Annotated in this window: 47 protein-coding genes, 1 tRNA gene and 1 pseudogene (2 of these 49 only partly in view); 18 read left to right on the top strand and 31 right to left on the bottom strand. The window is 37.2% G+C overall.

Annotated features, from left to right (window positions below):
• Window positions 1-142 carry the 5' end (the start) of a peptide-methionine (S)-S-oxide reductase MsrA gene (gene msrA, locus SJY45_RS18680; protein WP_400072677.1) on the bottom strand. 458 nt of this gene lie to the left of the window's left edge, so 142 of the gene's 600 nt are visible here — the first part of the coding sequence; its start codon is at window positions 140-142; its stop codon lies off the left edge, out of view.
• A gap of 208 nt (window positions 143-350) precedes the next feature.
• The gene (locus tag SJY45_RS18685) at window positions 351-1,364 is read right to left on the bottom strand and encodes a malectin domain-containing carbohydrate-binding protein (protein WP_400072679.1); all 1,014 of its coding nucleotides are present in this window, start codon (window positions 1,362-1,364) and stop codon (window positions 351-353) included.
• A 502-nt stretch (window positions 1,365-1,866) separates the two neighbouring features.
• Between SJY45_RS18685 and SJY45_RS18690 the strand changes: the two genes are divergently transcribed.
• Both SJY45_RS18690 and SJY45_RS18695 read left to right on the top strand, forming a co-directional pair.
• Complete coding sequence (locus tag SJY45_RS18690; RefSeq protein WP_215912701.1) at window positions 1,867-2,106, top strand: hypothetical protein; 240 nt, start codon at window positions 1,867-1,869, stop codon at window positions 2,104-2,106.
• A 654-nt stretch (window positions 2,107-2,760) separates the two neighbouring features.
• Complete coding sequence (locus SJY45_RS18695) at window positions 2,761-3,000, top strand: hypothetical protein (RefSeq protein WP_400072681.1); 240 nt, start codon at window positions 2,761-2,763, stop codon at window positions 2,998-3,000.
• A gap of 512 nt (window positions 3,001-3,512) precedes the next feature.
• Here the strand turns inward: SJY45_RS18695 and SJY45_RS18700 are convergent.
• The 10 genes from SJY45_RS18700 to SJY45_RS18745 form a co-directional block, all read right to left on the bottom strand.
• Window positions 3,513-4,727: a sensor histidine kinase gene (locus SJY45_RS18700; protein ID WP_303407443.1), complete on the bottom strand. Its 1,215-nt coding sequence runs from the start codon at window positions 4,725-4,727 to the stop codon at window positions 3,513-3,515.
• 130 nt (window positions 4,728-4,857) lie between these two features.
• Entirely contained in the window at window positions 4,858-6,249 is a 1,392-nt protein-coding gene (locus SJY45_RS18705) for a Gfo/Idh/MocA family protein (protein WP_400072684.1), read from the bottom strand.
• A gap of 80 nt (window positions 6,250-6,329) precedes the next feature.
• Window positions 6,330-7,538 carry a sensor histidine kinase gene (locus SJY45_RS18710; RefSeq protein ID WP_215441797.1) on the bottom strand — a complete coding sequence of 403 codons (1,209 nt, stop codon included), beginning with the start codon at window positions 7,536-7,538 and terminating at the stop codon, window positions 6,330-6,332.
• 245 nt (window positions 7,539-7,783) lie between these two features.
• A complete protein-coding gene (locus tag SJY45_RS18715) occupies window positions 7,784-8,776 on the bottom strand; it encodes a sensor histidine kinase (protein WP_400072686.1) in 993 nt (330 codons plus the stop codon).
• A 515-nt stretch (window positions 8,777-9,291) separates the two neighbouring features.
• Window positions 9,292-12,654 carry a preprotein translocase subunit SecA gene (gene secA / locus SJY45_RS18720; RefSeq protein ID WP_400072688.1) on the bottom strand — a complete coding sequence of 1,121 codons (3,363 nt, stop codon included), beginning with the start codon at window positions 12,652-12,654 and terminating at the stop codon, window positions 9,292-9,294.
• Between the two features lie 198 nt (window positions 12,655-12,852).
• Entirely contained in the window at window positions 12,853-13,077 is a 225-nt protein-coding gene (locus SJY45_RS18725; protein ID WP_013994285.1) for a DUF2795 domain-containing protein, read from the bottom strand.
• Between the two features lie 171 nt (window positions 13,078-13,248).
• A complete protein-coding gene (locus tag SJY45_RS18730) occupies window positions 13,249-13,833 on the bottom strand; it encodes a cob(I)yrinic acid a,c-diamide adenosyltransferase (protein ID WP_215441800.1) in 585 nt (194 codons plus the stop codon).
• A 240-nt stretch (window positions 13,834-14,073) separates the two neighbouring features.
• A complete protein-coding gene (locus SJY45_RS18735) occupies window positions 14,074-14,577 on the bottom strand; it encodes a hypothetical protein (RefSeq protein ID WP_400072690.1) in 504 nt (167 codons plus the stop codon).
• A gap of 62 nt (window positions 14,578-14,639) precedes the next feature.
• On the bottom strand, window positions 14,640-16,517 hold the full coding sequence (locus SJY45_RS18740) for an ABC-F family ATP-binding cassette domain-containing protein (RefSeq protein ID WP_400072692.1): 1,878 nt from the start codon (window positions 16,515-16,517) through the stop codon (window positions 14,640-14,642).
• Between the two features lie 4 nt (window positions 16,518-16,521).
• Window positions 16,522-17,700, bottom strand: a complete 1,179-nt coding sequence (locus SJY45_RS18745; RefSeq protein ID WP_400072694.1) for a DUF4105 domain-containing protein — start codon at window positions 17,698-17,700, stop codon at window positions 16,522-16,524.
• Window positions 17,701-17,803: 103 nt separating this feature from the next.
• Between SJY45_RS18745 and SJY45_RS18750 the strand changes: the two genes are divergently transcribed.
• Complete coding sequence (locus SJY45_RS18750; RefSeq protein WP_400072696.1) at window positions 17,804-18,547, top strand: CDP-alcohol phosphatidyltransferase family protein; 744 nt, start codon at window positions 17,804-17,806, stop codon at window positions 18,545-18,547.
• A gap of 2 nt (window positions 18,548-18,549) precedes the next feature.
• On the opposite strand, the pseudogene lptB reads toward SJY45_RS18750, so the two are convergent.
• The 3 genes and pseudogenes from lptB to SJY45_RS18765 all read right to left on the bottom strand — a co-directional run bounded on the left by lptB (window position 18,550) and on the right by SJY45_RS18765 (window position 21,203).
• Window positions 18,550-19,291 (bottom strand): annotated as a pseudogene (gene lptB / locus SJY45_RS18755) (LPS export ABC transporter ATP-binding protein).
• A 92-nt stretch (window positions 19,292-19,383) separates the two neighbouring features.
• Window positions 19,384-20,238, bottom strand: a complete 855-nt coding sequence (gene tatC / locus SJY45_RS18760; protein WP_400072698.1) for a twin-arginine translocase subunit TatC — start codon at window positions 20,236-20,238, stop codon at window positions 19,384-19,386.
• The gene (locus SJY45_RS18765) at window positions 20,238-21,203 is read right to left on the bottom strand and encodes an SIS domain-containing protein (protein ID WP_400072700.1); all 966 of its coding nucleotides are present in this window, start codon (window positions 21,201-21,203) and stop codon (window positions 20,238-20,240) included. The genes tatC and SJY45_RS18765 overlap by 1 nt, the downstream gene beginning before the upstream one ends.
• A 256-nt stretch (window positions 21,204-21,459) precedes the next feature.
• Here SJY45_RS18765 and recQ point away from each other — a divergent pair, with 256 nt between their 5' ends.
• Complete coding sequence (gene recQ, locus SJY45_RS18770) at window positions 21,460-23,670, top strand: DNA helicase RecQ (RefSeq protein WP_215912711.1); 2,211 nt, start codon at window positions 21,460-21,462, stop codon at window positions 23,668-23,670.
• Window positions 23,671-23,749: 79 nt separating this feature from the next.
• On the opposite strand, the gene SJY45_RS18775 is transcribed toward recQ, so the two are convergent.
• The 7 genes from SJY45_RS18775 to SJY45_RS18805 all read right to left on the bottom strand — a co-directional run bounded on the left by SJY45_RS18775 (window position 23,750) and on the right by SJY45_RS18805 (window position 32,400).
• Entirely contained in the window at window positions 23,750-24,802 is a 1,053-nt protein-coding gene (locus SJY45_RS18775; protein ID WP_400072702.1) for an LD-carboxypeptidase, read from the bottom strand.
• An 89-nt stretch (window positions 24,803-24,891) separates the two neighbouring features.
• Window positions 24,892-26,223: a carboxypeptidase-like regulatory domain-containing protein gene (locus SJY45_RS18780; RefSeq protein ID WP_252735695.1), complete on the bottom strand. Its 1,332-nt coding sequence runs from the start codon at window positions 26,221-26,223 to the stop codon at window positions 24,892-24,894.
• Between the two features lie 192 nt (window positions 26,224-26,415).
• A complete protein-coding gene (rluF, locus tag SJY45_RS18785; RefSeq protein WP_400072704.1) occupies window positions 26,416-27,147 on the bottom strand; it encodes a 23S rRNA pseudouridine(2604) synthase RluF in 732 nt (243 codons plus the stop codon).
• A 90-nt stretch (window positions 27,148-27,237) separates the two neighbouring features.
• A complete protein-coding gene (locus SJY45_RS18790; protein ID WP_400072706.1) occupies window positions 27,238-28,461 on the bottom strand; it encodes a DUF3999 family protein in 1,224 nt (407 codons plus the stop codon).
• Window positions 28,445-30,808: a DUF2339 domain-containing protein gene (locus tag SJY45_RS18795; RefSeq protein WP_400072708.1), complete on the bottom strand. Its 2,364-nt coding sequence runs from the start codon at window positions 30,806-30,808 to the stop codon at window positions 28,445-28,447. Before SJY45_RS18795 ends, SJY45_RS18790 begins: the two co-directional genes overlap by 17 nt.
• 160 nt (window positions 30,809-30,968) lie before the next feature.
• The gene (locus SJY45_RS18800) at window positions 30,969-32,111 is read right to left on the bottom strand and encodes a serine hydrolase (RefSeq protein ID WP_400072710.1); all 1,143 of its coding nucleotides are present in this window, start codon (window positions 32,109-32,111) and stop codon (window positions 30,969-30,971) included.
• A 37-nt stretch (window positions 32,112-32,148) separates the two neighbouring features.
• Entirely contained in the window at window positions 32,149-32,400 is a 252-nt protein-coding gene (locus SJY45_RS18805) for a hypothetical protein (protein ID WP_215441814.1), read from the bottom strand.
• A gap of 265 nt (window positions 32,401-32,665) precedes the next feature.
• On the opposite strand from SJY45_RS18805, the gene SJY45_RS18810 reads away from it, so the two are divergent.
• From SJY45_RS18810 to SJY45_RS18835, 6 genes are all read left to right on the top strand, one after another.
• Window positions 32,666-33,556, top strand: a complete 891-nt coding sequence (locus SJY45_RS18810) for a peptidyl-prolyl cis-trans isomerase (protein ID WP_215441815.1) — start codon at window positions 32,666-32,668, stop codon at window positions 33,554-33,556.
• A complete protein-coding gene (locus SJY45_RS18815) occupies window positions 33,507-34,997 on the top strand; it encodes a peptidylprolyl isomerase (protein ID WP_215441816.1) in 1,491 nt (496 codons plus the stop codon). Before SJY45_RS18810 ends, SJY45_RS18815 begins: the two co-directional genes overlap by 50 nt.
• 4 nt (window positions 34,998-35,001) lie before the next feature.
• Window positions 35,002-35,955 (top strand): MoxR family ATPase, encoded by a 954-nt coding sequence (locus SJY45_RS18820; RefSeq protein ID WP_289063117.1) that lies wholly within the window; start codon window positions 35,002-35,004, stop codon window positions 35,953-35,955.
• 184 nt (window positions 35,956-36,139) lie between these two features.
• The gene (locus SJY45_RS18825) at window positions 36,140-38,413 is read left to right on the top strand and encodes an aconitate hydratase (protein ID WP_215912721.1); all 2,274 of its coding nucleotides are present in this window, start codon (window positions 36,140-36,142) and stop codon (window positions 38,411-38,413) included.
• A gap of 77 nt (window positions 38,414-38,490) precedes the next feature.
• Window positions 38,491-39,048 carry a redoxin domain-containing protein gene (locus SJY45_RS18830; protein ID WP_400072713.1) on the top strand — a complete coding sequence of 186 codons (558 nt, stop codon included), beginning with the start codon at window positions 38,491-38,493 and terminating at the stop codon, window positions 39,046-39,048.
• Window positions 39,049-39,137: 89 nt separating this feature from the next.
• The gene (locus SJY45_RS18835) at window positions 39,138-39,602 is read left to right on the top strand and encodes a TlpA disulfide reductase family protein (RefSeq protein WP_215912723.1); all 465 of its coding nucleotides are present in this window, start codon (window positions 39,138-39,140) and stop codon (window positions 39,600-39,602) included.
• Between the two features lie 4 nt (window positions 39,603-39,606).
• Here the strand turns inward: SJY45_RS18835 and SJY45_RS18840 are convergent, their stop codons facing one another.
• From SJY45_RS18840 to SJY45_RS18865, 6 genes are all read right to left on the bottom strand, one after another.
• Entirely contained in the window at window positions 39,607-40,062 is a 456-nt protein-coding gene (locus tag SJY45_RS18840; RefSeq protein ID WP_215912724.1) for a sterol desaturase family protein, read from the bottom strand.
• Window positions 40,063-40,902, bottom strand: coding sequence for a phytoene/squalene synthase family protein (locus tag SJY45_RS18845; RefSeq protein WP_400072715.1), 840 nt, complete (start codon window positions 40,900-40,902; stop codon window positions 40,063-40,065).
• Window positions 40,903-40,913: 11 nt separating this feature from the next.
• A complete protein-coding gene (locus tag SJY45_RS18850; RefSeq protein ID WP_400072717.1) occupies window positions 40,914-42,371 on the bottom strand; it encodes a phytoene desaturase family protein in 1,458 nt (485 codons plus the stop codon).
• Window positions 42,372-42,389: 18 nt separating this feature from the next.
• The gene (locus SJY45_RS18855; protein WP_400072719.1) at window positions 42,390-43,286 is read right to left on the bottom strand and encodes a MerR family transcriptional regulator; all 897 of its coding nucleotides are present in this window, start codon (window positions 43,284-43,286) and stop codon (window positions 42,390-42,392) included.
• Window positions 43,287-43,439: 153 nt separating this feature from the next.
• Window positions 43,440-43,523, bottom strand: a tRNA-Leu gene (locus tag SJY45_RS18860).
• An 80-nt stretch (window positions 43,524-43,603) separates the two neighbouring features.
• The gene (locus tag SJY45_RS18865) at window positions 43,604-45,313 is read right to left on the bottom strand and encodes a hypothetical protein (RefSeq protein ID WP_215912726.1); all 1,710 of its coding nucleotides are present in this window, start codon (window positions 45,311-45,313) and stop codon (window positions 43,604-43,606) included.
• Between the two features lie 285 nt (window positions 45,314-45,598).
• On the opposite strand from SJY45_RS18865, the gene SJY45_RS18870 reads away from it, so the two are divergent.
• The 7 genes from SJY45_RS18870 (at window position 45,599) to SJY45_RS18900 (ending at window position 51,839) form a co-directional block, all read left to right on the top strand.
• Complete coding sequence (locus SJY45_RS18870; RefSeq protein WP_215441826.1) at window positions 45,599-46,000, top strand: response regulator; 402 nt, start codon at window positions 45,599-45,601, stop codon at window positions 45,998-46,000.
• Window positions 46,001-46,075: 75 nt separating this feature from the next.
• On the top strand, window positions 46,076-46,618 hold the full coding sequence (locus SJY45_RS18875) for a heme NO-binding domain-containing protein (protein WP_215441827.1): 543 nt from the start codon (window positions 46,076-46,078) through the stop codon (window positions 46,616-46,618).
• Window positions 46,611-48,602, top strand: coding sequence for a PAS domain S-box protein (locus SJY45_RS18880; protein WP_400072722.1), 1,992 nt, complete (start codon window positions 46,611-46,613; stop codon window positions 48,600-48,602). Before SJY45_RS18875 ends, SJY45_RS18880 begins: the two co-directional genes overlap by 8 nt.
• 2 nt (window positions 48,603-48,604) lie before the next feature.
• Window positions 48,605-49,738, top strand: a complete 1,134-nt coding sequence (locus SJY45_RS18885; protein WP_400072723.1) for an FIST signal transduction protein — start codon at window positions 48,605-48,607, stop codon at window positions 49,736-49,738.
• Window positions 49,738-50,796 carry an ATP-binding protein gene (locus SJY45_RS18890; protein WP_400072725.1) on the top strand — a complete coding sequence of 353 codons (1,059 nt, stop codon included), beginning with the start codon at window positions 49,738-49,740 and terminating at the stop codon, window positions 50,794-50,796. Before SJY45_RS18885 ends, SJY45_RS18890 begins: the two co-directional genes overlap by 1 nt.
• Window positions 50,797-50,800: 4 nt before the next feature.
• Window positions 50,801-51,118 (top strand): Hpt domain-containing protein, encoded by a 318-nt coding sequence (locus SJY45_RS18895; RefSeq protein ID WP_215441831.1) that lies wholly within the window; start codon window positions 50,801-50,803, stop codon window positions 51,116-51,118.
• A 4-nt stretch (window positions 51,119-51,122) separates the two neighbouring features.
• Window positions 51,123-51,839 (top strand): LytTR family DNA-binding domain-containing protein, encoded by a 717-nt coding sequence (locus SJY45_RS18900; RefSeq protein ID WP_215441832.1) that lies wholly within the window; start codon window positions 51,123-51,125, stop codon window positions 51,837-51,839.
• A 437-nt stretch (window positions 51,840-52,276) separates the two neighbouring features.
• Here SJY45_RS18900 and SJY45_RS18905 read toward each other — a convergent pair whose 3' ends face one another.
• Window positions 52,277-54,337, bottom strand: coding sequence for a tetratricopeptide repeat protein (locus tag SJY45_RS18905; RefSeq protein ID WP_400072727.1), 2,061 nt, complete (start codon window positions 54,335-54,337; stop codon window positions 52,277-52,279).
• Window positions 54,338-54,555: 218 nt separating this feature from the next.
• Between SJY45_RS18905 and SJY45_RS18910 the strand changes: the two genes are divergently transcribed.
• Window positions 54,556-54,858 carry an STAS domain-containing protein gene (locus SJY45_RS18910; RefSeq protein ID WP_215441834.1) on the top strand — a complete coding sequence of 101 codons (303 nt, stop codon included), beginning with the start codon at window positions 54,556-54,558 and terminating at the stop codon, window positions 54,856-54,858.
• 65 nt (window positions 54,859-54,923) lie between these two features.
• Here SJY45_RS18910 and SJY45_RS18915 read toward each other — a convergent pair whose 3' ends face one another.
• Both SJY45_RS18915 and SJY45_RS18920 read right to left on the bottom strand, forming a co-directional pair.
• Complete coding sequence (locus SJY45_RS18915) at window positions 54,924-56,450, bottom strand: cellulase family glycosylhydrolase (protein WP_400072729.1); 1,527 nt, start codon at window positions 56,448-56,450, stop codon at window positions 54,924-54,926.
• Window positions 56,447-57,671 carry the 3' portion of a hypothetical protein gene (locus tag SJY45_RS18920; protein ID WP_400072731.1) on the bottom strand. Its footprint extends 8 nt past the window's final position, so only the last 1,225 of its 1,233 coding nucleotides appear in the window; the start codon falls outside the window, past its right edge; its stop codon occupies window positions 56,447-56,449. Before SJY45_RS18920 ends, SJY45_RS18915 begins: the two co-directional genes overlap by 4 nt.

Here is a 57,671-nt window from a genome sequence, read left to right on the forward strand (position 1 = left end):
AAACTACTTCTTCAACCCCTTTCACACTTTCGAAAATGGCTTCAACACACCAAAAGCAACCACTTGCGAAATAAGCAGTTTCAAACTTTTCTAAGTCTTGGTTTGTTGGTTTTACAATTTCTTTTTCAACCGTTGATTCCATAGTGGTTTTTTTCTTCTCAACATGTGATTGACAAGAGGTGACTATTAATAGGGATATAGTTGAGATTATAGATTTAAAAATCATTTTTCTGTTTTTATGGAATTAGTATAAAGTAGATACGTTTCCTTACTGACAAAGGTTCAAAAAAAATAGGTCTTCAAGGAATATTTCCCGAAGACCTATAATTTTATAGCTAAAGCTTTTGTTCTTAAGAACCGATAGTTCCTGTACCAAAGACTTCTATTGCAGATATTTTTGGTTTGTTAACAGTGGCCTCCAACATGATATTTAATTCACCATCTGTTACTTCAATATTGTACATTTTACTTCCGGCAGACGCTGCTCCGTGCTCTTTGAATAAATCATAGCCTGTAAAGATTTCTTTATCTTCCATTAGGATATTGAAAATTCGGCTTCCTTCTCCTCCTTCAAACCCTTGTGGGTTCTCAACTCCCCAGTAGATTTCCGCAAAATAAAGCTTTACTGTATATGTACCGTTCGTAACTGGTATATCATATGAGGTAGGCCCTTTAAACATTGGTCCATCTGCAGAAACTCTTTCAGTGAGGTAAATGGCATCCATTTCTGTGTTATCTATTTCAGTAACGAAAGGATTAGTAAACACTTCACTATTCTCACCAAAATATTGATCCTCTAAAAAGGTGATATCTCCAAAAGTTACTTCTGGACCACCACAATTAATTCTAAGAAGAGTAGGTCCAGCTGGTTCAGTTGACTGCTCCGCTTCCTGTGCAGGATTAGATTCATCAGGGTTAAAGGTAATATCCACTGTGCTGGTGATAGCTACATCGTCTAATTTTCCAGATACAGTAATGGTTTCTTCAACATCGCCACTAACTGTAGCGGTATAAGTTCCATCAGCATTATCTGTAACTGCAGAAACAGTAGAAGAGCCAGTAGCCGATAGTACAACGGTACCTCCGCTTTTGGTCAGTTTTTTTCCATCGGAATCTGCTAATGTAACAGTTACTGTAGATGTACTGATACCATTTGCATGGGCTGCTGCAGTAGCATCTATAACTGTATTCTCATTTGTTGGGTCGGCAACTTGTTCTGGCTCTGGTTCCGGATCCGGATCTGGATCAGGCTTCTGTTCGGTATCAGTTCCACCATCATCGCTACTACATGCTACGGGTACCATAATGAATGATACGAACAAAGCTGATAGTAACAACCATCTTGTAATTAAATTACGTCTCATAATTCAGTGATTTTAAATTAATCCATTTTCTTTTTCAAAAGAGGGTGCAAATTATATATTTAGGAGTATCGTTCCAATAATATTAACTAATAATCGACAAAAGTTGTGTGTTGATCGTTCGCTCAACGATCTGTTTGTAGGATAAATATTATTTTTTTAGATGTTTCTGTTCTCTATAGGTGCTGATTTATACCTTGGTCATTCCAAGGTTTATCTCTATAAATTATAAAAACAGTAAATAACAATTTCAAAATCTAGCTTCTAACTGATATTTTTCTCTCAATAACTAGTTGGTAAACTTTTCTTGGTCAATAATTTCATCCTAAATCCGATAAAATACACATTGATTCGGTAAAGTGTTTTTTGGTCCGATTACGTTCACCGATGGTTTTTTACACTTGAACCGAACTTGTGCAGATAACCGAAAACACAGGGTTTTTCGGCGAACTGAACCTCGGTATAATGGGGCCTGTGGCGTTTTATTTATATAAACGCCCAAGTCATGAAAACTATCGCAACTTTAATTTTTGTTCTTTTTATCGGAGTAACTGCTCAAGCACAAACAGCAACCGAAGAGGTTAAAGTTGCTACCGTTGAAATGAGTATCGTTACCGAAACTTCTACCGAAGAGATTAACTTTGAGAACACAGTAGAAGTGGCGCGTTTATACAAGAGAAACAACGCTAGAGTAACAAAGGCACTTTCTTTCACTACAAAAAGAAACAAAGCTAAGATGGCTTAATCATTGGTTTTTTAATTTGAACTTATCTTTTAAGAAAAGTACTTTTATATTTTAAGTTTTCATTTTAGTAGTTAGGACCTATAAAGTTGTAACATAGTACTTATTTCAAACTCCAGGTTACTTAATATATGTTGTTCATTGGTATTAGTCCCTACTATATGTTGTAATGCATTGATGTCTCTAGATAGCTTATCAATTTTTTCTAGCAAGAATACAAGCAGTTGACATAGTTGATTGGAATCATCTTCTATATATAGAAACAAATTATTAGTACAGCTCAGGGTTTACTTCATCTATTCTTTAAAAAGAAAATAGAGCTGATCAATTTGTTATTTATTAAATGAAACAATTCTACTATTGCTGTTATTCCTGGTTCGGGTTTTCATAGGTGATAAATCTAATGATGGGCTATAAATGGATTAAAAGTATTGCAAAAGGTGAATCAGGATGATTTTTACTTGAAGAAGAACATCTCTTTTTCGGATTAAATACACATTGATTCGGTAAAGTGTTTTTTGGTCCGATTACGTTCACCGATGGTTTTTTACACTTGAGCCGAACTTGTGCAGATAACCGAAAATACAGGGTTTTTCAGCGAACGGAACCTCGGTAGAATGGGGTCTGTGGCGTTTTATTTATATAAACGCTCAAGTCATGAAAACTATCGCAACTTTAATTTTTGTTCTTTTTATCGGAGTAACTGCTCAAGCACAAACTGCAACCGAAGAGGTTAAAGTTGCTACCGTTGAAATGAGTATCGTTACCGAAACTTCTACCGAAGAGGTTAACTTTGAGAACGCAGTAGAAGTGGCACGTTTATATAAGAGAAACAACGCTAGAGTAACTAAAGCGCTTTCTTTCACTACAAAAAGAAACAAAGCTAAGATGGCTTAATAGATACGTATTCCATTTCATTATAAAATGGTCTTAAATTAATGTATTACAACGATTTATATGTGATGATGAATGTTCAGTGATTATATTTAGATTACCCCCGAATTTTAGATGTGAAATCTTTTTAATCTTGCCGTTGCCCTAAGACCTAGGAATGCTTGGTTTACTAAAAGCAATTGTCAATGTTAAAAATTACATTTCTTAAGTGGGTCTTGTTTTGGCTTATAGCTCTAATGTTATTAAGGTTACTGAGAAAATTAAAACTAGTACCGGCTACTTAATAGGGTGTATGCTGAGAGGTAAAATCATCAGTATATAACATTTAATGTGTTGCTCACAAGGATATAAATCTATTTAGAGTATAATTTTAAAACGATTGCTATGATGTTATTTGTTTTTTTAACAGCTATTGCCTTAATTATTAGTCATGTAGTACTGTTTCCAAAGACTAAAGGAATACTACGCTCTTTAAAATCTCCAGTGAAAAAATAGTTTTTTGATTAGCTAGTGTTTTATGCTACACTAGTAATCTGATCTCGTATTTCTTTAAACTTTATAGTGTAATGGGTTCCTTTTTGACTAAGGTCTCTCATAATAGAACCTTGTAATTGGCGGGATAGATTGTGTATTAATTTAAGTCCTAGTGATTTTGAATTTTTGTGGGTAATGTCCTCAGGAAACCCTTTCCCGTTATCACCTAAATTAAGAATGAACTCATTGTTCTCGGCTTTTCTAAGTCTTATGTGTATTTCACCTTTATCTTCATCTGCAATACCGTATTTAAGGGCATTGGTTACAGTTTCATTAATGAGCAGGCCTAAAGGTATGGCCGTGTCTATATTCAACTTTATATTTGGAATATCTATGTTTAGGGTAATGTTACTACTGGTACCTTTTATAGAACGGACTAAATACTCCGCAAGTTCCTGCACGTAAGATTTATATTCAATTTTAGAAAGGTCTTCTCGCATATAGAGCATTTCATGAACTATGGCCATGGTAATTACTCTATTTTGACTACTTTTCAAAAGGCTTTTAACATCTTTGTCTATAATACTTCTAGATTGCAGGCTTAGCAAACTGGAGACAGTCTGTAAATTGTTCTTAACTCTATGGTGGACTTCTTTTATTAAGGTTTCCTTTTCACGTATTTTCTCTTCGAGTTCATTCTTGGTTTTATACAAGTTATGATGCGCATGGAGCAAGTTTTTACCAAATACGCCACCTAATAGGTAAACCGAAAACAGAACACTTAAAAGAGCGAACAGGTTTTTGGAAGAGTCCGGGACCACATTTTTTACAAAACTAAAGTCGGCAATACTCTGGACATATATGAGCGTAATAATTAACAAATTTAGGTATAGATAGAGTGTACCATATGCTTTAGTTGTAACGTAACCCGCAATCACAATAAGGGCAAGAACAAAAATGAACGGACTATTTATTCCTCCCGTATAGAGCGTTATGACACTGGCTCCGGCCAAAGTCATCATGGATACAATGTTATAGGTAAGGGTAAGCCTTTTATGGTATTTGTAGGCTAATGTATTTATAAGGTTTAGAATGCCAAAAGAGAGAAAGATATAGGGGATTACTTCCTTTATGTCTAGAAAAAAGAAACAAAGAACAGCAAAGATTAAAGAAAAAACAGAAGAATAATAATTGACCTTTAATACCAGTCTAACCTTGCTTTTTAATCTTTTTTCTAAATCGGTACTCTGCTGCATATAAAGCTAATTTGTATTTCTCTTTAATTGTAAGGAATATCCGCTTGGTTAGGTAAATCTAAATATGTTTTACCGCACAATCAAAGAAGTAGGTTAAATACTACCCTTGGACCATAGCATTTAACATTTTTTATCGTTTTTTTTGAGGTTTTAAATTAGTGAGGTGAGAAATGTCAATGGCTTTTCCCTCTTCAATACTACGCCTAGCTCCAATACCAATAAGAATGGACATAGCTCCATCTCTAATACCTGCTGTTCTACCAAAGGGGTCTTCCGCTTCCGATGTTTTAAAAATTTTGTCTTGCAGCCGTTTGTCTCCACCGCCATGGCCTTTTTTCTCCATAGCAACCTCTACATTTTCATGTTCTTTCCAAAGTTTATGAACTATAATAGATTCATAGGATAATTCCTCTTCTTTACTTTGTTTCATTTCATTGGCATGCTTTTCAGCTTCGGAGATGGTGGGGCTATCGTGATAAGGAATGTCTTGTGAAGCCTCAATTCTTCCTTTTGTGCCATTAAAGGCTACACGCCACCCCTCAAAGGGCGAGTAGGTGGTAAGTGAATAATTAAGCGTAGTATTATCCGCATATTTTACTTGAGCGGACATTTTATCATAAATATCAATGTCATTTCTAAACAAACAATTATCTCTTAAGTACCCATCTTCATGTTCATGGTCTGCATATAGCTCTTTCATAAATTTATCTTCATTGATATCCCAATAAAAATCACATTCTTTGGTATGATTGCAACTACGGCAATTCTTCCCTCTAAATGGTCCATTTTTTCCATAGAACTCTAAATCTCCATAGGCAAAAACTTTGCTTGGTTCGGAATCTATCCACCAATTTAGTAGGTCAAAATGGTGTGTTGATTTATGTACCCAGAGTGAACCACTACTTTCCATTTCACCATGCCATCTCCTAAAATAAGAGGCCCCATGGTAAGTGTTAAGGTACCAATTGAAATCTACGGAAACCAAATCCCCAATAGTCTTGTTCATCAAAAGTTCCTTTATTTTAGTGGCATACGGGCTCCACCTATAGTTGAAACCTACTATTAAATTCTTGTCCGATTTTTTTTCGGCATCTAAAATGGCCTGGCATTTTGTTTCATCTATGGTGAGTGGTTTTTCAGTTAGAACATCGCACCCCATTTCCAAACCTTTAATTATAAAATGATGATGTATAGAATCTTTTGTTGTTACTATAACTAAGTCCGGACGGGTATCTTTTATCATAGTATCAAAGTCCGTAAAAACAGGACACTTAACCCCAATATATTTTTTAGCGTACGCCAGTCGACTTGAATTTATATCGGAAAGACCAACAAATTCAATAATATCAGAATACTGGTCTACTAATCTTTTTCCCCAAAATGTGATGCCTCTTACACCAGTTCCAACAAGTACAACTTTTAGTTTTTTAGAAGTGTTAAAGCTAAACGCATGGAGGGGAACGGCGGTGCTAGCGGCAAGCATACTAATAGACGACAGGAATTTTCGGCGGGAATTATTCATTTTTTGGTTCTTTATAATGGTGGCTGTTCTTAAAGATATTGATTTCGTGGGAATTATTGGGTAAGTGTGTTTTGAACCTATCATCCGTTTATACTAGGTAGATGACGTTCCCTGTCTTTAAATGTAATGTGGTAGCCCGTTCCTTTTTCGGTTTTAATTCGGGATACGGAACCTCTTAATTGGCGACCTAGGTTGTGCATCAATTTAAGGCCAAGAGATGTGGTTGTCTTGTGATTTATATCTTCAGGAAAACCTATGCCATCATCTGTAATATCCAAAGAATAGCTATGGTCTTCATCATTATCTTTTTTTAGGGTGATTTTTATGTTTCCAGAACTATTCTCAGGAAACCCATATTTTAAAGAATTGGTGACCGCCTCATTGATTAAGAGTCCTAAGGGAATAGTAGTATCTAGACCTAGATTTACATCTGGCATATCTATGGAAACCGTAACATCTTGATTTTTACGGTTTGCAGATTTAACTAGGAAATCGGTAAGTTCTTTTAAGTAAGGTTTAAATGCAATTTTAGCAATGTTATCCCTCATGTAAAGCATTTCATGAATCATAGCCATAGAGTTTATCCTATATTGACTACTAATAGCTAGTTCTTTTATTTTATCGTTCGTAGTATTTTTAGATTGTAAGCTTAAAAGGCTTGAAACGGTCTGTAGATTATTTTTTACCCTGTGGTGAACAGTTCTAAGAAGTATTTCTTTTTCTGCAATTCCTTCCTTTATTTTGGCTTTTGATGCAATTAACCTTTCGTTGGTTATTAAAAGATGCTTCCCAAAGACCCCCAATAAAAGGTATGAGCAAAAAACAATACTAATTAAACTAAAATTATCCTTGGCATTTTCCGGTATCTCATTGGTTATGGTACCATACTCACTTATTCCATAAATACATAAGATGGAAAAAAGTACAATTGCTAAGTAGATTTTACCAAAAATATGTCCCGCCATGTAACCGCCTAAAATTATAATGCTGAATACAAAAATAAACGGACTGTTTATGCCGCCACTAAAAATGGTAACAATCAATACACCCATAAGGGACAAAAGAGAACCTATTAATGAGCTAATCAATAATTTATTGAATTTTTTATATAACAGTGTGTTGATTAAGTTCAACAGGGCATATAAAATAAATGTAATAGGTATGTATCCTACAATTTTGAATAGATACATTAACAATATGCCAACTATAAATGAAAGTGTAGATGAAGCATAGGCAAAGTTGATTAACAACCTACTTTGGTTGTCCAATCTACTTTGGATCTTATTCATATGAGGCATTTCTATTTTTATTGAAGCCGAAGCAGAAAACAGGAATAGAGGTGTTAGAATATGGCTCAAATAGCTAGTAAGCTAGGAGTGGATTCTAAAAAATCTAATACTTAAAAAAGGTAAATTAGGGGCTTCAGGTAGAAAACTACAATTTTATTATGAAATGTCTGTCATTTAATGAAAGAAAAAACTAATTTAGAATAAGGAAAAATAATTTTAGGATAAACCGGTGAACAATATAATAATTATGGTTTAAACTGACTCGAAATATCTTGAAATACTAATTTATAGGTAGTGCCTCTATCAGTGGGGAGACGTTCAATTTTTCCTTGTAATTGTCTAGCAAGATTGTGTATTAATCTAATACCTAGTGTATTCGAGTTTTTGAAGTTATAGTTTAATGGAAAACCAAGGCCATTATCGCTAATTTTGAGAATATATTTATTCTGATATCTTTTCTCCAGTTCAATAGTTATTTTACACTCATCTAAATTTTTGAATCCGTATTTAATTGAGTTCGTTACGGCTTCATTAATTAGTAAACCCAATGGTATGGCCGTATCAATACTAAGTAATGTGTCCGGAATGTCTGTAGAAACTTCTATCTTTCTATCCTTGCGTTCAACCGTTTTTAAAAGATGTTGTGTAAGTTCATTTACGTATGATCCGAACTCAATTTTTGATAAATTGTCCCTAACGTATAACATTTCATGAATCATTGCCATGGCCGTAACCCTATTTTGGCTACTTCTAACCAATTCTTTTATTTGTTGGTTGGGTGTATTTCTAGCTTGTAAATTTAGAAGGCTAGAAACCGTTTGTAGGTTGTTTTTAACTCTATGGTGAACTTCTCGCAAGAGATTTTCCTTTTCGTCCACACTTCTTTCAATTCTGGCTTTTGAACGGTATAATTTATGATGGGTGTTCAACAAGTTTTTGCCTAAAACACCTCCTAATAAATAAACGGAAAACAATATGCTTAACAAACTGAACAAGTCTCTTGCATCATCTGGCACCTCATTAATTATGAAATTAAAATTAGCATAGTCAATAAAGTATATAGCAACAATGGTGCTTATAATAAGATAAAGATAAATTTTCCCAAAAACCCTTGTAGAGATATAGCCGGCAAGTACTATGAGTCCTAATATAAAGATGAACGGACTATTTATTCCTCCGCTGAATAGAGTTATTACAATGGTACTTATGAATGATAACACCGAAGTGCAGATTGCCATAGCAGTTAAGTTCTTGTGTCTGCTAAAAGCGGCTATGTTTATTAAATTCAGAAAAAAGTAAAAATAAAAAACATAAGGTATGGTGCCGTGCATGTCAAATACGTACGTGCATACCAAACCTATAATTAGACTAAGAAATGACGAGATATAGTTAAACTTGAGTAGTAACTTTGTCTTGTCATTGATCCTGTTAAGGCGTATTTTGGGCTTTCGCATCTATCCTTTTTGGGTATTCATCTAAATAAAGAAGTGAACCCGCGTGTTATATGCGACACTTCAACAGAGGTACAACAAGCTTTTATTTTAAAGCAAGTGTATTTCTGGAAGTTAAATTCGGAATAAATTAGAGTTATAGTTGCTTAATTTACTGCAACTTAACCTTTGGGGTAATTTATTCTAGCCCTGCAATAGTAGACACAATTGTTTTTAAGTGACCTTTTACTCGTTAATCGGGCAAAAAAAAACGGCAACTTAGAGACAAGCTGCCGTTTTAATGCTGTTATATGTACTAATTTTTAGTTTTCGGTTAGTACCCAATCACCGTTTTCAATAAGTGGTTCTGCCTGCTTATACTTAACAACTTTGCTTTCGCCGGACATAACGTTCTTAATGGTAACCCTATCGTTACGGCCAATTTTTGGTCGTTCGCGAACTATGGTTTCCGTAACTTGTGGACGTTGGCCCTGTGTTTGACCTGCTGCTCTATTTTGAGCCGCCAATTCATCGCTATTAGGAATTTCTTCTTTACTTGTCTGAAGATTTTCCTTTGGTCTACTTACGTTTCTGGCTTCCTGAATCTGGTTTGGGTTCTCACTTGGCAATTCCCCTTTAAACAAGAAAGAAACAACTTCTTTATTTACCTTGTTTATCATCTCTTTAAAGAGTTCAAAGGCTTCAAATTTGTAGATTAGAAGTGGGTCTTTCTGCTCATGAACGGCCAACTGTACAGATTGTTTTAACTCATCCATCTTACGCAAGTGCGTTTTCCAAGAATCATCAATAATGGCCAATGTTATATTTTTCTCAAAATCCGATACCAATTCCTTACCATTACTTTCGTAAGCACTTTGTAAATTGGTAACCACATTAAGGGTTTTTATACCATCTGTAAAAGGCACTACAATACGCTCAAACTTATTGGCACTGTCTTCGTAAACCTTTTTGATAACTGGAAATGCAGTAGCTGCATTACGTTCCATTTTTTCTTGGTAATACTTATATGCCGTGTCATATACCTTATTGGCAATGTCCTGCACGCTCATTTTACCAAAATCACCTTCTGAAATAGGAGAAGTGATAGAAAAGTATTTTATCAGTTCAAACTCAAAGTTTTTGTAATCGTTTGCCGCTTTATTGGTATCTGCAATAACTTCACAGGTGTCGTACACCATGTTAGCTATATCTACCTTTAGACGCTCTCCTTGTATAGCGTGCCTTCTTCTTTTGTAAACGACTTCACGCTGGGCGTTCATAACATCATCATACTCCAAAAGACGCTTACGTACACCAAAGTTGTTTTCCTCAACTTTCTTCTGCGCACGCTCAATAGATTTGGTCATCATGGAGTGCTGAATAACTTCACCATCTTCCAAGCCCATTTTATCCATCATTTTAGCAACACGGTCAGAGCCGAAAAGGCGCATTAGGTTGTCTTCTAGTGAAACATAGAACTGAGAACTTCCTGGATCTCCCTGACGACCGGAACGACCTCTTAACTGTCTATCAACTCGTCTAGAATCATGTCTTTCCGTACCAATAATGGCCAGACCTCCAGCTTTCTTTACTGCTTCACTAAGTTTAATATCCGTACCACGACCGGCCATGTTGGTTGCAATAGTAACCACACCGGGGTTACCTGCTTCAGCAACAACATCTGCTTCTTTTTTATGAAGTTTTGCATTCAGTACGTTATGGTTTACTTTTCTAATGGTAAGCATTCGGGACAGCAACTCGGAAATTTCCACCGAAGTTGTACCGATCAATACCGGTCTGCCTTCTTGTGAAAGTTTGGTGACTTCATCAATAATGGCATTGTATTTTTCACGCTTGGTCTTATAGATCAAGTCATGTCTGTCATCTCGGGCAATAGGTCTGTTGGTTGGTATTTCCATAACATCCAACTCATATATTTCCCAGAATTCACCTGCTTCGGTAACGGCCGTACCGGTCATACCTGCAAGTTTATTGTACATTCTAAAGTAGTTCTGTAAGGTAACCGTAGCAAAGGTTTGAGTAAGCGCCTCAATTTTCACATTTTCTTTGGCTTCTATTGCTTGGTGAAGTCCGTCTGAATATCTACGACCGTCCATAATACGACCGGTCTGTTCATCAACTATCATTACTTTGTTGTCCATAACCACATATTCCACATCTTTTTCAAAAAGTGTATATGCCTTTAAAAGTTGGCTCATGGTATGGATACGTTCACTCTTTACTCCAAATTCTTTAAAAAGCTCTTCTTTAAGTTCGGCCTCTTTTTCAATATCCAGGTTCTGGTTTTCTATTTTTGCAATTTCTCCACCAATATCCGGCATTACAAAGAAGTCTCTGTTCTGCTCGCCTGAAATATAATTCACCCCTTTTTCGGTAAGCTCTATCTGGTTGTTCTTTTCATCAATAACGAACAATAGATCTTCATCTACAACAGGCATTTCCCTGTTGTTGTCCTGCATGTAATAGTTCTCTGTTTTTTGAAGTAGTTGTTTAACGCCTTCTTCACTTAGAAACTTAATAAGGGCCTTATTTTTTGGTAGCCCTCTATGCACACGAAGCAACAGGAACCCTCCATCTTTGGTGTTGCCTTCTTGAATCAGTTTTTTGGCCTCGGCCAAAACACCGGTCAAATGTTGTCTTTGTTTACTTACAATATCCGCAACTTTAGGTTTAAGCTCATTAAATTCATGGCGGTCACCTTCAGGAACCGGACCGGATATGATTAATGGGGTACGGGCATCATCTACTAAAACAGAATCCACCTCATCTACAATAGCGTAGTGGTGTGGGCGTTGTACAAGGTCCTTTGGCGTGTGCGCCATATTGTCCCTTAGGTAGTCAAAACCAAATTCGTTATTGGTACCATAGGTTATATCTGCATTATACGCCGCTCTTCTTCCTTCGGAGTTAGGACGGTGATGGTCTATACAGTCTACCGAAAGACCGTGGAACTCAAAAATTGGAGCCATCCAAGCGCTATCCCTTTTTGCTAGATAATCGTTAACGGTAACCAAATGCGCTCCATGACCGGCCAAAGCATTAAGATATAACGGCAGTGTTGCCACCAATGTTTTACCTTCACCAGTTTGCATTTCAGCAATTTTACCTTGGTGCAATGCAATACCTCCAATTAGCTGAACGTCATAATGAATCATGTCCCAAGTTACTTGCTTACCTGCGGCGTTCCATGAGTTTTTCCAAATGGCATTGTCACCATCTAGGGATACATAATCTTTTGAACCTGATAGTTCCCTATCGTATTCTGATGCGGTAACCTGTATGGTTTCGTTCTTGGCGAAACGCTTGGCGGTTTCTTTTACCACGGCAAATGCTACCGGTAGAATTTCGCTAAGTGTTTTTTCGGTTACTTTATAGGATTCTTCTTTGAGTTTATCTATTTCAGCATAAATGTCTTCGTTCTTATCAATATCCGTAGACGTTTTTACTTCTTCCTCTAGCTCGCTTATTTTTTTGGTGAATTCACTAATATCCTCCGCTATTTTAAGCTTAAAGGTTTTGGTCTTCTCACGCAATTCGTCGTGGCTTAGTTCCTCTAATTGCTGTTCAAAAGACCTTATTTGTTCTACAAGAGGCTTCAGCTCTTTAACGTCTTTCTCTGATTTATCACCTACGAATACTTTTAATATCAAATTTAAAAAACTCATTTCTAGCTGTTTTGTATTAGACCGCTTTTAAGATATTGATTGCGGTAGGGCATTATTTCTGCAATGCACCCGTGGTGTATTTCTTCGCAAAAGGTATTCCAGTTTAAAACCTGTGTACATTTTACTTAAATACCTGCCAAAATTACATAAAAAAAAAGCCTCGATAGAGACTTTTTTGTTTCAATTAACGTAATATTTCTAATATTCGTCCTCGTTCCAGAGATAATCTTCTTCTGTAGGGTAGTCTGGCCAGATTTCTTCAATGGATTCATAAATCTCGCCACCTTCTTCCTCCATAGACTGAAGGTTCTCGACGACCTCTAGGGGCGCACCGGTACGTATTGAATAATCTATCAATTCGTCTTTTGTTGCGGGCCAGGGTGCATCACTCAAGTAGGATGCTAGTTCTAATGTCCAATACATTTCAGTTGTTCAATTTAATTTTTTGCAAAAATAATTTTTAAATACACATAGCCAAGGAAATAGGGCTATTTTATCGTCATTATTTTTGTTTTAATAGTTTGATAACGAAGAATTAAAGAAATTATTAGAGAATTACAAATTAAACTGAAGCAAATATTTAAATTTTGTGCTTTATTTATCCTTTTCCCTATTCTCTGGAATCCATTTTATTTCTTCGGCTTGTAAATTTTCTGACAATTTTCGTGCCAGTACAAATAAATAGTCGGAGAGCCTGTTTAAAAATAACAAGACATTTTCATTAAATGGTTCATTTTCGTAAAGAAGCGTGCTCATACGTTCCGCTCTCCTGCAAACCGTTCTAGCAATATGACAGTATGACACGGTAGTGTGGCCGCCTGGAAGGATAAAATGCGTCATTTGAGGCAAAGCTTCATCCATAACATCAATTTCTTTTTCAAGTAACTCAATGTCTGAAGGTTCAATTTCTGGAATGTTCAGCCGTTTTTTTCCGTTCTTTAGAAGGGCTTTTTCTGGGTCTGTGGCTAAAATAGCACCAACAACAAACAGATTTTTTTGAACTTCGGTTAAAGTTTCTTTAGACCTTTTGTCTATTTTTTGATCCCTGATCAAGCCAATCCAAGAATTGAGTTCGTCTACAGTGCCATAACATTCTATTCTTACATGATGTTTTTTAACCCTCGTGCCCCCAATTAGGGCAGTAGTGCCTTTGTCACCTGTTTTGGTGTATATCTTCATTTTGAGAATTTACTAGGGTTTGTGCTGCGAAAAAAAAGCGATTGCTAATTGATTCTATTCTTTTTCCTCTTTTTTGGTCCTTTCCTTCCGTTCATAATTGCCCATGAATTTCCGTGATTTCCGATCTTTGGATTTCCGGCGATTGGTCATGGATATGAGAACGTATATTACCGCTACGACCCCTAGGATTATATAAATGGTGTTGTTGTACATAATTGCAATTTAATCTAAAATAAGTGTTTAAACCCGAATCTTAAAATGCTCTTTGGCCTGTTCTTTTCTAAAGAAAACCGCGCCGCAATAAAACATATCTACCGTTACAGTTACATTTTTATGATTTTTCACAGCTTTCCAAATGGCTTCGCTTTCATCTGATTCATATATACCGTCCAATAAAAACATGGTGTTATTGTGAGCGATTTTTTTCTCCGCTAGAAGGTTAATTACCTTATTCAAGTTGGTTTTGGAAAAGTAGACCATATTCGTATTTGTAGAGGACTTTTCTATATGCTGAAAATGACTTTGAACAATTTCTTCAACCTTATCGGAATCATCTAAAAACATAATTCGTTCGGTTTTGAAATAGGCGATGCTCTTACAAAGAACATTTATGGATTTTAACCTGCTGAACTTCTTTTTTCCGTACAGGCACTTTGTTACGTAACTATAAACAAAAGGGGAGTGTACCCCATGTTCATTGGTTGCGGAAAGCAAGAAAGTTATATGTTTCAGGAATTTTTGCACGAAAAACCGTTTGTGATTTTATAATTAGAAAAGACCACTAGCGCTATATTTTATAATTACGATTATTCCTCCATTTGTGCGGAAAGCTCGAACCAACGCTCTGTTTTGGCTTCAATAGCCTCATTAACCTCTTTTAAGTCTATGGATAATTTATCTATTTCCTCTCCGCTAAGGGAACTATCGGCAAATTTGTTCTGCACTTGGACTTTTTTAGCCTCCAGTTTCTGGATGTCCTTTTCTAAATTTCTATATTCCTTTTGTTCTAAATAGGAGAGTTTGTTTTTTGAGTTGTTTTGTTTAGCATCGTTTTTACTCGCTGTTTCTTTTATTGCGGCTTTTTCTTCACGTACCTCTAAAACTTTACTGTCTTCATAAGTTCTGAAATCTGAGTAGTTTCCAGGGAAATCTTCAATAACGGCATTCCCTCTAAAAACAAAGAGATGATCTACAATTTTGTCCATAAAATAACGGTCGTGAGAAACCACTATCAAACATCCGGGAAAGTCTAAAAGAAAACTTTCGAGTACGTTTAAGGTTACAATATCCAAATCATTGGTAGGTTCATCAAGAATAAGAAAATTAGGATTCTGAATCAGAATAGTACATAGGTAGAGTCGTTTTCTTTCACCTCCGCTTAATTTCTCAACAAAATCATATTGTTTCTTTCTGTCAAAAAGAAAACGCTCCAATAGCTGTTGTGCAGAAATCTGTCTCCCTTTCATAAGCGGGATAAAATCACCAAAATCGCGAATTACATCTATTACTTTCTGCCCCTCTTTTATGGTTATTCCCTTTTGGGTGTAATATCCAAACTTAATAGTGTCGCCAACTATTACTTTGCCCGCATCAGGTTGGTCCGATCCGGTTAAAATATTTAAGAATGTAGATTTTCCGGTTCCGTTTTTTCCAATAATACCTATGCGTTCTCCTTTGGTAAAGGTATAGTCAAACTTATCTAGAATAGGCTTGTTAGGATATGATTTCACTAATTTGTGCAGTTCCAGAATTTTACTTCCTACACGCTCCATATTAATTTCAAGCTGAACCTGGTGCTCCTTTCTACGTTGGCTGGCTTTTTCCTTTATGGTGCTAAAATCATCTATTCTAGATTTTGATTTAGTGGTACGCGCCTTGGGTTGTCTTCGCATCCACTCCAGCTCTTTTTTGAACAAACGTTCGGATTTATGCTGTTCAGTGGCCTCTTGCTCAATACGGGCCTCTTTTTTTTCTAGATAGTAAGAGTAGTTACCTTTATAGGGGTAGAGTTGGCCGTTATCTAATTCTATGATTTCATTACAGACCCGTTCTAAAAAATAACGGTCGTGCGTAACCATAAACAAACTCATGTTTTCCCTGGCAAAATATTCTTCCAACCATTCAATCATTTCAAGGTCCAAGTGATTGGTAGGTTCATCAAGAACCAGTAAGTCCGGTTTGTTGATGAGAGCATCCGCTAAGGCCAAACGCTTTTTTTGACCTCCCGAGAGCAGCCCAACGTTGGCGTCTAGGTTGTCTAATTTTAACTTAGAAAGGATTTGTTTGTAAAGGGTCTCAAAATCCCAAGCGTTAAAACGGTCCATTGCTTCAAAAGCAATTTGGTATGCATCTGCGTCTTCAGGGTTCTGAAGCGCTTTCTCATAGGCGTTTATGACCTGAAGTATTTCATTGTCCGAAGCAAAAATGGTTTGTTCTACCGTTAATTTTGGGTCTAGGTCCGGTTCTTGGTCTAAAAATGAGACACGAATATCTTTGCGGTAGTTTACTTGCCCGGAATCCGGGCTGTCCAATCCGGACATTATATTTAAGATGGAAGTCTTGCCCGTACCATTTTTGGCAATCAAAGCAATTTTCTGGCCTTTATTAATACCAAAGGAAAGGTCTTGGAACAAGACACGCTCTCCATATGATTTTGAAATATTCTCTACAGTAAGTAAGTTCATGCAATTATGCGATTTTTGGCTTGTGATATGACCAGAATAAAAATAAATATCGTGCAATAAGGGCTGCCCAGATAGCCAATATTAAGGGCGAAAAAAGTTGAATGCCCAAGGTCCATAAAACGCCGGACACTACAATTAAAGAAGTTAGAAAAATAGCATACTTGGCCACCCAATTAGGTCCTCTCTTTTGAGCAACTACAAAGGCAATGATTAGGTTGGGAGGGAAGGCCCATAATATGTTAAAGTTACCGGCAGTGGCACTATGGTCTGTAAAGAACCATAAGAAAATGATAAGTAGGCCTATTAATCCTGTGGTAAAAAAGAGCGTAAAGTCTAACCATCTTCTACGGGTGTTGTTCTTAAAATCAAAATAAGTTAAAACCAGTATCAAGATCAAAATAACAATAAGCCACAGTTCAGGAGAAAAAAAGAAACTAGAGCCATTATCCACAGGTTTGGCGTCCAGTAAAGTTTTTGATTTAGCTACCAAGGGTTCCCCGTTTAATTGAGCAACATCTAGTTGTTTCATTATGTAATCTGGCAAGAACATGTGTTCTTTTGGTGTTGCAACATCATCTATGACAGAACCTAGGGCTAAATCAATTCCAAAACCGGACCATGAATTTATTTTAACCTTCTGCCGTATCAACTGGCGATGTGAATATAATTGTTGCTGGAAGTTTTTGTTAAAAACGAGTTTATCTCCGTATACTTCTTTTAAGATATCCCAAATTTTTGTAGCGCAATTGTTGTAGAAAAAATCATATTTATAATCCCTATTTTCCGGAAGGTAATTAGTTTCCAAAAAATTAAAGAGCTCTTGGCGTTCGGCAAGGTCAAGTTTTAATTCTTGACTTTTTACCCATCTATTTTCATACTCATATTCCTTAAGGAAGTAAGGAAAACTTTGCCTAGCAAGTGTATAATCCAGTTTTCCACGGGCAAACTTCATGTAAAAATTGGGCGTGGTAAAGTCAAAAGTGCCATAGTTGTATATGGCATTTATTCCTAAACTGGAATCTTCTACGCGAACGGCGCTATGTCCAAATGTTGAATAAAGTTCACTACCTGGGCCACAAGTTATAACACTTATTTTGGATAGGGGAGTCAATTCAGGCGCTTGGGCCATGCCCAAAATCGAAAAGCCGAAAAGTAATAGGAGGAGTATTTTTTTCAATTGCATTTCTGTTTTTTACTGAATTTTGTTGCGCAAATATCCGAATAAATTATGGTCTGACCTGATTGATGTTAAATTGTGTTATTTTTACCGCAAATCAAATGATTTCATGAAAAAATATATTCCTAATTTCATTACGCTGTTGAACGTTTTTTGTGGATGTGTCGCTGCCGTCTTTGCAGTGTCAAACCAGCTTGAAATGGCGGCTCTATTTGTTTTTTTAGGAATCTTCTTTGATTTTTTTGATGGCCTCGCAGCAAGGGTTTTGAATGTGCAAAGTGAACTGGGTGTGCAGCTAGATTCTTTGGCCGATATGATAACCAGTGGTCTTGTTCCCGGAATTGTTATGTTCCAATTGCTTAAAATGGCCATGAGCGGCGGTTGGTACAGTGGTGATGGTGCCTCTTTTTCTTTTCTTTATTTAACGGATTTTGTTCCGTTGATCGGTTTTCTTATTACCCTAGGCTCTGCTTATAGATTGGCAAAGTTTAATATTGACGAGAATCAGGTTTCGTCTTTCGTTGGATTGCCAACGCCAGCCAATGCCTTATTAATCCTTTCTTTGGCTTTAATATTGCAATATCATGAAAACGAAGCGTTAAGCGAATTCATACTTAATCCTTGGTTTTTAGTCTTTATGACCTTCTTAAGCACGTATTTGTTGAATGCCAATATTGAGCTATTCGCCCTTAAATTCAAAACTTGGAGTTTTAAGGACAATGCAGTGCGTTACATTTTTCTAATTGTGAGTGTGGCGCTTCTCATAGCCTTAAGGGTCTTGGCTGTGCCGCTTATAATCGTTTTCTATGTGGCTGCCTCATTGGTATCCAACTTATCGGCAAAGAAAAACTAATGCTAGAAATCCAACTTCTTTTTACGAAGTTCAAAGTTCTGGCCTAAGTAAACTTTACGTACCATTTCATCTGCGGCCAAATCTTCTGGAATCCCGGATTTTAAGATACCGCCTTCAAACATTAGATACGATCTTTCTGTAATGGCCAAAGTTTCCTGTACGTTATGATCGGTAATAAGAATGCCAATATTTTTGTCCTTTAACTGGGCTACAATACGTTGAATATCTTCAACCGCTACAGGATCTACACCGGCAAAAGGTTCATCCAGCAGAATAAATTTTGGGTCGGTGGCCAGGGCTCGAGCTATTTCGGTACGTCTACGTTCACCACCCGAAAGTAAATCGCCTCGGCTTTTGCGAATATGGCCCAAACTAAACTCTTCAATAAGCGACTCCATTTTCATTAGTTGCTCTTTTTTGCTGAGTTTGGTAAGTTGTAGTACGCTAAGAATATTCTTTTCAATACTTAACTTCCTAAAAACAGAATGCCTCTTGCGCCAAGTACCCTATTCCATTCTGGGCTCTTTTGTACATAGGAAAGTTGGTAATGTCCGTACCATCTAGATATATGTTGCCGCCATTTGGCTTAACGAGACCTACGATCATGTAGAAAGAGGTGGTTTTTCCTGCCCCGTTAGGACCAAGCAGACCAATGATTTCTCCTTGGTTTACTTCCAAAGAAATACCCTTTACAACTTTCCGGCCACGGTAGGCCTTCATTATATTTTCAGCTCTTAATTTCATCTTAGAAGTTTCGTGTTTTTTGGGTCCTGAGACCAAAATTGATGGCCATCAAAAAAATAAAGAAACGGGAAACTTTTTAAATAGCCTTACGTTTACCTTTTCTTTAACCCTTTATCCTTTGCTTTTCTCTCTCTCTTAGCCTCGTTTTTCAATACTATTTTTGAAATGTAAATACTCACTTGGTATAATACAAGGACTGGTACGGCTACAATAATCTGACTAGCCACATCGGGAGGGGTAATTACTGCAGAAAGAATCAATACCACAACTAGGGCTATCTTTCTGTATTTTTTCATTATTTCAGGGGTAACCAAGCCTACTTTGGTCAGGAAGTAGATAATAATGGGCAGTTCAAAAAGAACCCCACAGGCTATTACCGCGGATCTTACTGTGCTAATATAGGAGTCAAGGTCAAATTCGTTTAGGACAATCTCACTAACCTGGTATGTGCCCAAGAAGTTAATGGACAAGGGGGCTACTACATAATACCCAAAAAGTACGCCCATAAAAAAGAGAAAGGAGGCAATTAAAATAAAGCCTCTTGAATGTTTTCTTTCGTTAGGGTGAAGCCCTGGGCTAATAAACTTCCAAAGTTCATAAAGAACGTATGGGAAACCAACTATGAAACCTACCCAGATTGCTGTCCAAATATCTGCGGAGAACTGCCCGCCCATAGTACGGCTTTGTATGGTAAATGGGAGTTTTTCAGCACAGAATGCGGAATCAAACCCTAATGAAGTGGCTATGTCACAGAAGAACCTGTAAGTTGGGAAATCCATTTTTGAAGGCCCAAAAATAATAGTGTCAAAGATGAAACGACTCATAACGAACGCCACTGAAGCCAATATTACTACGGCAAGGACCGATCGTATCAAATGCCATCTTAGTTCTTCTAAGTGGTCTAAAAACGACATTTCGTCTGGGGACTTCGTATTTTGCTTTGCCATTATAATATACCTTCGTTGATCAAGTTGTGCAAATGTACAACACCCACGTATTTTTTACCCTCTACACCCAATAATTGTGAGATGCCTTTTTCTTGCATGAGCTCTAAGGCTTCAATTGCCAAAACATCTACCGGAATGGTCTTGGGGTTTTTACTCATTATATCTTTTGCGGTGAGTCCACTAATATTATCGTACTTGTTTAGCATGCGTCTAATATCGCCATCTGTTACAATGCCAACTAGGTCATCGCCATCAGTAACAGCGGTAACGCCCAACATCTTTTCAGAAATTTCTACTATAACTTTTTTGACCTCGGCATTAACGTCTACTTGAGGTTTTTGATTGGCCCCAACAATGTCCGTAACCCTAAGGTACAAACGTTTGCCTAACGAGCCTCCAGGGTGGTATTTTGCGAAATCCTTACTGCTGAACCCTTTCAATTTAAGTAGGCAAATAGCAAGCGCATCTCCTATGACAAGTTGGGCAGTAGTACTCGTGGTAGGTGCTAAATTGTTTGGGCAGGCTTCTTTTTCTACATAGGTGTTCAGAACAAAGTGCGCTTCTTTTGCCAAATAAGACTCGGTATTACCGGTCATGGCAATTAATTTGTTGGTTCCTCTTTTGATAAGCGGAACCAACATTTTTATTTCTGGAGTGTTACCGCTATTGGAGATGCATATGACCACATCATCTTCCTGAATGGTTCCTAGGTCTCCATGAATGGCATCACCTGCATGCATGAAAATGGCGGGTGTACCAGTAGAATTTAAGGTAGCTGTAATTTTAGAGGCGATTATGGCGCTTTTGCCGATCCCGGAAACAATAACCCTTCCTTTGGACTCAAGAATGCAATTAACCGCATCCGAGAAATCTTCGTTTAGTAAAGTGCTTAAATGGAGTATGGAAGCACTTTCGGTTTCTATCGTTTTTTTGGCTACGGCAAGAATAGATTTGCTATTGTTCAAACTATGAAAAGGGTTAAGATTCTATTGTTTTTATGTGCTTATAATCGACAAATACGCTCGTTTTGAATAAAACTATCCTAAAACCGGAATAGTTTCTAAAACTTTGTTTTATATTTAAGATTACAAAATTACATAATCTTGACGTATAGCTAATTTAATACCCTTAAATATATTTTGACTAAATTAGAGTCCCCCGCAACGAAAAGTATGATATTTCAGCAATTAAGATACAATTACCTAAAGTTTTTTACGAGATATGGCAAAAGATAATAATGTTTTGAAAAAAACTGAATTGCATGCCTCGTTAAAAAAATATTTCGGTTTTTCTGAGTTTAAAGGTCTACAGGAAGGTGTTGTAACCAGTCTTTTGGAAGGCAACAACACGTTTGCGATTATGCCTACAGGTGGCGGTAAGTCACTATGTTTTCAACTTCCGGCTTTAATGAAGGAAGGAACGGCTATTGTGGTTTCTCCTTTGATCGCTTTAATGAAAAATCAGGTAGACGCTATTAGAGGTATATCTTCGGAACATGGTATAGCCCATGTACTCAATTCCTCTTTGACAAAAACGGAGGTACGGCAGGTAAAACAGGATATTACGAACGGTGTAACGAAACTACTTTATGTTGCTCCGGAATCTTTAACAAAAGAGGAATATATAGAATTTCTTCAATCTGTAAACTTATCATTTGTTGCGGTAGATGAGGCGCATTGTATTTCTGAATGGGGCCATGATTTTAGACCGGAATACAGAAATTTAAGGACTATAGTCAATAGATTGGATGACGGTATTCCAATAATAGCGCTTACGGCAACAGCTACTCCAAAAGTTCAAGAAGATATTATTAAGAATCTTGGTATAACGGACGCCACTACGTTTAAAGCTTCGTTCAATAGGCCTAACCTTTTCTACGAGGTACGGCCAAAAACCGCCAATGTAGATTCGGATATTATCCGTTTTGTAAAGAAAAATACAGGAAAATCAGGCATTATCTATTGCTTGAGTAGAAAGCGGGTAGAGGAGTTAGCACAGGTGCTTCAGGTAAATGGGGTTAGTGCGGTTCCTTATCATGCCGGTTTTGACGCAAAGACCCGATCAAAATATCAAGATATGTTCTTGATGGAGGATGTAGATGTTGTAGTTGCCACCATTGCTTTTGGAATGGGTATAGATAAACCAGATGTACGTTTTGTAATTCACCATGACATACCTAAAAGTATTGAAAGTTACTATCAGGAAACGGGTAGGGCAGGTAGAGATGACGGTGAGGGGCATTGTCTGGCTTTTTACTCATACAAGGATATAGAGAAACTTGAAAAATTCATGTCCAATAAGCCTGTTGCAGAACAGGAAATTGGTAACGCTCTTTTGCAAGAAGTTGTGGCATATGCAGAAACCTCTATGTCGCGCAGAAAATTCATGCTCCATTATTTTGGGGAAGAATTTGATGAAATTAATGGGGATGGGGCCGATATGGATGATAATACCAGAAACCCAAAAGAAAAACAAGAGGCCAAAGAAGATGTTGTTAAACTTATTAAGGTGGTAAAGGCTACCCATGAAAAGTTTAAATCCAAAGAAATCGTACGAACCCTTTTAGGAAAGGTGAACGCTTTGATAACATCGCACAAGACCGATGAAAAGGAAGAGTTTGGTATTGGTTCCGATAAAGATAAAGAGTACTGGATGGCACTTATACGCCAGACCTTAGTTGCCGGTCTCCTTAAAAAGGAAATTGAACAATACGGAATTTTACATGTAACCGAGAAAGGAAAAGCGTATTTAAAGTCTCCTGAGTCCTTTATGATGACCGTAGACCATACGTATACGCAAGAAGGGAACGACGCTATTGTGAGTGCGGCAAAAGCAGGTGTTTCAGATGAAAAATTGCTAAAGCAGTTAAAGGATTTGCGTAAAAGCCAGGCAGATAAGCTTGGTGTTCCTCCATTTGTGGTGTTTCAGGATCCATCCTTAGAGGATATGGCCATGAAATATCCTATTTCCCTAGAAGAACTTACCACCATTTACGGTGTAGGAGAAGGGAAAGCTAAAAAGTACGGAAAACCGTTTGTTTCGTTCATTGCTAGTTATGTTGAGGAAAACGAAATCATACGACCAGACGATTTGGTGGTAAAAAGTACTGGAGCAAATTCTGCTCTTAAGTTGTACATTATCCAGAATGTAGACCGAAAACTTCCATTAAGTGATATTGCATCGGCAAAGGGAATTGAGATTCCTCAACTTATTAAAGAGATGGAACAGATTGTCTTTAGCGGAACAAAATTGAATCTTGATTATTGGATCGATGAGGTGTTGGACGAAGACCAACAAGAAGAAATTCACGATTACTTCTTGGAGGCCGAAACCGATGACTTGGAAGAAGCTATGAAAGAATTTGATGGTGACTACGAAGACGAAGAGCTACGCTTATACCGGTTAAAATTTATTAGTGAAGTAGCTAATTAACTATATACATAAGCTTTATAAGAACAAGGCAGACTAGAAAGCTACATGGTATTTCTTGTCTGCCTTATTTTTTGTGGAATTACAAAACGGCCTTTTCCAAAAGTTGAAATTTCATTGTTGTAGCATTCATAGCAGCTTTGGTTCCAATTGGAAATGTAAAGTTGTTTTCTACGTGACCAAAACTCATGCCGTACATCGCCGGAATCCCTAGTGGTTTGATTCGGTCCATGATGACTTCTTTTAAGGAAAATGAAATTGGATTGGTAGACTCGTTGCAACCGGCGCAAACGCCAAATAGAATACCTGCCGCTTTATTGAACGTCTTGCCTTCTATCAACTGAGTGAGCATTCGGTCTATACGATATGGAGCTTCTTCTACATCTTCAATACAGACTATGGCATCTGTAAAGTCTATTTCATCTGCAGTGCCAATTAAGGCGTTAATAAGGGTTAAGCTTCCGCCAACAATTTTTCCTGTGGCACTGCCTTCTGTAATAGTATAACGCTCAAACTCCGGATTGGTGGTCAATTCAGGTTTCAGAAGTTTTATATTCTCTATTTCTAATTTTTCTTTAGGAAACATGACAACGTTTTCTAGTTGACGAATGCTGTACGGGTCGTTTAACGTGGAGCCCACGGGCCCATGAAATGTAACTAGTCCCGTTTTTTGGTGAATACCGTTAAGCAATGCGGTAATATCACTAAAACCAATAAAGGTTTTAGGGTTCCTTACGATATTTTCATAATCTATCATTTTCATGATACGAGTACAGCCATAACCACCTCTTGCACACAAGATGCCATTAATTTTGGGGTTGGAGAACATTTCGTTTAGGTCCGTTGCTCGCTCCTCATCTGTATTGCTCAAATAGCCGTAATTGCCTAAAACACGATTGGTATGGTAGGGTTTGAAACCCATAGACCTTAAGGTCTTTTTTGCTTCTTCCAGCACTGAAGAATGAATGGCGTAACCAGGAGCTATTAAACCGATGGTATCTCCTTTTTTTAGTCTTTTAGGTTTTATTAAAACAGGTTCTTGAGAAGAAATGAGGTTAGCTCTGCCTAAATTTGGTAGTAATGCCGCTGCTGAGGCACTTACTGCTGTACCTATAAATTGTCTTCTATTGGCCATATGCTTGGGTTTGATGGTATGAATTTAAACAGAATCATAAAAAAAATCGGCCATTTGGCCGATTTTATAAATAAAGTTTTGCTTAGCTCTTAAGGTGTTGAGGTACCGCCATCTGCATTGGCTCTTCGTAATTGCCGTTGTATTTTTTTTATGGCGGACTCAATAGATTTTTCAGGTTCTATGATATTGTATTGGCCCCAAAAATCAGGATCCGCAAAACCAATGGCCTCATCGCTTAAAATAATGGATGTTTTAATTCTATCCTTGGCTTTGGGAAATTCGGTAACCAAATTTTTCTTCCAGTCTGTAACGGCCATTTCACACGTCATACTATAAACCGAATTAAAGAGGCGTTTGTCCCAATTGATTTTAAATTCTAACAGAACGTTACTGTAGCTATAGTACCATTTCCCGTTTTTTTCACGATAATCTACCCGATAGGCAACATCTGTGGGCCATACCTGTGCGTTTCTCGGCTTTCTGCGAACGAATAACTTTGCCGCCAAATCTTTATCCGTAATATTAAGACTGTATATGGCACTAGTAAGAATCTTGTTCTCTGCATCAATATAAAGTTTACCCTTGTACAGAGGGTCTATGACCTGTGTACTCTGTTCAAAATTGATGACATATACTAGTTTGTCATTTACCCGCGTAGAATGGTCAAATTTAAATACATAATGGTCTAGTGTTTCCTGAGAGAAAATATATTCAGGATATTTCATGATGTCAACAAAAAGTGCATTAAAAGGGCCGCCTTGTAGCTTAAGGGCCACGGTGTCCAATTTGTCGTAGTCCGTACTTTTTCTAGCCTTGTATAGCTTTACACCATCTTTTTTAAAGGAGTTGTAGGGTGTTTTGTAAATATTTACCACAGCCTCAGAAAGGGAGACATTTTTTCTGCGTTTTTTTATAGTTTCCCTATAGAAAGCGGTCATTAACGTAGGGTCATCAAAATAATTTTCGCCTTTCTTTTTAAGTACTTCGCGTACCAGCTCTTCTGCATTTTTGGGAACCGCAATATTAACTTCGGGTAGTTCCGTAACCGAAGTATTCATTATAATTCTATTCTTCTCTTTGTTGAGCTGAGTTAAAGGTATGGTCTTGGTACTGTAACCTAAGAAAGAAACTATAACATTTGCATTGGAAACATCCTTGGGGATTTTTAAAGAGAATTCTCCTTCTGTATTGGTTATAGTGCTAATATTGGATTCCTCTATGGCCAGCGAAGCAAACACCAACGGTTTTTTTGTTTTGGAATCAATGACTTCCCCTTTGTAAAGGTTATATTCTATTTCTTGCTCCGTGTTGTCCTGAAAGAAAGCCGAAGCCTTGTGGGGACCGATTACCATGCTCAGGAGCATGGTTAACAGTACCGCAACTGCAAGTTTTTGAGTGTTCTTTTTCTGTTTTGGTATCATGACATTATATTTTGAGGGCGTATTCTTTTTTTATTCTCTCTAAGTTAATGATTTTTAGTTAAATACATGTTCTAAAATCAACTTAAATTATAGTGTTGGTTTAGTCTCCAGCGAGTAACTTAAATTACAGGTTTCAGCTTTATAACACAAAAATGTCAATGGAACGGACCGCTTGAAAAGAGAGAAACTAATCTAGAAGTGCGTTTTTGACGAAGAGGATACGAGTCTGTTTATTTCTTCCAATTCCGTATCTGTAAGGTCTCTCCATTTGCCGACTGGAACATCTAATTTTACGTTCATGATACGTATTCGTTTCAGCCTTTGAACGTTGTAGTCCAAATATTCGCACATGCGTCTAATTTGTCTGTTCAGACCTTGGGTAAGTATAATCTTGAATTCATATTTGCCAATCTGCTCTACCTTGCATTTTCGTGTTACGGTATCTAAAATGGGCACGCCATTTTGCATTCGCTCTATAAAATCAGAAGTAATGGCCCGGTCTACGGTTACCAGATATTCTTTTTCATGGTGGTTTCGGGCACGAAGAATTTTGTTTACAATGTCTCCATCGTTGGTCAAAAAGATAAGACCTTCACTAGGTTTATCCAATCTGCCAATAGGAAAAATACGTTTAGGATACTTAATGTAGTCAATTATATTATCCTTTTCAACACTCGTATCTGTAGTGCAGACAATACCAATAGGTTTGTTAAAGGCTATATAAATGGGTTTCTCCTGGGGTTCCGAAATTAATTTACCATCTACTCTTACCTCGTCTCCTTCGGTAATTTTTGTGCCCATTTCCGGTACTTTTCCGTTAATGGTGACCCTGCCTTGGTCTATGAGTTTATCTGCTGCACGACGCGAGCAAAAGCCAACTTCACTTAGGTATTTGTTAATTCGGGTCTGTTTGGGTTCTTGCACGCTTTTCTCTTTTAGAAATGCAAATTTACAGGATTCTAAAATGGTATGCTAACAAGTTTTTTTTTGAGGCGAAGTTTATATGGGTTCTTTTTAACGCTTCGCCATCATCCGTAAGGTAAACCAACCTAAAACCACTATTATGGTTCCCATAATTAACCATAACCATAGTTTGTTTTCAAAAAGAGGACTTTTTGAAGCTTGTTTGGTTTTTTTGATTTTATGGATATCCCCCAATTTTAAAGTAGGTGCATGCGGTGGAATGGAATGTGTTATCTGCTGAATATCATATTTGGGGCTATGAGCTTTTTTTTTGCCGTAGACCAAGTAATAATCCGCCTCGGTAGAAAAACGGGCCAATAATGAATGTGCATACCCTTTTGCGATTGCGGATTCTATCTCCAACGCTTCATTATCGTTGTTCTGAATGGTGATTCTTAGCTTTTCCGCTAGCGTACTGGCAAATTTAAAACCTGTGGTATCTACAGATGCTAGAGTTCCGTTAAACAAGTTTCTGTAAGTATATTTTATGCCTTTCTCGGTTTGAATACTATCGGATATATATTGAAGCTTCACAGAACGGTAGTAATCTATTTTGTCCGCTACTTTTAGTTTTAGAAAACTAATGGGCAATCTTTGGTTCAAATCTATATCTATGATGGTCTCCTTACCTTTTTGGTCTATATTCATAAAGGTAATAGGGTAGGTGTTGTATAAAGCATCTACGGAACCGTCCAAACTTATTATGGCCTTTTGTAGTTTGGGGTTTTCATCAGTTTTGACCAATAGCCGATAATATTTGTACTTGGATTCGGGAAAAGTTAAAGTACTGTATGTATAACTGGTCTGGTTGTTTTGGATGGATAAAATACGATAATCATCCAAGATTTTAAACCACTCATTTTGGGTTTGACTTCCTTCTAGAACAATATGCCAGTTAAAATTGGTTTCATTAAATTTTAAATCGATTTTATTGATAGCCTCCGTAGTAGGAACTTCATAGGTAAAGTAATACCCATTTTTGGTAGACGCCGTATTAAGCGGTTTAAAGGCGATTTCTTTTTTGTTGTTTTTTTCGGAAGTAACCTTTAGCATATAGGGAGCTTCTATGGTGTCCGTCTCGGTAACACCATAAATACGAATATCGGAAAGGTCATCTTTCGTGTTGTGAAATACGTGATTGGGTAAAGCAATTGTTTGCCATTCTTCTGAAATACCGTTTAGTTCTTGTTGGTATTCATACGTAGAAAGCTGCCCGAAAGCTATAGTACAAGACCACACTCCAAAGAAAAAAAGAATTTTATTTTTCAGGTTCATCCGAAATAACATTTTTGTATTTATTATAGAGAAATGAGATGATCAGCAACAGTACACCTAACGAAACAAAAACAATGGTCTTAGAGATAGTATTAAGTGATGCTATGTCATAGAGAAACAATTTGGCCAATGTAACGCCAAATAGAGAAATGGCGCCAATGCGCAGGTACTTTCGCTGCTTATTGATTCCAAGTGCAATAAGGAACAGTGCATATACGCCCCAGAGAATACTTAAAGCTAATTTGTAGGATTGGTCGGAGCCGGCAAGGTCCATCCAATTTAACAGCTCGCTGCTAAGGATATAAAGGATTGAAATATGAGTTATTATTTCAATGGGTATTTTTAGATTGATATTCATAAAAGTACGTTTAGAGAGTTTTATGAGGGCAATCCATAAAAGCGCAAAAAATGCAAATGATATATAACGTAGGGCAATGTTCATTACGCCAATTTCGTAATATTCGGAAAGTGCACGGTCTATATAGCTTTCGCGTAGTTCACTTAGTAAGTACAATCCTGCAGTTAGAAAAAACAGACTAGCGGCTACACCCGTAATCAAAGTGCTTAGGCCCAATATTCTATTTTTAATTTTTTTGATGTTCGCAAAGGCAATGATGCTTAGGAATAAAAAAGTGTAATTAAAAAGCCAAATACTACTAAAGTCGTTTAAGTCATAATTGTACTCACTATAACTATACGTATCATCTGGTTTTAGTTCTACTTCCGATGCTGCAAACATGGAGTTCCAATACTGTTCTATTTCTAGAAAAAGGGACATATAAGAAACGAACAGTAAAATAATTGGTATAACAAATGACATGACCAATGGTAGCTTGGAAGCAGGTTTTTCATTTGGTGTAAATCTGTGTTTTTGATTTATCAAATTAATGAAACCAAAAGCAACAAGAAATAGCATTGAGGTTAAAAAGTAGCTATTGAAAATAGGGGTTATATCCGTTTTTGAAAAGTAATTGCTATAGCCAGCGCCCCAATCTTCGGTAAGACTAAGAAGAGCCAAAAACATAAGCGGGTAGGAGAGGTGCTCATAAAACGAAACCTTCTCGGTCCGGCCAATATAGAATAACAATGCGGCCTGTAATGTCCATAACAAAGTAACCCAATTACCGTCTAATTGGACGGGTATGGCAATTGTAATGAATACAAGAACAAGCCCCGCAACTAGATGAAAGAGGTTACGGTCTGCCAGTTTTTTCTTGAAGAGTATGGCACTTACTATAAAATGTACAATAGCATTCGTTAATGTAAAAACTCCAAGGAGGTCCTTGCCAGTTTCGTGGTTGGATAAAAGACTATATCCCAGACCATAGAAAATAAATGAATTTAAGAGCAGCAATACAATATCGCTCTTTAGGAACTTTTCTTTTTTAATTACTTTATACGCTAAAAACGTAGCATAAAATATAACGAAAAAAACGGTTAAATATATGAATGCCATTGAAAAATGATCTTCTGTTGTGTAGGAGAAAATCATCCATGAGCTATAAATAAGATAGGTAAAGGAAAAGGCGGAATAGAAAAGAAGCTTCCAATATTTTTTTAAGGAAATGACCAGAATTCCTATATTAATGCACGCCATATAGGCGAATAATGTAGCGGCGCTTCCAGAATCGTTACTTAGTAAAAACGGTACGGCATAAGCGCCAACGAGTCCAATATGGGCAATAACTTGTTTGTTATAATTTAGGGCCGCAACAACCCCGAAAATGGTAAAAATAAGCATTAAAGCAAACGCCATTAATTGCGGAAACAAGCCATAAAAACTGTAAGCGGCAAAGGTTATGAAATAAAGAATGGCCAAGGCGCCGCTTACTAGTACGGCACTATAATTTTCATATTTGGCCTTTAACTTTATTCCAAAGCCTATAAGACCTAACCCTGCTAAATAGCCTAGTATGATTCGGGTAAGCGGACTTATTAATTCATTTTCTATGGAATATTTAGCGCCAATGGCTACACCAATTACGGTTATAGCAATACCAATTTTATTGATGAGGTTTTCTCCTATAAACTTCTCAAGATTGGATTTGCCTTTTGGCTTTTTTATTTTTTTTGGAACCTCTGGAGTGGCAATAGGAGGTTGAATAACGGGTTCAGCCGTTTCCTGAATTATTTGTTGTTCAGTATTTGTAGGTTCTGGAACCGTGCTAGCTTCCTGAATGGGTTCGGGAATTACTTGTTCTTTGGCCAGTTGGTCAGGACGCAGTTTTTTTAGGTCTTCAATTTCTTGGTAAAGTGCCATCAGTTCCTTGGCAAAACCCTCTTGTTTACTTAGAAGTAGTTCAAGTTTTTGGTTTAACTGGTCAATTCGGTCTTGGTGATTGGACATGTTGTGGTTCCTTTTTGTTGTCCCAATAGAAAATATAAAGCCACAGGACTAACCTATATAACGGAAGATGAAATGATTTATTGATAGGAAGCTAAGATATAAGAGGATATGAGTCCTAATTTAGAACCGAGAAACGACTACTTGGATACCGGGTAGCGATTTACTGCTTTCTGTTCAGTTCAAAACTATAAAGTTGCCTACCTAGCTCGGCTAGAAACGGAATGCCAATAGCATCATATTCATAAGTATTGTCGTTAAAGACCCCATTTGAATTGACCAATACGGTGGCGGTAATCATAAATTCCACATTGTTAATAGTATCCTTAATGTAAGCGCAGTCGGTTAAAGTGCCATAAGCAAAACCCACCTTGTTGTAGATTTCAATGTGGTCCGGAATGTTTTCTTTGGTATCTCCATACATGAAAAACTTACAATACCCATCATAGAAGTCCGTGGCGTTGTAACCCGCATTTCTTGGCACGGTACGCATAGCGCTCATTAAGAAGTGGTGTTGTTTGTCGCTCAAATTAAAACGCTCGTTCTTGTCAAATTTTTCGGGAAAAATGATTCGCTTTAAAAGAGAACTTTGAGCTTCAATGGCGTAATAATTCTTTAAGCTGAAATCAAATGGTTCAACCATAAGGGAATCGTCTTCGTAAAAACCTGTCCCCTTTTTTATATGATTAAGTTCAAGAGCTTTGGGAAAGATGTTAATGGTGGAGGGCAGCATGTACGTAGTGCTGTCGTTCTCATAAACAATTAATGGTTTTGTGGCGGTATTTTCTTCTCCATTGCCCAGTCTTTGCCATATACGAACAGGAGAAATACCTTTTCTTTTAAGAATTGCATTGATGGAATCCTGTCCTAAAAATTCAATCAACCTGTTATTTGCATCGTTATCGCTTACTGCGAATATTTGTGAGATAGCTTCTGAAAAAGTCGTTTCCACAGAATCGCCTTCAACGTAAAACCGCGTATCAAGATCAAGAGAATCCATTTGGTTCAATTGCTCAAGGGCCACTACTGCCGTTGGGAATTTTACAGTGCTGGCAGGGTAGAAGTAGTTGTTTGAATCTACTTGAAAATCAAAATCATCAAAGTAAACTTGGTTCCCTTTTCTATTGATTTGAGTATACCGTATCTGAACTTCATGCTCGTTTAGGTGGTCCATTACTCGCCGTATTTTTGGAGAGTCGGAGTTTAGTATTGCCATTAGCGGGTCTCCTACTTTTTCTTCCTTTTTGGATGCACAGGAAAAAAGGAGTACGAGACTTAGGGTTATAAAGGCAAACTTATTGTACATGAGCTTCAATACATTTTATAATACTTGGTGTTACGACCTAGTTCTGGGCCGGTTCAACATACACTTCTCCTCTATGGGGTTTAAGGGCATCCCTAACGGATATCATTTCGGTCTCATCTACCACCATAAAGGCTATACTGTGCATTTCGTTAAAATCCTGGGAACCGGTAATATTAAGATTGGTTTTTTCTAGGGCAATAAACTCCTTTAGATGGATAACGTGATGTTCTGCAGTTTTTTGTGCGGCTGGACCTCTAAAATCCCATATCAATTTTATTTTTCTACTCATAAAATTTGTATTCTATCTACTGTGGATGATTAACAGGAATCCTCAATTTAAGTTTTTCACTATAATTCGGGACTAATTTTTTAAACTAATTAAAGCTACGAAAGGGTAAAAGTAATATGGTTGCAACTAACAATAGTCTTTCATTCAAGTAAATTTATATAAACAAAGTGGAATGTGTAGGTATAGGATTACAACTGAAATTAAAAAGTCTGTTAAGAGCCTAGTGGTCTATTGCCTACCGTAACGGAATTGCTATTTTTGCCCCATGAGATTAAAAATAACACCATTGTGCTATCTGGTTCGTTGCTGGGCCGTTATGGCAACTTTATCCCTTTTTGTGGGCTGCGGTTCTTTTTTGGCGAAAGATGAACCTGGATATTTAGCACGTGTTGGTGAAAACTATTTATATCGCGAAGATGTGGCCAAATTGTTGGCCAAAGGTATTTCTAAGGAAGATAGTGCTTCATTCGTAACCAACTATATTAACAATTGGGCTTCTAAACAGTTGTTGCTGGAAAAGGCAAAAATTAACCTTCCCGAAGAGAAACTAGCGGCATACGATGTTCTGGTTTCGGATTACCGTACGGATTTGTATACCAGAGCGTATAAAGAAGCATTGGTGCAACAAGATGGAGATACTGTAATAAGCGCTTCTCAATTGAACGGATTCTATGAGCGGGAGAAGGAAAATTTTAAATTGAAGGAAAAAATTGTGAAACTTAGGTTTGTAGAGTTACCTACTCAATTTTTGAATAAGGACGATGTGATAAGTAAACTAAAACGTTTTAAAAAGGACGATATTAGTTATTTGGATTCTATTGGGGTACAGTTCAAGAAATTAAACTTTAACGATTCTATATGGGTAAGTGCCACTAGAATTATTGAGGAAATACCACCACTTACCTTTGAAAATGCCGATAAACACCTAAAAAAATCACAATTTTTTGAGTTGGAGGATGCAAACGGGGTATATTTGGCAAAGGTTACCGATGTTCTAGATGTTAATGACGTCGCTCCACTATCTTTTATTGAACCTACCATTAAGCAGGTTTTGCTAAGTAGAAGAAAACTCGATTATTTACGAAAACTGGAAACAGAAATTATAGATGAGGCTATTAAAGAAAAAGAATTTGAAGTTTACGAGCAAGGTGAATAAGTATATTGCCATTTTGGGTTGCTTCTTGATTGCGGGAAGTGCTGTTGCTCAAGAAACTGAAGAAGTTACCGAAAGTCAAGAAGAAGTTACAGAACCAGCTATGGATGCTGAGGCTAGTGCGGAAATGGATTCGGTTAAGCCTACAAACTTTAAAAAAATTAAGCTAGATGGTATTTCTGCAGTTGTAGGGGACTATGTTATCCTAGAATCTGATATAGAAAAAACCCTTATCGATTTAAAAAGCCAAGGAGTTTCAACTGCGGATGTTACCCGTTGCGGACTTTTAGGTAAATTAATGGAAGACCGTTTATATGCCCACCAGGCCGTGCAGGATAGTCTTTTGGTTTCGGATGATGAGATTGCGGCTACTACTGATCGTCAGATTCAGTCTTTTGTGCAACAGACAGGCTCTATGGAGAAACTGTTGAAGTTCTACAAAAAAGAAGATGAGGCCAGTTTACGTGAGGATATCAATAAAATTAATAAACTGAGAATGCTTTCCGAAAAGATGCAATCCAGTATTGTTGAGAAAATTGAAATTACACCAGAAGAGGTTCGTCAGTTTTTTAATAAAATTCCGGAAGATGAACGTCCTGTTTTTGGTGCGGAAATGGAAATAGCACAAATCGTGAAATCTCCAAAACCTACAGAAAAGGAAGTTCAGGATGTCTTGGATAAACTTAACGAGATTAAGGCAGATGTAGAGGATAACGATGCAAGCTTTAGCGTAAAGGCTATTTTATATTCACAAGATCCAGGTTCAAAGTCAAAAGGTGGTTTTTATAGTATAACTAAGGATACCGGGTTTGATAAGACATTTAAGGATGTAGCTTTCAGTTTGGCCGAGGGTGAGGTTTCTGAACCTTTTGAGACTCAATTTGGATATCATATTATTTATATTGAGAAAATTAGAGGTCAAGAATTGGATTTACGTCATATCTTAATACAACCTAAAATATCTCAAACCGCTTTGGATGAGGTAAAGCAGGAGTTAGATACTATTCGTAAGCATATTATGGAAGGTAAATATACCTTTGCTCAGGCAGCCCTTAATTTTTCGGATGAAAAAGAAACAAAGTTTGATGGTGGCCTTTTAAGAAACCCTACCAATTTTGATTCTAGGTTTGAGTTAACAAAAATGGATCCAACATTGTACAACCAAGTACGGAACCTTAAGGATGATGAAATTTCATATCCTTTATTGGAGGAAGATCCAAGAGGTGGCGGTCCTAAATATAAAATCTTAAAGGTTACCAACCGTTATGATGAGCATGTAGCCGATTTTTCTAAGGATTACATTAAGATCCAACAATTGGCAAAAACCGAAAAGCAGTACAAAGCCATTAAAAAATGGATGGACGAGCATATAGAGGATACCTATATTAGCGTAAACGAAGACAACAGGGACTGCGATTTTGCCAATAACTGGGTAAAGGAATAAATGAATGTCAGACGTTCAGGCAATCAACAATCTTGTAGAAAAACACCAGGCGCTTAAAAAGGAAATTGCCAAGGTCATTGTAGGCCAAGATGTGGTAATAGACCAAATTCTTTTGAGTATTTACACCGGTGGGCACTCTTTGTTGATCGGGGTTCCCGGATTGGCAAAAACGTTAATGGTGAATACCATAGCCCAGACATTGGGGTTGGATTTTAAACGTATTCAATTTACTCCTGATTTAATGCCAAGTGATATTCTTGGTAGTGAGGTCTTGGACCAAAACAGAAACTTTAAGTTTATAAAGGGGCCGATCTTCGCAAATATTATTTTGGCGGATGAGATTAACAGAACACCTCCAAAGACGCAAGCAGCCCTGCTGGAAGCCATGCAGGAACGTTCCGTAACCATTGCAGGTCAGCAACATAAATTGGAGCTTCCTTATTTTGTGCTGGCCACCCAAAACCCTATTGAACAGGAAGGTACATACCCGCTTCCAGAAGCGCAGTTAGACCGTTTCATGTTCGCTATTGAGTTAAAGTACCCTTCCGTTGAGGAAGAAATAGAGGTTGTTAAAAGTACCACTTCGGACCGGTCAGTAAATATCAAGGCATTATTTAACGCACAGGAAATAATTGATGTGCAGCAATTAGTGCGTCGTATACCCGTTCCGGACAATGTGGTGGAGTATGCCGTTAAATTGGTGAATTCAACCCGTCCAAATTTGGATACGGCAAGTGATTATGTTAAGCAATATATAGATTGGGGAGCAGGACCAAGAGCTTCGCAGAATCTTGTTTTAGCAGCAAAAGCTCATGCGGCTGTTCACGGTAAGTTTTCACCGGATGCCGAAGATGTCCAAGCTGTTGCCACCGGTATTTTAAGACATAGACTTATTAAAAACTACAAAGCAGAGGCCGAGGGTATTTCAGAAGAAACCATTATTGGTAAATTACTCTAGTTAAAAATTAACATATCTGCTGTAAATTTGCAGGTTTTCTGCCTTTAATGCCTTCGTTAGTGTAACCGAAAGGCAATCTACTGATCAATTTCTAAAAAAGGTGTGAATCCTAAGGCAAAAGTTTTATTTACGCTTCTTATTTTCTTAATTTTACGGGATTACAATAACTTAAACAAATTAGATAATGGCATTTGATATTGATATGATCAAAGGGGTGTACGCCAATATGGCCGAACGTGTTGAAAAAGCGCGTGAAATTGTCGGCAAACCGCTTACCCTTTCAGAGAAGATTTTATATTCCCATTTATGGGACGGTAACCCTAGCAAAGCATTTACAAGGGGAAAAGACTATGTGGATTTTGCTCCAGATCGTATCGCTTGTCAAGATGCTACTGCGCAGATGGCCCTTTTGCAATTTATGCAGGCCGGAAAGCCAAAGGTAGCAGTACCAACTACAGTACACTGTGATCACCTTATACAGGCTAAAAACGGTGCTACGGCAGATTTAAAATCTGCAAATACAACCAGTGCCGAGGTATTTGATTTCTTGGAGTCTGTTTCCAATAAATATGGAATCGGTTTCTGGAAACCAGGTGCAGGTATTATTCACCAAGTTGTTTTGGAAAACTACGCATTTCCAGGTGGAATGATGATTGGTACGGATTCGCATACGGTTAACGCAGGTGGTCTAGGTATGGTAGCTATTGGTGTTGGTGGTGCAGATGCTGTTGATGTAATGGCAGGTATGGCCTGGGAACTTAAGTTTCCAAAATTGATCGGAGTAAAATTAACAGGTAACATTTCTGGCTGGACAGCTCCAAAGGATGTTATCTTAAAAGTAGCCGAAATACTTACCGTTAAAGGAGGTACCGGTGCTATTGTAGAATACTTTGGAGAAGGAGCCAAGAACCTTTCTTGTACTGGTAAAGGTACTATCTGTAACATGGGTGCTGAAATAGGGGCTACAACTTCTACATTTGGATATGATGAGTCTATGGAGCGTTATTTACGCGCTACTGATAGAGCGGATGTTGCCGATGCAGCAAATGCGGTTAAGGAACATTTAACTGCCGATGCAGAGGTTTATGCAAATCCGGAACAATATTTTGATGAGGTTATAGAAATTAACTTATCGGAATTAACACCATTGTTGAACGGACCTTTTACTCCGGATTTATCTACGGGAGTGGGAACCGATATGACTAAAAAAGCAACTGAAAACGATTGGCCACTTCAAGTAGAGTGGGGATTAATCGGTTCATGTACCAACTCTTCCTATGAAGATTTATCAAGAGCTTCTTCAATTGCGCAGCAAGCCTTGGATAAAGGAATAAAAATGAAGTCGGAATTAGGTATTAACCCTGGTTCTGAGCAAGTTCGTTATACTGCTGATAGAGACGGTATCTTACAGGTTTTTGAAAAATTGGATGCTAAAATCTTTACAAATGCTTGTGGACCATGTATCGGTCAATGGGCAAGATATAACGATCCAAAAAATGCACCTAAAAACAGTATAGTTCATTCGTTTAACCGAAACTTTGCTAAGCGTGCAGATGGTAATCCAAATACGCATGCCTTTGTTGCATCACCTGAAATTACGGCTGCAATAGCTATTTCCGGTCGTTTGGATTTTAACCCTATCACGGATACTTTGATCAATGAAAATGGTGAGGAAGTTAAATTTGACGAGCCAACAGGATGGGAGTTGCCACCAAAAGGATTTGCTGTTGAGGATGCAGGATTCTTAGCGCCAGACGAAGATGGTTCCGGTGTAGAGGTTATTGTTGCTCCGGATTCTGAAAGATTACAGTTATTAGAACCTTTTACACCAATTAAAGACGAAAGCCTTATGGGTGCTAAGCTTTTGATCAAAGCATTCGGAAAGTGTACAACGGATCATATTTCTATGGCAGGACCATGGTTACGTTTCCGTGGACATTTAGATAATATTTCCAATAACTGTTTAATTGGTGCTGTAAATGCATTTGGCCATAAAACAAATATGGTTAAAAACCAGTTAACAGGAGAATACGGTGGTGTTCCTGATACAGCACGAGCTTATAAAGCGGCAGGAGTAAGATCGGTAGTGGTGGGTGATCACAACTACGGTGAAGGTTCTTCTCGTGAGCATGCGGCTATGGAGCCAAGACATTTAGGTGTTGCAGCTGTAATCGTAAAATCTTTTGCGCGTATCCACGAAACAAACCTTAAAAAACAAGGTATGTTAGGATTGACTTTTGCCAACGAGGCAGATTACGATTTAGTACAGGAAGATGATACATTCAACTTTATAGATATTGCCGAGTTTGCACCGGACAAGCAATTAACTTTAGAGTTGGTACATGCAGATGGTAGCAAAGATGTAATCAAATTGAACCATACGTACAATCAACCTCAAATAGATTGGTACAGAGAAGGTTCTGCATTGAACGTTATCAAAAAGGAAAATGCAGCCTAATTCCTATTGAAATAGTATATTAAAACTCCCGTTAATTAACGGGAGTTTTTTAGTTTTATAACTATCCAACATTTTTTATGAAAAGAAAAACTTTCTTTACACTCATTATCATGGCCTTTGTGCTTTCTTTCTTTGTTACACCTGTGGGATATTGGGGAAAGGTTTGGCTTATGCGCTTGTTTGCTTCTCCCCCCGAAATTATAGCTGTAGATGATAGGAAAAAAATAGATGGGTACGATTGGAAACTTAAGGATGCCAACTGGGATTTCTTTAACCTGAATGAATCCAAAGGAAAGGTTTTATTTATTCATTTCTGGGCTTCCTGGAATACGCCAAGTGCAGCAGAACTAAACGGTATTCAAACATTATATGATGCTTACTCGGATGGAGTTGATTTTTATATCGTTACAAATGAAGAACGTGAGCCGGTAGAAGAGTTCATGGCTAAGAATAAATATACATTTCCTGTAACCTACAGAATTGTGGGAGAGGGGGCTCCTTTTGAGATACCAAAGATACAAGGGACCTATATCATTGATGATAATGGAGAAATTATAGTTAACTCTCAGGAAACTCATGATTGGGATAGCGCTACAGTAACCCAACTATTAGATTCAATAACGGATAAATCTTGAAGATATCGTTCAAATATATATTTCTTGGGCTACTCCTTATAATTATTTGTGTCCTATTTACGCCTATAGGGCCTAAACTTAGAGCTTATGTGGGAAGAATTGTTTCATATAGTTCAGTAAAACTGAAAGCCGAAAAGACGATTCCTGAAAGTACATATAGTTGGGAAGTAAAAGACTTGGATGGAAAGGCATACCTTTTCCAAAACACTAAAGGGAAAATCGTTTTCATTAATCTTTGGGCCACATGGTGTAAGCCATGTTTAGAAGAATTGCCCAGTATTCAAGCTTTATATGAAGATTACCAAGATAAGGTAGACTTTTTGCTCGTTAGTAAAGAAGAGTCTAAGAGGGTCAATACATTTGTTTCCAAGAAATCTTATCAACTGCCTTTCTATTTGGCTGAAGGTCAGATACCTCAAATATTTAAATCTGCGACCTTACCAACAACCTATATTATAAATAAGCAGGGTAAAGTGGTTAGAGCGGAAAACGGTACAGTTAATTGGAATAGCGAAGAAATTAGACAGTTTCTTGATCAACTTTTAATGGAGTAGCAGATTATGACCTGTTCTTGAAATACTTAAAGGGAACGATTAGCATACCAAAACATTCCCCATCTTTTTTACCTAAGTGTTTATGATGCATTTTGTGAGCTCTGCGTACACCCTTGGCATACCAGTGGTTCGCATTTCTAAATAGTTTAAACCGTTGGTGAATAAAAATGTCGTGGACTAGAAAATAAGCTATGCCATAAACCAATATACCAAAGCCTAAGGGCCAACCGTACCAAAAAGATGTCTCTGCACCTAAGTAAAAGAGTACGATGCTTACGATGGCGTAAAAAACAAAAAAAGCATCATTTCTTTCAAACCATGAATCGTGGTCTTTTTTATGATGATCGCGGTGTAAATTCCAAAGAAAGCCATGCATAATATATTTATGGGTAAACCATGCCATAAATTCCATAAAGGAAAATGTGCCAACAAATAGGAGTATCCAAATAATCACTTTCATTTAAACCAAGTTCAATTTATAATTCACGTACGATTTGGCCAATACACCAAACTTCTCGTAGTTGGGAACACGAATACGCACTTTTCTAATCTCCAAAGAGGGTGTACGCTGTAGTTTTTTCAGTAATCTATAATAATACTTATAGGCTGTGTAGACGCCAAATTTGGCTTCATTAGGTAACTGAAGAATACCTGAGTAGGCCAGTTCAAAATCTGCTTTAATTTCATTTACGATTCTTGTTTTTGATTTTTCGTCCAACATAGCTAAATCCGTATTTGGAAAATAGCTTCGGTTTAAATCTTCAAAATCGCTTTTTAAATCTCTGAGAAAGTTCACCTTTTGAAAAGCGGAACCTAATGCCATAGCTGTCTCCTTTAGATTGTTGTATTTCTCCATATCGCCTTTTACAAAGACCTTTAAACACATGAGTCCCACTACATCTGCAGAGCCATAAATATACGCTTTGTACTCCTCATCTGTCCTATAGACATTCTTGTAGAGATCCATTCGCATACTCTTCATAAATGCTGCAACCAGTTCGTAAGGCAAGTCATATTTGTGATAGGTATGCTGAAATGAGTTGAGAATAGGATTAAGGCTTATTTTTTGTTCCAAAGCATCCTTTAGGCTTGCTTCAAACTGATTAAAAAGTTTTTCCTTGTTGTATTGATCAAACGTATCAACAATTTCGTCCGCAAAACGCACAAAGCCATATATGTTATAAATATCCGCTCTAATGGTAGGGGATAACATTTTGGTAGCCAATGTGAACGAGGTGCTGTAGGACTCTGTCACAATCTGACTACACTGGTAAGAAACTTTATCAAATAGGGCTTTCATAGTATTGGCTTTTAGACGTTCTTATTGATTAATTCGGATACGAGTTTGCCCGATATTAAAGCCGGAGGAACGCCAGGACCTGGAACGGTCAACTGGCCGGTAAAATATAGGTTTTTTACTTTTTTACTTTTTAGACTAGGTCTCAGAAAAGCTGTTTGACTGAGAGTATTGGCCATGCCGTAAGCATTTCCCTTATAGGAATTATATTGCTCAACAAAGTCATTTACACAAAAAGACTCTTTAAAGATAATATTATTTTTTACGCTTTGGTCTGTTCGTTTTTCAAATCTATCTAAAATGATATCAAAATATTGCTCACGTAATTTAGGTGTGTCAGTTAAATTAGGGGCAATTGGTATAAGGAAAAATCCTGTTTCGCAATTTTTAGGAGCCATGCTCAAGTCTGTTACCGATGGGAAATTTGCATAGAACAAAGGGGCTTTGGGCCAACTTGGGTTATCGTAAATTTCCTGTGCATGACGTTCAAAATCGGTATCAAAGAATAGATTGTGGTGGTTTATGTTTTCTAGCTTCTTGTTGAAACCTATGTAGAACAATAATGAAGATGGAGCAAAAGTTTTCTTGTTCCAGTAGGCTTCTGAATATTGCCTGTGTTCGGGGTCTAACAAAGTTTCGGAATGATGATAGTCGGCTCCGCTTAAAATTACATCGGCAGAAATATCTTTTCCGTTAATTGTGGCTCCAACGGCAATACTATTAACCACCTTTATTTTTTCTGCTGCTGCATCAGTACATATTTCTACGCCCAATTCTTCCGCTAGGTCATTCATGGCTTTAACCACCTGGTACATTCCACCTTTTGGATGCCACGTTCCTAAACCAAAATCGGCATAGTTCATAAAGTTGTAGAAAGAAGGTGTACGATTGGGTTTAGCCCCTAGAAAAAGCACTGGAAACTCTAATGTAGAAACCAATTTAGGGTTCTTAAATTTTTTACGAACTTCTCCGCTAATCGTTTTAAAAAACTGGTCTACTCTTAAGGCCGTCTCAGGGGTAATGAGCTCTAGAGGTGATAGACCTGGCCGTAACACAACTTTATTTATGGCTATATCATAGTTCTTCTCTGCCTTTGCAATGAAATCCTTTAGGTGATTAGCACTTCCAGGTTCAATACGTTCAAATTCTTTGCAAATATCATCCATGCAATCACCAACGGTGATATTATCGTCCGTAAAAAATATTTTATAAGCAGGATTTAATTTATCTAGCTGATAAAAATCTGCTGTTTTCTTTCCAAAGTCATTGAAGAACGAGTCAAAAATGTCCGGCATCCAGTACCAACTGGGCCCCATATCAAAAGTGAATCCGTCTCTGACCAGTTGTCTGGCCCTGCCACCTACGGTTTTGTTTTTCTCGTAAATAGTTACCTCATGACCTGCTTTTGCCAAGTAGCATGAGGCCGATAGTGAAGAGAAACCTGAACCGATTATGGCAATCTTTTTTTTCATTATTAGAGTAGATTCATTTTAAAGCTGTCCAATAATTTTATCCATTGAATTAAAAATCTCTACGGTACCGGGTAAACTTTTTGAATCTATATGCTGGGTTTGGTGACCTAGTAACCAGAGCTTTTTATTTGAATAGTTTGATGCGAGTTTGTCAAATTGATAAACATAGTCGTTTATTTTGTCCTTGGTAGGTGAAACTGTAAAATAAGACACAAATGTTGTGTTTGAAAAGGTCTTCATTATTTCTTCTAGGTTCTCTAAGGGAACGGTTTGACCCAGGTAGACAGATTTGTACCCGTGCAGGGCAAATTCATAGTTAAGATAGAGCAATCCTAATTCATGAATTTCATTTTCCGGTAAATAGGCTACAAAAGTTGTGCTATTGTTGGTAGCGTCCCTTTCTTGAAGTTCTTGGCTGTTAATAAGAATTTTTTGTTTAATAAGGTTAGATACAAAATGCTCGTGAGCAGGACAAATGGTATCTGTTTGCCATAAAAGACCCAATTCGTTCAGGAGTGGTATAAAAACTTCTTTAAACACTTCAGAAAACGATTTTTCAAAAAGAAGAGTTCTATAGGTTTGGTTAAAGAGCTGTTGATCAAAATTGATCATAGCAAGTTTAAACTCATTAATAACATTACTCTTATCATTTTTAGAGGTTAACTCCGTAACCAATTTTGGAATCTTTCTCTCATCTAATTTGGCAATTTTTGATATTTTATGACCATAATTATAAAGTAGAGTAATGTTTAGGAGTTTTTGCAGGCTTTCTAGGCTATACCTTCTAATGTTGGTATCTGTTCGCTCCGGAGAAAGCAAGTTGTATCTTTTTTCCCATATTCTAATAGTATGAGCTTTTATTCCAGAGAGGTTCTCAAGATCCCGTATTGTGAAGGTTTTTTTTAAAGTGTTCATTCTTTTTGTAAAAATGTTAAACGAAATTACGTTTTTTTTCCCAAGATGCTCACTTGAAGTGTGCTCTTTTGCGGAAAAAATTGATTAGATAAGGAGAAGATAAGAAATATAGATAGAAAAAAACCATCAATGAATCTCATTGATGGTTTAATGTGCGCACGAGAAGACTCGAACTTCCACGACCTAGTGGCCACCAGCCCCTCAAGCTGGCGCGTCTACCAATTCCGCCACGTGCGCATGAGGGTTTGTCAAAAACTTTGCAAAGATAGAATAACTTTCTAATTAAATTTTAATAAAAGTAAAGATAGTGGGATGTTTTATAATTGCTTGACCTGAGCATCAGAAGTAAACATTTCGTTAGTTTTAAGTATCATAAGGGTTCGTAAAGCTAGCCATTGATTGCTTAAAGGGCCTGCTTTTAGTTTTGAACGAATTTTATTTTCTATTGATTTAGGTAAATAAGCAATAATGAGCCTTCTCATTTTTCTTCTTGCAGACTGTGTTCTCTGATCCTTATTATAATTCTTTACTAATTTTTCAATAAAGGCTTCAGGAAAAATTCCTAGCTCTTTTTTCTGTTCCAATGATTCACAAATATAAGACTGTACTTCAGGAAGATTTAGAATTTGCCCAACCTCTTGAACGGCTTCTCTTTTTGCAAAAGGAATTTCGGGAAACATTTCAGAAACAATTGACCTCCATATCTTTTTATTTGTTCTTAGTTCAATTGGCACCTGTTGAATTGATGAAACAATCTTTTGACTGAGTAAAGGGTTGATAACTTCAACATAAGCAAGTTTTATATCTTCAAGAGCAGCCGTTGTAATTGGGGTTCTATGTTGCAACCATAACCTGTCTCTCCAATCTCCTAAGGATTCGTTTTCCTTCTGATGCAAATGTTCTGGAATATCTTCATAATTAACGATAAAATCTTCCGGAATATCCGAGGATGTATAGTCAAAACTTGTCATAAGATTGCATGTGCGCCTGACTTGATAGGAATTAGTGACGGGCGGCTTTCTACCAAAGGCATCATACCCTCTAATTACTCCTCTTCCAGAAGCAGATAGTTGTCCCCATAACTCTAAACCATCTAAATATGCAGCAAGATGGTCTAGCCGCCCCTCACCAGCAGCTAAAAATCTTTCGAGGAGAATAGGAAAGCTGTTAGGGTTAAAATCCATTTTTGCATAAGAATGTTCCATATTGCAATTTTGTGCTAGATTCTTTGCGATGGATGCGTCGCTGGTAGGTAAGTCTAAGGCTTTGTCTAATCCCCATGTTACGGCATTAAGATTTTTGCCTTTTAGATGGTATAGAAGACTTCTGCTGTCCATTCCGCCCGAAAGAGCTAATGTCCATTTAGAAGTGTCTAATTTTAGACCTTTAATTGTTTCTTCTACAGCATTTTTCAATTGGGCTTCATGTGATAATTCCGTTTTTTCTTCATTTTCGGTCCTATCAAAATTGAAGTTTTGGTTATGGTCTATTTCAACCTTCCAATTACTGCGGTTTAATTTTAAGCGGGTTCTAGGCGGCACTATTTTTATTCTTTCGTCCCAAGAAAGGCCGGGTCCTAAGGTTCCAGTGCATAGAAACCAGCTACATGCTTTGCTGTTCAATTTAAAATCTCCCAAAAATGATACAATTAATCGTTGTGAGGTAGACGCCATAAAAATTTCATTATCATGGTAATACCATAAAGTTCTTGAAGCTGCATAATCTGATGCTATTTCGACTCTTTCCTTTTCTACACGGAATAAAGCATAGCTACCGTTTGGTAAAGGAGCGTTATATTTGAATAGTGAATCATCATGTTCACATGTGCCTAGGCAATAATTTACACCATCTTTTAGTATAGTCAATGCTGGATTGTATATTAGGCTGATGGTATTTTCATTTTTTGAAATATATGGTTGTTCGGCATGTACATTATTCGGTTCTATACGCTTTGCAATTTTTTTGGCAAGGGTTGAAATATCCTTTTTAACAGGGTTTTTAAAACAGACGGTTATCGCTTTGGCCATAATTTGTTAAGGAATTTTATTGAAAAAGAGTGTTTGAGTAGACAATGAGCCAACTCATATAGTCTAAAGAAATTAAGGGGGAGTTGTCTAAAATAACGTATTTGTCTGATATTGAATACTAAAACTATATTTTTGTTAAAATTTACTTTCTGATTTGAGTTATCCTTAAATAGTTTTAACCAATATAATTTTCCATTCGTCTACAGTTGTAGGCTATTCGTCTACACCTAATAAAAATTACAGTATTTATTTAAGAGTTTTGTAGTTCACATTAATAATGAGGCTATGGATATTTTATTGATTGAAGACGATGCTATTGAAGTAATGAAATTACAGCGAACTGTAAAGAAACTAGAACTCAAGCATAATATCATTGAAACGAAGAACGGTGAAGATGCTTTAAAAATCTTAAAATCAGGGAACAGATTACCGGATATTATTCTACTTGATTTAAATATGCCTAGAATGAACGGTATTGAGTTTTTAAGTATTCTAAGGGCAGATGATGTTTTAAAATACCTTCCTACAGTTATTCTTACAACTTCCGAAAATAGAGCAGATTTATTGGAGTGTTATAAAATTGGAGTGGCGGGCTACGTTATTAAGCCTTTGAAATACGAAGAGTACGAATCCAAACTACATAAAGTTCTTGACTATTGGAACATCAACCAATTAGTGAAAGGCTAACAATATATTGACTTTCACAACAAAAATTCGTTAGTACATACTACTTTTCCTACTTTTATTGATAAATAGAAGTATATGAAAGGTATAGTTTTTACGGAATTTTTGGAAATGGTCGAGTCTAAGTTCGGTCTTGAGACTCTAGATAATATTATAGAAAATGGTCAGTTGGCCTCAGAAGGTGTCTATACATCTGTAGGTACGTACGAATTTAATGAGATGGTTACGCTCATAACCAACCTTAGTGAAGAAACTAAAATTCCGGTTGGTGATCTTATATATGCGTTTGGTCTATACCTTTTTGCAGGTCTGGCCAACTCGCATCCTGAGGTTATTAAAAATTACAATACTCCACTAGGTCTACTTTATTGTATTGAAGACCATATTCATGTGCATGTCAAGAAGTTGTATCCTGATGCGGAACTACCTTCTTTTAAAATTTTGGATAAAACGGACACCACAATTTCTATGGTATATTCTTCTTCTAGGGGGTTGTATCGCTTAGCACATGGTCTTATAGAAAAAGCTTTTGAACATTTTGGTGGTACGGCAACAATTACCTATGACCTCTTGAAGGAAGATGGAACCGAGGTTAAATTTGATATTGTTCAAAATGGATAGCACTAAAGAGATTGAACTTCTTAAAAAAGCCTTAGAACGTCAGAAAAAAGCGCGTCAACAAGCTGAAAAAATCTTAGAGCAAAAATCTACAGAGCTCTATGAAACGGCACAGCGCTTAAAAGAGGCCAATGGCAAGCTAGAAAATTTGCTTACAGAAAAGGTTTCGGAGTTAGATGGTGTCTTCGTTAACATTATAGATCCTTATGTAGTCATGGATCTGCAAGCCAACGTTATAAAGATGAATACTTCGGCCAAAGATTTTCTAGGGTATGACAATACCAAGGAAGACGTTAACTTAACGGGCCTTGTACATAAAAAATACCTTCAATATACTGCTGAATCTTTCAAATACCTTTTAGAAGTAGGGACACTTAAAAATTACCGGGCAAAAATTAATGTTAAGAACGGTGATGAGAAATGGATAGAGATTAATAGTAGTCTTATTTATAATACCAAACAAGAACCCATAGGGGCTCAAGGTATCATTAGAGATATTACCCAAGAAATGGAAATCAAGGAGTTGTTGGCACAACAACGCAAGCAACTGGATGTCATTGTGGAAAACTCGCCTTTAGGCATTGTTCTAAGCGTTGGAGGTGAAATCATAAAAGCAAATACTACCTTCACGGAACTTCTGGGCTATTCGGAAAGTGAACTCAAAACCATGAAGTTGGATGACTTTTCCAAGGAGGAGGAAAGTTCTGGATCAGAAGATGTTGTACAGCAAATGCAGGAAGGAAAAACCGATAAGGCAGTTGTAATAAAAAGATACTTCAAAAAAGGAGGAGGCTGTTTGGTTGCAAAGACATCCGTAAGTGCTGTTAGAGGCGGAGACGGTAAGTTAAAGTACCTGTTGGCCATGATAGAAGATATTACAAGAGAGCGTGAGGCCGAGGAAAGACTGAGATACGAACGGGAAAAATATGCAAACATCATTGCAAACATGAATCTTGGTCTGGTAGAGGTAGATACAGATGATGTAATACAACTGGTAAACCAGAGCTTCTGTAACATGAGCGGTTTTAGAGAAGAAGAACTTTTAGGTAAAAAGGGAACCGAGATGCTAAGGGTACAGAATAAGAATGTTTTAGAGCACGAAGATGAAAAACGAATGCGGGGTGAATCCGATTCGTATGAGCTGGAGGTTATTGATAAAAGTGGAAAAAAGAAACATTGGTTAGTTAGTGGAGCTCCACGTTATGATAATAATAAAAAACTAATTGGTTCTGTAGGAATACATTTAGATGTCACTAAGCAAAAGTTACTGGAACTTCAAAAGGAACAATTGGTAAAGGAATTGGAACAAAGCAACCAAGGTCTTCAGGAATATGCACATATTGTTTCCCATGACTTAAAATCCCCTTTACGGAGTATAAGTGCATTGGCAACATGGATTCAGGATGATTACAAAGATGTACTGGACGAAGCAGGCCAGCAGAACTTAACCTTAATGCAAGAGAAAGTTGCCTCTATGGATAAGTTAATTCAAGGTATCTTGGAGTATTCTACCGCAAATAATTCGGAACTGGACAATTCCAGTGTTGATTTAAATGAAGTAGTAGAAAATATCAAAGAGAGCATCTTTATTCCAGAGCATGTATCCCTTGTGGTGCCCAAGGTCTTACCAACAATTGTTGCGGATAGTACAAAGATGCATCAGCTGTTCCAGAATATACTTTCTAATGCAGTGGTTCACATAGAAAAGGAAGTAGGGTTGGTAGAGGTGTTATACGTAGAAAATACTACGCACTGGCAGTTCTCTATAAAAGATAATGGTGTAGGGATTCCAAAGGAATACCATAAAAAAATATTCGAAATTTTTCAGTCTATCGGAGCAAATGAAAGATCAACAGGAATAGGGCTTTCTATTGTTAAAAAAATAATTGACCGCTATGAAGGCGAAGTATGGGTAGAGAGTGAAAAGGACATGGGTACGGAGTTTCACTTTACCATAAAAAAAGAACCAACTAACCTTAATAGCTAAAAATGAAGATCAAACAGGCCGTAAAGGAACCGGGGCAACCGTTCAAAATTGTATCAAAAGTAGAATCTACTTTAAAGGAACCTCTTGTTTTGGTCTTTGGAAATAGATACGCGTTGGAAGATGCCAAGCTTTATGATGAAGTAAGAAGTATATTTCCGGACGGACATATTGTGTTTGGTAGCACGGCTGGTGAAATCATAGGCGATTCCGTAAGGGAAAATACAGTCTCCTTGACCGCTATTGAATTTGAAAAATGCTCATATTCCATAAAAAGAAAGAACATATTGGAAATTGAAGATGATTTTAAATTAGGCGAAACTCTTCTTGAGGAATTTCCTAAGGAAGGTTTAAAACATATATTCTTGGTATCCGAAGGAAGTTCTGTTAACGGAAGTGCTTTAATCCAAGGTTTTGAGGGTGTTAGGATAGATAATATTGGGCTTTCGGGAGGTTTGTGCGGAGATGATGACCGTTTTGAAAGAACTCTTGCTTCCTACAATGAAAGCCCAAAGGAAGGCGAAATTATAGCTATCGGGTTTTATGGGGAGTCCCTAGAAATTACAAGCGCCAATTTTGGCGGGTGGACCCCTTTTGGTCCCGAACGGATTATTACAAAATCTAAGAACAACATACTTTATGAACTAGATGGTCAGCCGGCATTAGATCTCTATAAAAAATATCTGGGGGATAAAGCCAAAGAATTGCCAACATCGGCTTTGCTATATCCGCTTAATGTACGCATCAACGAAGATGAGGAACCTTTGGTTCGTACCATTCTTACCATTGATAATACGGCAAACACTATGACCTTGGCAGGAGACGTGCCTGAGGGAGCCCGTGTGCAATTAATGATGTCTACTGTAGATGATATAGCAGATGGGGCAAATACGGCCGCTCAATTTGCTATGAAAGACAGAAAAAATGAACCGGAACTGGCTATCTTAATAAGTTGCGTAGGAAGAAAATTGGTAATGGATCAGAGAACGGAAGAAGAGGTAGAGGAAGTAATATCCGTCATTGGTGATAATGCAGCGGTTACCGGATTCTATTCTTATGGAGAAATGGCGCCATTTGCTGGCCAAGATGCCTGTAAGTTACATAACCAAACTATGACATTAACCTTATTTAGCGAATAATGCACGCTCTACTTAAAAGACAGCTTAAGAAAAACCTACCGGCCCACCTTATTGAAAATGAGGAGATGCAGGAGTTTTTTGCTGCCGTAGAAAGGTCATATGAAAATTATGATGAAAAGCTAAGTATGATACAAAGGGCTACCGCCATAAGCTCAGAAGAATTGTTCGAAGCCAATAAGGAGTTAAGAAAAGAAGCGGAGAGACAGAAAAAAATATTAGCGTCATTGGAATTGGCAATGAACAGCTTAAGTTCAAATTTAGATGCGGGCGAGCAATTTCAGAATAATTCCAATCAACAGTTTGATGTAGAAAAACTGGCCAAACACATTAGCCATTTGGCCGAGGAGGTAACCAAAATTTCAGAAGAAAAAAAACTGCTTTTACAAGATTTAGAGACTAGGAACGAATCTCTTAATAATTACGTGCAAATGGTATCGCACGATTTAAAGTCGCCTATTCGCAATGTAAACGCCCTGTTGAGTTGGATTAAGGACGATAATGAAAATACCCTTACCCATGACAGTAAGGAAAATATAGAGTTGGCATCAAGTAATTTGATTAAAATGGACAATTTAATCAATGGTATTCTGGAACATGCCACAATAGGCATCAATATGGAATCCAAGATGAATGTTGATGTAAATATTCTTTTAAAAGAAATAGAAAGTTATGTGCCCTTGCCGGAAAATGTATCTATGGTTTATGGGGCTGGTTTTCCTGTAATTCATATTGAAAAACATTTGATAGAGCAGATTTTTGCTTATTTGATAACAAATGCAATCACAGCTACAAAACATCTGGAAAAGGGCTTGATTACCATAAGTTTTGAAGATGAAGATCAGTTTTGGAAATTCTCGGTAAAAGACAATGGAAAAGGAATACCCCAAAAGCACCAATCCTCTATTTTTGAAATGTTTAAAAAACTTGAAAACAATGACAGTGCCGCAGGTGTAGGCCTGGCATTGGCCAAGAAAATAGTAAAGTTGTACAACGGTTCCATAGAATTGGAATCAGAAGAGAATAAGGGAGCCAATTTTTCGTTTACGATTAAAAAATAATACTATGGAACAGCCCAACCTTAAATATATAAAGGAGTTATCGGGAGATGATATTGAGTTTGAAGAGAAATTTATTTCTATCTTAAAGGACGAATTTCCTTCGGAGAAGGCATCGTATCAAGAACACATAGTCAACAAAGAACTAGCTTTGGCCGCTGATGTTGTGCATAAACTGAAACATAAGTTCAATATTTTGAGCATGGAAGACGCGTATAGGTTTGCGGTTACATTTGAAGAACAGTTAAGAGCCGGAACAGCTGATATGGATTCGGATTTTTTAGTAATTTTAAACAAAATAGAAGATTTTCTAAAAACCATTTAATAGTATGACCTGTATTATCGTAGACGACGAAGCAACGGCACGCGCCATAGTGGAAAAGCATTGCTCTACCGTGGCAGATTTAAATGTCGTTGGTGAGTTTGATAATGCCATAGATGCTATTAAATTCTTAAATCAGCAAGATGTAGATGTGGTTTTTTTGGATATACACATGCCCGGTTTTAGTGGTGTAGATTTTGTTCAGACCTTAAAAAATTGTCCTAAAGTAGTATTGACCACATCAGATACGGAATTTGCCATAGCTGCTTATGAATATGAATCTATTGTAGATTATATGGTCAAGCCCCTAACGGCGGACCGGTTCAATAAGTCTATTCAGAAAATAAAAAATGCACTCGCCAAAAAAGAAACTCCTGTTACGGATATTAAGGCCAAAAGTAGTTCAGATACCGCTCAAGATTTATATATTAATATAGATAAAAGGCTTATAAAGCTTAAGTTTGATGAAATTTTGGTCGTTAAGGCCCAAGGCGATTATATTGATATTAACACAGAGGCAAAAGACTATCGCGTACATACTACGCTTAAAAAAATAAAGGATAAATTACCTGAGAAAACATTTCTACAAATACACAGGTCCTACATAATTAACTTTACGAAAATAATTGATATTGAAGACAACAGTGTCCTCATTAAAAAAATGGTAATTCCCATTAGTCGATCAAATCGTCCGGAACTCATGAGACGATTAAATTTGGTTTAGATTATTTCTACAGTTTTACACCGTTCACCTATAGGTTAAAGCAATTCATCGTAAGTGCTTTCCTATTTTTGAACATGAGGTGTAAATTTGTAATGAATATTTAAGCCATCTACACATGAAAGCAAATCTTTTATACATTTTAAGCTCAAAAGGAGCCGCTATACGTTTGATAGGTGTACTTGCTTCTGTTATTATAGGAATTGTTCTGGCTATTGTTAGCCTATGGAACTATTAAAACTTAGAACCGGTTGGTTCTAAGGATTACACTTTTCAATTCTAAATCTTCACGTAAGATTAAAAATCTATAATTAGGAGCTAGAGTTCCTAGAAAATATTCTCATTTTAATTTGGGTTCGTGAGAATACATTTTGTCTCAAGACAATCTTGCTTAGTTGACAGGTTGTCTTTTTTGGTTAGACCGATTTTTTTTGCAAATACTATTTTGCGATTTTCTTATAGAACAAAGGTTTTTTGGTCATTAGCCACTTTAATTTTAACCCAATTTCCGTAAACTCAAAACCAGCTGCCGTGGCCGAAGCAATATTGCTATACTTCCCGTAAATGTTGCCGGTAAAGCGTTTGGAAAATTTATGGGTTATACCAGCTTCAGCCCTAAAAATTACCGTATTGGGGTCTTCTTCCACTTGTTGCAAACCTGTAGCAGCACTCATCATATATTGGGTGTTCTTAGAAAAATCTCCTCTAAGGTCACCAAAAACCTCTACAGCTTGGTATTTTTCTGGACTAAAATATATAGTAGGTACTTGTTCCGCAAATGAGAGGTACTGATAATTAAGCCCAACTTTCAAGGCCGGTTTCTTCATCACGTTATAATATAATGAAGTAAATAAAAGGTTACGGGTATTATTGTCACTTTGGGTAGTGTGTATGGCCTGCGTGTACCAACCCAAATTAAAATTAGTACCTAGGTTATAGTTCAACCCAAAATGGTTCATGACAATTTCCCGTTCAATTAGGTCTGCATTAAAGCTTTGAATTTCTCGTTTATAACCTAATTCCAGGTTTTGCAGTTTAAAAGGCTGCAATAATAGTTTAGCATCTATTACGGGTTGGGAATAGGACTCAGAACCAAAACTGGATTTATTCAAACCTAATACCCCTTTAAATAATGTTTTAGGAAACAACTTGTAATCCAACCCTGCGGAAAGCACATGGGAGCTCGCCTTATTATCTGTAATGGAATTGGAGGTTGTTCTAAAGTTATAGGATAAGTTGGTACTTAATTTTGTAGATAACGGTACTGTTGCGGTGGTATTGGTTGAAAAAGCAACATTTTTACCATTATCAAAAGTATAGGCAAGGTGTTCTTCTAGAGTAGGGGTAAAGGATATGTTCAACTTATCTATAAATCCTAAAGCGTCTTTTTGGTCTTTGAAAACCTTTAAAGTTCCAAATGCAGCTTTGTAAGCTGGAATTATACGATCAGCAGCAAAAAGTGCATTGGCTTTACCTAGATTTCCATCAAAAGATGCACTGTCATTTTTTAAAATAGCATCGTAATTGGCGACACTCTTTTTTGGTGAGCCCGTATAAAGACCGTGCATAGCTTTTAAAGCATAAATCCAATTACGGTTCTTGTATTTGGTTTCTAATCCTTCTATTTCTGCTTTTGCCTTTACATATTTTTGGTTCCATATCAAGGCTTGAACATAACGGTCATACGTTTGCTCCTTTAACTTTTCATCATCAACTAACTCAACTTTTTGTTTGGCGGTCGTTGCTACAGTTAAAGCTTGTTTGTCATCTTCTGCTATATGTTCGGCAAGGGCAATTCCGTTTAGTGCGGTAATGGAATCTTTTTGAGAATTAGCTAAACGCCTGTAAGTTAATTTTGCCTTTTCGGTACTTTTTGTAATTAAATAAAGGTTGGCAAGGTTAAGTAACGCATCTTTATCCTCGGGGAAATCCACAAAAATTTCTTTTAAAAGCGTTTCTCCCTTTTTGTAATTCTGTTTATTCACATAAGCATTGGCGTAGCCTAACCTCATATACTTTCTTGAAGTTTTAGCACTTGGGTTATCTGGTTGTATTTCTAAAGCCTTTTCTACCCATTGTAAAGCTTTTTCATATTTTTGGAGGTTACTCAGTGTATTAGCATAGCCTAAGACAGCGCCAAAGTTTTCAGGGTACTCTTTTACGAGTTGGGCATACAAAGGTTCTGCTTCTTTAAATTTTTTAGCCCAAAGGAAAGATTCGTTATAGTTTATCTGTATTTCAAAATCTCCTGGATAATCTTCTAAAAGATTGGCGAACATTCCTGTAGATTTCTCAGGTTCTCCACTTAGACCAACTGCACGCCCATAACACAATAGAGCAGTTTTATTCGTTGGGTCATCTTTAAGGTAGTCTTTAAAAAAAGTTTCCGCTTGCTCAAAATCCCCTTTTTCCAACAGGGTAAATCCGGGTTGAAGCGGACTTTGTGCTATTCCATAGAGCGATAATAACAGGAAGAAGCAGAATAATTTAAATTTAAACATTAAAGTAGGGTTTTTACCACAAAGATATAACGCCCTTAAAACTGATTTATTGGTGTTCAGTGGATAAATGTTGAGAAAACCTTTTTCAGGGTTGGATACAATAAAAGTTTCTCATTTACAGTTATTTAAAGTCCATTAATAATGCTTTTAGGTCTATTAATACCTATTATGTTATGTATTGTACTACGAGCGAAAATTAACCTACAAAACTTTAAGATATGCCATTACAAATTACAGAAGCACGTGGAATATTCTGCATTCATGGAAACTTGAACAGTACTAATGCAACTATTCTTATTCGTCACATTGGTAGATATTTGGGGTCGGATAAGCAGATAGTGCTCAACTTGGAACGTTTAAAAGGGATGGATGCGAACGGAGCAAACGCATTGAGGCAGTTTTATGATTATGCCATAAATAAGAATAGGCAAATCACAATTTTAGGAAAGACCAATGAAAATGTGCTTTCATCTTTACAAAAGATAAATTCCACTTACATTCTTGGGGCTAATCAAGCCTAGTTTTCTTATATGTAAATTTTGTTTGATTGAAAAAGTCGTGGTTTGACTTCATAAAATCGACTCTTTTACGGTTGGTTGTTTATGAAAATATGGTAAACGGGCTTTTTCTCACCATTATCGTCTAATAGGCCAAAATGACGCTGGCGGACTTTTCGCCACGGTAACCTGCCAACAACCGAAGTGGGAATATTTCTGAAATCATAGAGTGTCCATATCATATGGGACAGGTTCTCTTTTTCTACCACGTTTTGAATCGTCTCCATATATTCTTTTTGCTTTTCGTCCGATCCAGTATAAGCGTTCCATATTCCGTCGTAGGAAGAATATCCATATTCTTGCAATAGCAAGGGCTTATCGGCTATTTTATTTTTTAAGGTCGTAAAGGCTTTTTCAAATTCTGGAGCTTCACGGTAATAGTGAAAAGAGACAATATCTAGCTTATCCTTTAAGTTTGTTGCCGCTTCTGGACTGGACCATCCTATGGTTATAGCATGTTTTGGGTCTATTTTGCGAATACGTTCCACAGTCTGTTCCAACCATGCCAATACCTGTTCTTTCCCTCTAGATTCAAAATCCAGATCGGGTTCGTTTTTAACGTCCCAGGCAATTATTGCTCTATGGTCTTTTAAAGCATCTACAACTTGCTCTACATGCCGGTTGGTCATTGTCCAATCATGAATACTGTAATTCCCATAGAAATCAAAAAGTGTAGGCATAATGTCCAATCCATTTTTCTCTGCTATATCTAAGGTTAGTTTTACCTTTTCTATTTTTTCTTGGTCTACATATTCTTTGCCGAAGGATTCGTAAGGAATAAAGATTCGTAAGCTGTTTACACCCATTTTGGCCATGAGTTTAAAATCATGCTCGATAATAGAGTCGTTGAATTTTTTACCGAACATATCCCATGGAGTATCCTGTGGATAATAATTAATACCCTTAAAATGGAAGTTGTCTAGATTCTGAACCTGAGATTCTACGGCTTTGGGCTCTTCTGGTAAAGAGGTTTCCACCAACTGCCGTATTCTCCAGAAACCGTCTTCCAACAAGAGCATTACTTTGTAATCCGATAATAGTTTTCGTTTGGTAACCAAGCTTTCGTTTTGATACACTTCTTCATAGGCTTCAACGTTTTTATCCGTGAAAACTACAAGCTTCCCGTCTGTACTATAAAATTCCAGTTTAGGGTGATGTTCTAGCGTAGTGGTCTTTAAGGTAACCTTGTTTTTAAGGTTGAGGTCCGTAATTTTAAATAGCTCGGTACGCATACTATCTGTATAATAATCGGCTATACCATAAGGCACATTGTTAGCATATGCTGCGTTGCGTACTTGCCAAGCACTCATGTAATCTCTCTCAATTTCCCCTAGTGTCTGTTCTTCCATGGGCCTGCCTTCGTTCATGGCAACTTCCCACTGCACTTTGGGCAAATAACTAGCGGAAATATCCTCATGCAAATGAAGCATAGAGGTACGGTCCGCACCCGTATTCAAATACGTCCACGCGCTACTGATGCCGAAAAGAATTAAACCGTTAAGGGCTAAAAACGTTACCAGCAGAAAAATGCGATATAAAGTTCTGTTTATTTTCATTTTAGTTCTACTGATTTTGTTTTTGTAATTCCGGCCGTTTTTATCTGTAACTCATAATTTCCCGGAGGAAAGAAATCCGGTGACAGCTCAAATTTTCCTTCACCCTGTATTGATGTGGTCCTTAGTACATCCAATACTTTTCCATCCGAATTTTTGACCGTTAAGGACATTGGCATTCCATCCGGTACCAATTGATTCATGAAACTTTTTAGCGGCCCGATAATCAGGGTTCTGTAATTGTCCAAGAAGCGGATGTCGTAATCGGTCACCGAAGCCTTAAAGGCAATTGTTACGGGTTTGCTCCTTGCTGCACCGGTAACAAAAGCTTCAACGGACCAAGTAGCTTTATGTTCAGGATGCAACAATCTTGCTTCCGCCTTTCCGTTCAGGGTCGTACCCTGAGCTTTAAGTTTTGCTCCTTTATCGTCCGTAATGATAAAGGAAACCAAAGTACCTTCACTGGCAACATTACCAAAGGTGTCCCTGATAATATCGGTTCTGAAAGTAATGACTTGGTTACCATCTGCATATTCATGGTTTCGCTCATAGAAAATAGTAAAGTTTACCGGATTTGCAGGATAGATAATGGTTGTAAATTCTTTGGAGTCCGTTTCATTACATGCTGCGGAAATGAGCATACGACCGGATTGCTCTGGTGACCGTACCTTGGTCCATGCCATGAGGTTTTTAGAACGTAAGACTTTTTCTGATTGACTGTTTTGAAACTGGACTTTACTTAAAATGGCGGTACTATCGTTTAGTGGATTGTCATATAAATCTGTGGCCACCATAACGAACATGGAGTAATCTTCAGGACCTGCCGTAAGGCTCCTTGGGCCTAGATAAGATTCTAAAAATGTGCCTCTTTTGGTGTTCACCTGAATGTTTAACTTCCCGCTCATTTTCTCTTGGGAATTGGAAATTAATGACCAATAGCAAATACCTGATTTTTCATAGAAATTTTTAGGAACTTCAAATTCTAGTGTTCCATCAGTATACGAAGCGTTTAGAAGGGTAGTGCCCACAGCATTTCTAAAGACCAAATGCGGACTAACTTTTTCCGAAGCTTTAAATTTTAGGGAAAAAGGTTCTCCGGCGATAAAATTTTCTTTGTTTGTGAGCAGTTGAAAATGTGCATCTACATCTTTTTTTACTTCTTCCGGTTCTTTTGAACACCCTAGAAATAGCATGACAACCAAAATACCAATATGTAGAAGATGC

Origin of the sequence: Zobellia russellii (assembly GCF_044597075.1) — a bacterium.
GTDB classification, from domain to species: domain Bacteria; phylum Bacteroidota; class Bacteroidia; order Flavobacteriales; family Flavobacteriaceae; genus Zobellia; species Zobellia russellii.

Coding starts and splice junctions, on each gene's coding strand:
- SJY45_RS18810 (WP_215441815.1), top strand. CDS start 32,666: ATGAGATTAAAAATAACACCATTGTGCTATCTGGTTCGTTGCTGGGCC.
- SJY45_RS18705 (WP_400072684.1), bottom strand. CDS start 6,249: ATGAATAATTCCCGCCGAAAATTCCTGTCGTCTATTAGTATGCTTGCC.
- SJY45_RS18840 (WP_215912724.1), bottom strand. CDS start 40,062: ATGAAAGTGATTATTTGGATACTCCTATTTGTTGGCACATTTTCCTTT.
- SJY45_RS18850 (WP_400072717.1), bottom strand. CDS start 42,371: ATGAAAAAAAAGATTGCCATAATCGGTTCAGGTTTCTCTTCACTATCG.
- SJY45_RS18685 (WP_400072679.1), bottom strand. CDS start 1,364: ATGAGACGTAATTTAATTACAAGATGGTTGTTACTATCAGCTTTGTTC.
- SJY45_RS18820 (WP_289063117.1), top strand. CDS start 35,002: ATGTCAGACGTTCAGGCAATCAACAATCTTGTAGAAAAACACCAGGCG.
- SJY45_RS18905 (WP_400072727.1), bottom strand. CDS start 54,337: ATGTTTAAATTTAAATTATTCTGCTTCTTCCTGTTATTATCGCTCTAT.
- SJY45_RS18730 (WP_215441800.1), bottom strand. CDS start 13,833: ATGAAGATATACACCAAAACAGGTGACAAAGGCACTACTGCCCTAATT.
- SJY45_RS18805 (WP_215441814.1), bottom strand. CDS start 32,400: ATGAGTAGAAAAATAAAATTGATATGGGATTTTAGAGGTCCAGCCGCA.
- SJY45_RS18780 (WP_252735695.1), bottom strand. CDS start 26,223: ATGATACCAAAACAGAAAAAGAACACTCAAAAACTTGCAGTTGCGGTA.
- SJY45_RS18870 (WP_215441826.1), top strand. CDS start 45,599: ATGGATATTTTATTGATTGAAGACGATGCTATTGAAGTAATGAAATTA.
- SJY45_RS18830 (WP_400072713.1), top strand. CDS start 38,491: ATGAAAAGAAAAACTTTCTTTACACTCATTATCATGGCCTTTGTGCTT.
- SJY45_RS18890 (WP_400072725.1), top strand. CDS start 49,738: ATGCACGCTCTACTTAAAAGACAGCTTAAGAAAAACCTACCGGCCCAC.
- SJY45_RS18915 (WP_400072729.1), bottom strand. CDS start 56,450: ATGAAAATAAACAGAACTTTATATCGCATTTTTCTGCTGGTAACGTTT.
- SJY45_RS18880 (WP_400072722.1), top strand. CDS start 46,611: ATGGATAGCACTAAAGAGATTGAACTTCTTAAAAAAGCCTTAGAACGT.
- SJY45_RS18790 (WP_400072706.1), bottom strand. CDS start 28,461: ATGAACCTGAAAAATAAAATTCTTTTTTTCTTTGGAGTGTGGTCTTGT.
- SJY45_RS18750 (WP_400072696.1), top strand. CDS start 17,804: ATGAAAAAATATATTCCTAATTTCATTACGCTGTTGAACGTTTTTTGT.
- SJY45_RS18695 (WP_400072681.1), top strand. CDS start 2,761: ATGAAAACTATCGCAACTTTAATTTTTGTTCTTTTTATCGGAGTAACT.
- SJY45_RS18740 (WP_400072692.1), bottom strand. CDS start 16,517: ATGAACTTACTTACTGTAGAGAATATTTCAAAATCATATGGAGAGCGT.
- SJY45_RS18710 (WP_215441797.1), bottom strand. CDS start 7,538: ATGAATAAGATCCAAAGTAGATTGGACAACCAAAGTAGGTTGTTAATC.
- SJY45_RS18700 (WP_303407443.1), bottom strand. CDS start 4,727: ATGCAGCAGAGTACCGATTTAGAAAAAAGATTAAAAAGCAAGGTTAGA.
- SJY45_RS18775 (WP_400072702.1), bottom strand. CDS start 24,802: ATGGCCAATAGAAGACAATTTATAGGTACAGCAGTAAGTGCCTCAGCA.
- SJY45_RS18745 (WP_400072694.1), bottom strand. CDS start 17,700: ATGCAATTGAAAAAAATACTCCTCCTATTACTTTTCGGCTTTTCGATT.
- SJY45_RS18875 (WP_215441827.1), top strand. CDS start 46,076: ATGAAAGGTATAGTTTTTACGGAATTTTTGGAAATGGTCGAGTCTAAG.
- secA (WP_400072688.1), bottom strand. CDS start 12,654: ATGAGTTTTTTAAATTTGATATTAAAAGTATTCGTAGGTGATAAATCA.
- SJY45_RS18910 (WP_215441834.1), top strand. CDS start 54,556: ATGCCATTACAAATTACAGAAGCACGTGGAATATTCTGCATTCATGGA.
- SJY45_RS18895 (WP_215441831.1), top strand. CDS start 50,801: ATGGAACAGCCCAACCTTAAATATATAAAGGAGTTATCGGGAGATGAT.
- tatC (WP_400072698.1), bottom strand. CDS start 20,238: ATGGCAAAGCAAAATACGAAGTCCCCAGACGAAATGTCGTTTTTAGAC.
- SJY45_RS18815 (WP_215441816.1), top strand. CDS start 33,507: ATGAGGCTATTAAAGAAAAAGAATTTGAAGTTTACGAGCAAGGTGAAT.
- SJY45_RS18725 (WP_013994285.1), bottom strand. CDS start 13,077: ATGTATTGGACATTAGAACTAGCATCCTACTTGAGTGATGCACCCTGG.
- SJY45_RS18825 (WP_215912721.1), top strand. CDS start 36,140: ATGGCATTTGATATTGATATGATCAAAGGGGTGTACGCCAATATGGCC.
- SJY45_RS18845 (WP_400072715.1), bottom strand. CDS start 40,902: ATGAAAGCCCTATTTGATAAAGTTTCTTACCAGTGTAGTCAGATTGTG.
- SJY45_RS18795 (WP_400072708.1), bottom strand. CDS start 30,808: ATGTCCAATCACCAAGACCGAATTGACCAGTTAAACCAAAAACTTGAA.
- SJY45_RS18690 (WP_215912701.1), top strand. CDS start 1,867: ATGAAAACTATCGCAACTTTAATTTTTGTTCTTTTTATCGGAGTAACT.
- recQ (WP_215912711.1), top strand. CDS start 21,460: ATGGCAAAAGATAATAATGTTTTGAAAAAAACTGAATTGCATGCCTCG.
- SJY45_RS18865 (WP_215912726.1), bottom strand. CDS start 45,313: ATGGCCAAAGCGATAACCGTCTGTTTTAAAAACCCTGTTAAAAAGGAT.
- SJY45_RS18715 (WP_400072686.1), bottom strand. CDS start 8,776: ATGGCAATCTGCACTTCGGTGTTATCATTCATAAGTACCATTGTAATA.
- SJY45_RS18900 (WP_215441832.1), top strand. CDS start 51,123: ATGACCTGTATTATCGTAGACGACGAAGCAACGGCACGCGCCATAGTG.
- SJY45_RS18800 (WP_400072710.1), bottom strand. CDS start 32,111: ATGTACAATAAGTTTGCCTTTATAACCCTAAGTCTCGTACTCCTTTTT.
- SJY45_RS18885 (WP_400072723.1), top strand. CDS start 48,605: ATGAAGATCAAACAGGCCGTAAAGGAACCGGGGCAACCGTTCAAAATT.
- SJY45_RS18855 (WP_400072719.1), bottom strand. CDS start 43,286: ATGAACACTTTAAAAAAAACCTTCACAATACGGGATCTTGAGAACCTC.